The 55,202-nt window shown below is 62.9% G+C and carries 55 protein-coding genes (2 of these 55 running past the window's edge); 18 read left to right on the plus strand and 37 right to left on the minus strand.

Going from position 1 to position 55,202, the window contains the following annotated elements; all coding sequences use genetic code 11:
* The 3 genes from ACIP02_RS01455 to ACIP02_RS01465 all read left to right on the plus strand — a co-directional run.
* Positions 1–122 carry the final stretch of a GMC family oxidoreductase N-terminal domain-containing protein gene (locus tag ACIP02_RS01455; RefSeq protein WP_400612521.1) on the plus strand. 1,477 nt of this gene lie to the left of the window's left edge, so 122 of the gene's 1,599 nt are visible here — the last part of the coding sequence; its start codon lies beyond the left edge, outside the window; it ends in the stop codon at positions 120–122.
* Positions 123–234: 112 nt separating this feature from the next.
* Positions 235–714, plus strand: coding sequence for a pantetheine-phosphate adenylyltransferase (gene coaD / locus ACIP02_RS01460; RefSeq protein ID WP_016489662.1), 480 nt, complete (start codon positions 235–237; stop codon positions 712–714).
* Between the two features lie 108 nt (positions 715–822).
* The gene (locus ACIP02_RS01465) at positions 823–1,074 is read left to right on the plus strand and encodes a YfhL family 4Fe-4S dicluster ferredoxin (protein WP_400612523.1); all 252 of its coding nucleotides are present in this window, start codon (positions 823–825) and stop codon (positions 1,072–1,074) included.
* A gap of 161 nt (positions 1,075–1,235) precedes the next feature.
* On the opposite strand, the gene mutM is transcribed toward ACIP02_RS01465, so the two are convergent.
* Together mutM and ACIP02_RS01475 are read right to left on the minus strand one after the other, a co-directional pair.
* Positions 1,236–2,048: a bifunctional DNA-formamidopyrimidine glycosylase/DNA-(apurinic or apyrimidinic site) lyase gene (mutM, locus tag ACIP02_RS01470; RefSeq protein WP_400612525.1), complete on the minus strand. Its 813-nt coding sequence runs from the start codon at positions 2,046–2,048 to the stop codon at positions 1,236–1,238.
* Positions 2,049–2,051: 3 nt separating this feature from the next.
* Positions 2,052–2,870 (minus strand): HDOD domain-containing protein, encoded by an 819-nt coding sequence (locus ACIP02_RS01475; RefSeq protein WP_400613244.1) that lies wholly within the window; start codon positions 2,868–2,870, stop codon positions 2,052–2,054.
* Positions 2,871–3,368: 498 nt separating this feature from the next.
* Here ACIP02_RS01475 and ACIP02_RS01480 point away from each other — a divergent pair, with 498 nt between their 5' ends.
* Together ACIP02_RS01480 and ilvD are read left to right on the plus strand one after the other, a co-directional pair.
* Positions 3,369–4,565 (plus strand): class I SAM-dependent rRNA methyltransferase, encoded by a 1,197-nt coding sequence (locus tag ACIP02_RS01480; RefSeq protein ID WP_400612528.1) that lies wholly within the window; start codon positions 3,369–3,371, stop codon positions 4,563–4,565.
* A 271-nt stretch (positions 4,566–4,836) separates the two neighbouring features.
* Entirely contained in the window at positions 4,837–6,678 is a 1,842-nt protein-coding gene (ilvD, locus tag ACIP02_RS01485; protein ID WP_400612530.1) for a dihydroxy-acid dehydratase, read from the plus strand.
* A gap of 62 nt (positions 6,679–6,740) precedes the next feature.
* Here the strand turns inward: ilvD and ACIP02_RS01490 are convergent, their stop codons facing one another.
* The 4 genes from ACIP02_RS01490 to ACIP02_RS01505 all read right to left on the minus strand — a co-directional run bounded on the left by ACIP02_RS01490 (position 6,741) and on the right by ACIP02_RS01505 (position 10,198).
* Entirely contained in the window at positions 6,741–7,829 is a 1,089-nt protein-coding gene (locus tag ACIP02_RS01490; RefSeq protein WP_400612533.1) for a macro domain-containing protein, read from the minus strand.
* Positions 7,829–8,470: a DUF4433 domain-containing protein gene (locus ACIP02_RS01495; protein WP_400612535.1), complete on the minus strand. Its 642-nt coding sequence runs from the start codon at positions 8,468–8,470 to the stop codon at positions 7,829–7,831. Before ACIP02_RS01495 ends, ACIP02_RS01490 begins: the two co-directional genes overlap by 1 nt.
* Positions 8,467–9,045 (minus strand): DarT ssDNA thymidine ADP-ribosyltransferase family protein, encoded by a 579-nt coding sequence (locus ACIP02_RS01500; protein WP_400612537.1) that lies wholly within the window; start codon positions 9,043–9,045, stop codon positions 8,467–8,469. The genes ACIP02_RS01495 and ACIP02_RS01500 overlap by 4 nt, the downstream gene beginning before the upstream one ends.
* A 97-nt stretch (positions 9,046–9,142) precedes the next feature.
* The gene (locus ACIP02_RS01505) at positions 9,143–10,198 is read right to left on the minus strand and encodes a haloacid dehalogenase-like hydrolase (protein WP_400612539.1); all 1,056 of its coding nucleotides are present in this window, start codon (positions 10,196–10,198) and stop codon (positions 9,143–9,145) included.
* Between the two features lie 244 nt (positions 10,199–10,442).
* Between ACIP02_RS01505 and ACIP02_RS01510 the strand changes: the two genes are divergently transcribed.
* On the plus strand, positions 10,443–11,834 hold the full coding sequence (locus ACIP02_RS01510) for an L-cystine transporter (RefSeq protein WP_400612541.1): 1,392 nt from the start codon (positions 10,443–10,445) through the stop codon (positions 11,832–11,834).
* Between the two features lie 225 nt (positions 11,835–12,059).
* Positions 12,060–12,266 carry a hypothetical protein gene (locus ACIP02_RS01515; RefSeq protein WP_400613246.1) on the plus strand — a complete coding sequence of 69 codons (207 nt, stop codon included), beginning with the start codon at positions 12,060–12,062 and terminating at the stop codon, positions 12,264–12,266.
* A gap of 183 nt (positions 12,267–12,449) precedes the next feature.
* Here the strand turns inward: ACIP02_RS01515 and ACIP02_RS01520 are convergent, their stop codons facing one another.
* A complete protein-coding gene (locus tag ACIP02_RS01520) occupies positions 12,450–12,965 on the minus strand; it encodes a dihydrofolate reductase (RefSeq protein ID WP_400612543.1) in 516 nt (171 codons plus the stop codon).
* 54 nt (positions 12,966–13,019) lie between these two features.
* Between ACIP02_RS01520 and ACIP02_RS01525 the strand changes: the two genes are divergently transcribed.
* Both ACIP02_RS01525 and ACIP02_RS01530 read left to right on the plus strand, forming a co-directional pair.
* Entirely contained in the window at positions 13,020–14,411 is a 1,392-nt protein-coding gene (locus ACIP02_RS01525) for a DUF2868 domain-containing protein (protein ID WP_400612546.1), read from the plus strand.
* The gene (locus ACIP02_RS01530) at positions 14,404–15,768 is read left to right on the plus strand and encodes a GTPase/DUF3482 domain-containing protein (RefSeq protein WP_400612548.1); all 1,365 of its coding nucleotides are present in this window, start codon (positions 14,404–14,406) and stop codon (positions 15,766–15,768) included. Before ACIP02_RS01525 ends, ACIP02_RS01530 begins: the two co-directional genes overlap by 8 nt.
* A gap of 344 nt (positions 15,769–16,112) precedes the next feature.
* On the opposite strand, the gene ACIP02_RS01535 is transcribed toward ACIP02_RS01530, so the two are convergent.
* From ACIP02_RS01535 to ACIP02_RS01555, 5 genes are all read right to left on the minus strand, one after another.
* Positions 16,113–17,138, minus strand: coding sequence for a putative 2-aminoethylphosphonate ABC transporter substrate-binding protein (locus ACIP02_RS01535; protein ID WP_400612550.1), 1,026 nt, complete (start codon positions 17,136–17,138; stop codon positions 16,113–16,115).
* Positions 17,139–17,156: 18 nt separating this feature from the next.
* Positions 17,157–18,881 carry a putative 2-aminoethylphosphonate ABC transporter permease subunit gene (locus ACIP02_RS01540; protein ID WP_400612553.1) on the minus strand — a complete coding sequence of 575 codons (1,725 nt, stop codon included), beginning with the start codon at positions 18,879–18,881 and terminating at the stop codon, positions 17,157–17,159.
* A gap of 1 nt (position 18,882) precedes the next feature.
* Entirely contained in the window at positions 18,883–19,941 is a 1,059-nt protein-coding gene (locus tag ACIP02_RS01545; protein ID WP_400612555.1) for a putative 2-aminoethylphosphonate ABC transporter ATP-binding protein, read from the minus strand.
* Between the two features lie 223 nt (positions 19,942–20,164).
* Positions 20,165–21,034 (minus strand): LysR family transcriptional regulator, encoded by an 870-nt coding sequence (locus ACIP02_RS01550; protein WP_400612557.1) that lies wholly within the window; start codon positions 21,032–21,034, stop codon positions 20,165–20,167.
* 9 nt (positions 21,035–21,043) lie between these two features.
* On the minus strand, positions 21,044–23,257 hold the full coding sequence (locus ACIP02_RS01555) for a heavy metal translocating P-type ATPase (protein WP_400612559.1): 2,214 nt from the start codon (positions 23,255–23,257) through the stop codon (positions 21,044–21,046).
* Positions 23,258–23,340: 83 nt separating this feature from the next.
* Between ACIP02_RS01555 and cadR the strand changes: the two genes are divergently transcribed.
* The gene (cadR, locus tag ACIP02_RS01560) at positions 23,341–23,784 is read left to right on the plus strand and encodes a cadmium resistance transcriptional regulator CadR (RefSeq protein WP_400612562.1); all 444 of its coding nucleotides are present in this window, start codon (positions 23,341–23,343) and stop codon (positions 23,782–23,784) included.
* A 137-nt stretch (positions 23,785–23,921) separates the two neighbouring features.
* Here the strand turns inward: cadR and ACIP02_RS01565 are convergent, their stop codons facing one another.
* Genes ACIP02_RS01565 through ACIP02_RS01575 form a run of 3 tightly spaced genes read right to left on the minus strand, consistent with a single transcriptional unit; the run spans position 23,922 to position 26,550 of the window.
* Complete coding sequence (locus ACIP02_RS01565) at positions 23,922–24,893, minus strand: thymidylate synthase (RefSeq protein WP_400612564.1); 972 nt, start codon at positions 24,891–24,893, stop codon at positions 23,922–23,924.
* Positions 24,894–24,944: 51 nt separating this feature from the next.
* Positions 24,945–25,751 carry a prolipoprotein diacylglyceryl transferase gene (gene lgt, locus ACIP02_RS01570; RefSeq protein ID WP_014592753.1) on the minus strand — a complete coding sequence of 269 codons (807 nt, stop codon included), beginning with the start codon at positions 25,749–25,751 and terminating at the stop codon, positions 24,945–24,947.
* Between the two features lie 16 nt (positions 25,752–25,767).
* A complete protein-coding gene (locus tag ACIP02_RS01575) occupies positions 25,768–26,550 on the minus strand; it encodes a sulfite exporter TauE/SafE family protein (protein WP_400612566.1) in 783 nt (260 codons plus the stop codon).
* Between the two features lie 129 nt (positions 26,551–26,679).
* Here ACIP02_RS01575 and ACIP02_RS01580 point away from each other — a divergent pair, with 129 nt between their 5' ends.
* A complete protein-coding gene (locus tag ACIP02_RS01580; RefSeq protein ID WP_400612568.1) occupies positions 26,680–27,426 on the plus strand; it encodes an NRDE family protein in 747 nt (248 codons plus the stop codon).
* Positions 27,427–27,560: 134 nt separating this feature from the next.
* Here ACIP02_RS01580 and ptsP read toward each other — a convergent pair whose 3' ends face one another.
* Together ptsP and ACIP02_RS01590 are read right to left on the minus strand one after the other, a co-directional pair.
* Positions 27,561–29,840: a phosphoenolpyruvate--protein phosphotransferase gene (gene ptsP, locus ACIP02_RS01585; protein ID WP_400612570.1), complete on the minus strand. Its 2,280-nt coding sequence runs from the start codon at positions 29,838–29,840 to the stop codon at positions 27,561–27,563.
* A 22-nt stretch (positions 29,841–29,862) separates the two neighbouring features.
* On the minus strand, positions 29,863–30,342 hold the full coding sequence (locus ACIP02_RS01590) for an RNA pyrophosphohydrolase (protein WP_003249017.1): 480 nt from the start codon (positions 30,340–30,342) through the stop codon (positions 29,863–29,865).
* A 141-nt stretch (positions 30,343–30,483) separates the two neighbouring features.
* Here ACIP02_RS01590 and ACIP02_RS01595 point away from each other — a divergent pair, with 141 nt between their 5' ends.
* Positions 30,484–31,140, plus strand: coding sequence for an HAD family hydrolase (locus ACIP02_RS01595; RefSeq protein WP_400612572.1), 657 nt, complete (start codon positions 30,484–30,486; stop codon positions 31,138–31,140).
* Positions 31,141–31,208: 68 nt separating this feature from the next.
* On the opposite strand, the gene ACIP02_RS01600 is transcribed toward ACIP02_RS01595, so the two are convergent.
* Positions 31,209–31,634 (minus strand): DUF2269 domain-containing protein, encoded by a 426-nt coding sequence (locus tag ACIP02_RS01600; RefSeq protein WP_400612574.1) that lies wholly within the window; start codon positions 31,632–31,634, stop codon positions 31,209–31,211.
* A 131-nt stretch (positions 31,635–31,765) separates the two neighbouring features.
* Positions 31,766–33,280, minus strand: a complete 1,515-nt coding sequence (gene ilvA, locus ACIP02_RS01605) for a threonine ammonia-lyase, biosynthetic (RefSeq protein WP_400612576.1) — start codon at positions 33,278–33,280, stop codon at positions 31,766–31,768.
* A gap of 133 nt (positions 33,281–33,413) precedes the next feature.
* Here ilvA and rpiA point away from each other — a divergent pair, with 133 nt between their 5' ends.
* Positions 33,414–34,088: a ribose-5-phosphate isomerase RpiA gene (rpiA, locus tag ACIP02_RS01610; RefSeq protein WP_201201256.1), complete on the plus strand. Its 675-nt coding sequence runs from the start codon at positions 33,414–33,416 to the stop codon at positions 34,086–34,088.
* A gap of 129 nt (positions 34,089–34,217) precedes the next feature.
* Here the strand turns inward: rpiA and ACIP02_RS01615 are convergent, their stop codons facing one another.
* The 4 genes from ACIP02_RS01615 to ACIP02_RS01630 form a co-directional block, all read right to left on the minus strand.
* Positions 34,218–35,120 carry an SdiA-regulated domain-containing protein gene (locus tag ACIP02_RS01615; protein ID WP_400612579.1) on the minus strand — a complete coding sequence of 301 codons (903 nt, stop codon included), beginning with the start codon at positions 35,118–35,120 and terminating at the stop codon, positions 34,218–34,220.
* A 90-nt stretch (positions 35,121–35,210) separates the two neighbouring features.
* A complete protein-coding gene (locus ACIP02_RS01620) occupies positions 35,211–36,131 on the minus strand; it encodes an SdiA-regulated domain-containing protein (RefSeq protein ID WP_400612581.1) in 921 nt (306 codons plus the stop codon).
* Between the two features lie 227 nt (positions 36,132–36,358).
* The gene (locus tag ACIP02_RS01625; protein ID WP_400612583.1) at positions 36,359–37,024 is read right to left on the minus strand and encodes a fumarylacetoacetate hydrolase family protein; all 666 of its coding nucleotides are present in this window, start codon (positions 37,022–37,024) and stop codon (positions 36,359–36,361) included.
* 25 nt (positions 37,025–37,049) lie between these two features.
* Positions 37,050–38,447, minus strand: coding sequence for an FAD-binding oxidoreductase (locus tag ACIP02_RS01630; RefSeq protein WP_400612585.1), 1,398 nt, complete (start codon positions 38,445–38,447; stop codon positions 37,050–37,052).
* Between the two features lie 170 nt (positions 38,448–38,617).
* Between ACIP02_RS01630 and serA the strand changes: the two genes are divergently transcribed.
* A complete protein-coding gene (gene serA / locus ACIP02_RS01635; protein WP_016489694.1) occupies positions 38,618–39,847 on the plus strand; it encodes a phosphoglycerate dehydrogenase in 1,230 nt (409 codons plus the stop codon).
* 177 nt (positions 39,848–40,024) lie between these two features.
* Here serA and ACIP02_RS01640 read toward each other — a convergent pair whose 3' ends face one another.
* A complete protein-coding gene (locus ACIP02_RS01640) occupies positions 40,025–40,501 on the minus strand; it encodes a DUF4399 domain-containing protein (protein WP_201201246.1) in 477 nt (158 codons plus the stop codon).
* Positions 40,502–40,724: 223 nt separating this feature from the next.
* On the opposite strand from ACIP02_RS01640, the gene ACIP02_RS01645 reads away from it, so the two are divergent.
* The gene (locus ACIP02_RS01645) at positions 40,725–41,213 is read left to right on the plus strand and encodes a transporter substrate-binding domain-containing protein (RefSeq protein ID WP_400612588.1); all 489 of its coding nucleotides are present in this window, start codon (positions 40,725–40,727) and stop codon (positions 41,211–41,213) included.
* A 120-nt stretch (positions 41,214–41,333) separates the two neighbouring features.
* On the opposite strand, the gene ACIP02_RS01650 is transcribed toward ACIP02_RS01645, so the two are convergent.
* Together ACIP02_RS01650 and ACIP02_RS01655 are read right to left on the minus strand one after the other, a co-directional pair.
* A complete protein-coding gene (locus tag ACIP02_RS01650) occupies positions 41,334–41,825 on the minus strand; it encodes a DUF523 domain-containing protein (RefSeq protein ID WP_400612590.1) in 492 nt (163 codons plus the stop codon).
* On the minus strand, positions 41,812–42,444 hold the full coding sequence (locus tag ACIP02_RS01655; protein ID WP_400613248.1) for a 2OG-Fe(II) oxygenase: 633 nt from the start codon (positions 42,442–42,444) through the stop codon (positions 41,812–41,814). Before ACIP02_RS01655 ends, ACIP02_RS01650 begins: the two co-directional genes overlap by 14 nt.
* A 113-nt stretch (positions 42,445–42,557) precedes the next feature.
* On the opposite strand from ACIP02_RS01655, the gene ACIP02_RS01660 reads away from it, so the two are divergent.
* The gene (locus ACIP02_RS01660) at positions 42,558–43,310 is read left to right on the plus strand and encodes a DUF2059 domain-containing protein (protein WP_400612592.1); all 753 of its coding nucleotides are present in this window, start codon (positions 42,558–42,560) and stop codon (positions 43,308–43,310) included.
* On the opposite strand, the gene ACIP02_RS01665 is transcribed toward ACIP02_RS01660, so the two are convergent.
* Positions 43,311–44,237, minus strand: a complete 927-nt coding sequence (locus tag ACIP02_RS01665; protein ID WP_400612594.1) for an alpha/beta hydrolase — start codon at positions 44,235–44,237, stop codon at positions 43,311–43,313.
* A gap of 232 nt (positions 44,238–44,469) precedes the next feature.
* On the opposite strand from ACIP02_RS01665, the gene ACIP02_RS01670 reads away from it, so the two are divergent.
* The gene (locus ACIP02_RS01670) at positions 44,470–45,039 is read left to right on the plus strand and encodes a DUF6436 domain-containing protein (protein ID WP_400612596.1); all 570 of its coding nucleotides are present in this window, start codon (positions 44,470–44,472) and stop codon (positions 45,037–45,039) included.
* Here ACIP02_RS01670 and ACIP02_RS01675 read toward each other — a convergent pair.
* Positions 45,018–45,584, minus strand: a complete 567-nt coding sequence (locus ACIP02_RS01675) for a sugar O-acetyltransferase (RefSeq protein WP_400612598.1) — start codon at positions 45,582–45,584, stop codon at positions 45,018–45,020. The genes ACIP02_RS01670 and ACIP02_RS01675 overlap by 22 nt on opposite strands.
* An 86-nt stretch (positions 45,585–45,670) precedes the next feature.
* Between ACIP02_RS01675 and ACIP02_RS01680 the strand changes: the two genes are divergently transcribed.
* Positions 45,671–48,034 (plus strand): penicillin acylase family protein, encoded by a 2,364-nt coding sequence (locus ACIP02_RS01680; RefSeq protein ID WP_400612600.1) that lies wholly within the window; start codon positions 45,671–45,673, stop codon positions 48,032–48,034.
* Positions 48,035–48,187: 153 nt separating this feature from the next.
* On the opposite strand, the gene ACIP02_RS01685 is transcribed toward ACIP02_RS01680, so the two are convergent.
* From ACIP02_RS01685 to ACIP02_RS01725, 9 genes are all read right to left on the minus strand, one after another.
* Positions 48,188–49,060 carry a transporter substrate-binding domain-containing protein gene (locus ACIP02_RS01685; RefSeq protein WP_400612602.1) on the minus strand — a complete coding sequence of 291 codons (873 nt, stop codon included), beginning with the start codon at positions 49,058–49,060 and terminating at the stop codon, positions 48,188–48,190.
* Complete coding sequence (locus ACIP02_RS01690; RefSeq protein WP_400612604.1) at positions 49,057–49,830, minus strand: amino acid ABC transporter ATP-binding protein; 774 nt, start codon at positions 49,828–49,830, stop codon at positions 49,057–49,059. Before ACIP02_RS01690 ends, ACIP02_RS01685 begins: the two co-directional genes overlap by 4 nt.
* Positions 49,827–50,486, minus strand: coding sequence for an amino acid ABC transporter permease (locus tag ACIP02_RS01695; RefSeq protein ID WP_400612606.1), 660 nt, complete (start codon positions 50,484–50,486; stop codon positions 49,827–49,829). The genes ACIP02_RS01690 and ACIP02_RS01695 overlap by 4 nt, the downstream gene beginning before the upstream one ends.
* Entirely contained in the window at positions 50,467–51,132 is a 666-nt protein-coding gene (locus ACIP02_RS01700) for an amino acid ABC transporter permease (RefSeq protein ID WP_400612608.1), read from the minus strand. The genes ACIP02_RS01695 and ACIP02_RS01700 overlap by 20 nt, the downstream gene beginning before the upstream one ends.
* Positions 51,133–51,435: 303 nt before the next feature.
* The gene (locus tag ACIP02_RS01705) at positions 51,436–52,221 is read right to left on the minus strand and encodes a MetQ/NlpA family ABC transporter substrate-binding protein (RefSeq protein ID WP_400612610.1); all 786 of its coding nucleotides are present in this window, start codon (positions 52,219–52,221) and stop codon (positions 51,436–51,438) included.
* A gap of 175 nt (positions 52,222–52,396) precedes the next feature.
* The gene (locus tag ACIP02_RS01710) at positions 52,397–53,227 is read right to left on the minus strand and encodes a sigma 54-interacting transcriptional regulator (RefSeq protein ID WP_400612612.1); all 831 of its coding nucleotides are present in this window, start codon (positions 53,225–53,227) and stop codon (positions 52,397–52,399) included.
* A gap of 64 nt (positions 53,228–53,291) precedes the next feature.
* Positions 53,292–53,873: an alpha/beta hydrolase gene (locus ACIP02_RS01715; RefSeq protein ID WP_400612614.1), complete on the minus strand. Its 582-nt coding sequence runs from the start codon at positions 53,871–53,873 to the stop codon at positions 53,292–53,294.
* Positions 53,874–54,158: 285 nt separating this feature from the next.
* On the minus strand, positions 54,159–54,560 hold the full coding sequence (locus ACIP02_RS01720) for a biopolymer transporter ExbD (RefSeq protein ID WP_016712576.1): 402 nt from the start codon (positions 54,558–54,560) through the stop codon (positions 54,159–54,161).
* Position 54,561: 1 nt separating this feature from the next.
* Positions 54,562–55,202: the 3' portion of a MotA/TolQ/ExbB proton channel family protein gene (locus ACIP02_RS01725; protein WP_400612616.1), read on the minus strand. 79 nt of this gene lie beyond the right edge of the window; 641 of the gene's 720 nt are visible here — the last part of the coding sequence; the start codon falls outside the window, past its right edge — the gene reads right to left on this strand; its stop codon occupies positions 54,562–54,564.

A 55,202-nucleotide genomic window follows, 5' to 3' on the forward strand; every position in this document is an offset into this window, starting at 1 on the left:
TGTCGGTTCACGACGGTTCGCTATTCCCCACCAGCATCGGCGCCAACCCGCAATTGTCGGTGTATGCCATCAGCGCCAGGCTCAGCGAAGCACTGGTCGCTCGCCTGGCACACAGCGCATGACAACGAATACGCGCCCTGTCTATAGTGCCATCAGCCGGCCGCATGACTTGGCCGGGGCGCCGTCGCTGCGCTACCATCCGACTCCCCAACGCACTCCAGCCAGGATGACGCGATGAACCGAGTGTTGTACCCGGGTACTTTCGACCCCATTACCAAAGGCCATGGCGACTTGGTCGAGCGCGCTTCGCGCCTGTTCGACCACGTGATCATCGCAGTGGCGGCCAGCCCGAAGAAAAACCCACTGTTCCCGCTGGAACAACGGGTAGCGCTGGCCCGTGAGGTCACCAAGCACCTGCCCAATGTCGAAGTCATCGGCTTCTCTTCGCTGTTGGCGCACTTTGCCAAGGAACAGGGCGCCAATGTGTTCCTGCGCGGCCTGCGTGCGGTGTCCGACTTCGAATACGAGTTCCAGCTGGCGAACATGAACCGGCAACTGGCCCCTGATGTCGAGAGCCTGTTCCTCACGCCATCGGAGCGTTATTCGTTCATTTCCTCGACGTTGGTCCGGGAAATTGCCGCATTGGGCGGTGATATCAGCAAGTTCGTCCACCCGGTGGTGGCCGAGGCGCTGACCGAACGCTTCAAGAAGTAACCTGTAGCGCCTGATCATCGCGCCCGCGTGCACTGCGGGCGCGAATGCGGCACAATTGTGCCCATTGCGTTGAACATGCCCGGGCGAAGCGCCCCGGCCGGAGTCCCCATGTCCCTGATCATCACCGACGATTGCATCAACTGCGACGTCTGCGAACCCGAGTGCCCGAACGAGGCCATCTCCCAAGGCGAAGAGATCTACGTGATCGACCCTAACCTGTGCACCCAGTGCGTGGGACACTACGACGAGCCGCAGTGCCAGCAGGTCTGCCCGGTCGACTGCATCCCGCTGGATGAAGCGCACCCGGAAACCGAAGAACAGCTGATGGCCAAGTATCACCGGATTACCGGCAAGGCCTGAGCCCAAAGGCCTGCGCGGTCCCTGTAGGAGCGGCCTTGTGTCGCGATGGGGTGCGAAGCCCCCCCAGAATTTCAGCTTCGCCGCAGAAATCGCCAGGGCCGCTGCGCGGCCCATCGCGACACAAGGCCGCTCCTACAGGGGACAGCAATCGCCTGTAGGCTTCAGCGCTGGCAACGCGGGCAGAACACGCTCGCCCGCTGCCCCAGCTTGACCTCGCGCAATTCCGTGCCACACACCTTGCACGGCTGCCCGCCCCGCCCGTAGACAAACAATTCCTGCTGGAAGTACCCCGGCTGCCCGTCGCCACCGATAAAGTCGCGCAGGGTAGTACCGCCCTGCTCGATCGCCGCCGCCAGCACCCGCTTGATCTCGATCGCCAGCTTCAGGTAACGCGCCCGGGAAATCCCGCCCGCCGCGCGGCGTGGGTCGATTCCCGCGGCAAACAGCGCCTCGGTGGCGTAGATGTTGCCTACCCCCACCACCACCGCGTTGTCCATGATGAACGGCTTGACCGCCATCGACCGCCCACGCGACAACTGGAACAGCCGCTCACCGTCGAACAGGTCGGTCAGTGGCTCCGGCCCCAGGCGCAGCAGCAGTTCATGGTTCAACGGGTCCAGGCTCCACAGCATGGCGCCAAAGCGGCGTGGGTCGGTGTAGCGCAGCATCAATCCCGACTCCAGCTCGATGTCGACATGCTCATGCTTGGCCGCCGGCAAACCCAGCTCGACCAGGCGCAGGTTGCCCGACATGCCCAAGTGGCTGATCAGGGTGCCGACTTCGGCATTGATCAACAGGTATTTGGCGCGCCGCTCGACCGTGATGATGCGTTGCCCCGACAGGCGCACATCAAGGTCGTCAGGGATCGGCCAGCGCAGGCGCCGGTCACGCACCACCACGCGGCTGACCCGCTGGCCCTCCAGATGAGGCGCGATACCGCGCCGGGTGGTTTCTACTTCGGGTAGTTCCGGCATGTGTCAGTGCCCGCCCAGCTCGCGAATGTTCTGCTTGAGGTTTTCGAAATCGTATTCCGACAAACCAATGTAATCGAGCACCAGCGGGCCGACCACGCTCCATTCGTGGTCGACTGTCTGGTTACCCAGCACCCGGTAGGACGCACAGATGTGCTCGGCCATTTTCAGCACTGCCAGCAGGTTTTTCAGCTGGCTCTGGGTATTGCGGCAGCTCTCGTCGCGGAACACCGCCAGGGCATTGTGGTGGTTGGCGATGGCCGCAGTGAGGTGCTCCGGCAGGCGCCAGGACTTGGCGGTGAAGTAGCCGACCACCGAATGGTTGGTGTTGAAGGCGCGGTTTTCGGTATCGACCACCCGCGTTTCCCCATCGGCCTTGGCATAGGCTTCTTCCAGCACATCCATGTAATTGGGGAAGCGCTTGAGCATCAGCGGCACGCCACAGTCGTGGAACAGGCCGAGGGTATAGGCCTCGTCTGCCGGCTGGATGCCGGTACGCTTGGCCAGGGTCAGGCAGGTCATCGCCACATCCTGGGCGGTGTCCCAGAAGCGGTTGAGGGTAACGATGGTCTCGTCGCTCATCTCGCCCTTGATCGACTGGGCGTTGATCAGGTTGATGATCGAACGGCTGCCCAGCAGGTTCACTGCGCGCTGGATCGAGCCGATCTTGTTGGACAGGCCGAACTGCGCCGAGTTGACCAGCTTGAGCAAGGCACCGGAGAGGCCCGGGTCCTGGGAAATCAGCTTGGCGATGGTTTCCAGGTCAGGGTCGGGCATGTACTGCTCGAACTGCAGGTCGACCATGATCTGCGGTTGCGGCGGGATGGTGATGCCTTGCAAGGCTTGCTGGATCTGTTCGGCGCTGAGTTCTTGGGACATACGTGCACACTCGTTTAGGACCGGCGATTTTAACCCTCTATGTGCTCGCCGTGACAGGTTTTGCGCCTGGGAGATCGAGCGCCGCCCGCGCGGCGCATCGCGGATAAATCCGCTCCTACATTTGTTGCAACGTGGCCATGCCTGTGAGGCCATGGTTGTCAGCCTTGCTGGCTTGACGGGAGTTTGAGGTGGGCATTGATGCCGTCTCACATGAATTGAGACATGCGCCAAGGCGGGCAACCATGGCTTCACAGGTTCGGCACGTTGCAACAAATGTAGGAGCGGATTTATCCGCGATGCGCCGCGCGGGCGGCGCTCGATCTCACAGGCGCTGAAAATATATCGGCGAACACCTGCGGCGCTCGATCTCCCAGCCACCACACCTCTAAAGGCGAAAACAAGGCAGACACGCTATAATCCCGCTCTTTTTCCCGGAGCGACGTCATGTCCCTGCCCAGCCTTCGCCTCAAAGCCAATGCCGACCGCCGCCTGCGCGCCGGCCACCTGTGGGTCTACAGCAACGAAGTCGATGTCAGCGCGACCCCACTGCAAGGCTTCCAGGCCGGCCAGCAGGCCATTCTCGAGGCTGCCAACGGCAAGCCGCTGGGTATCGTCGCACTGAGCCCGAACAACCTGATCTGCGCCCGCCTGCTATCGCGCGACATCAAGCTGCCACTGGACAAGTCGCTGCTGGTACACCGCCTGAACGTGGCCCTGTCGCTGCGCGAGCGCCTGTTCGATCAGCCATGCTACCGCCTGGTCTACGGCGATTCCGACCTGCTGCCAGGCCTGGTGGTCGACCGTTTCTTCGACATCCTCGTGGTACAACTGGTCTCGGCCACCATGGAAGCGCACAAGGACGACGTGATCGCCGCCCTGATCCAGGTGCTCAAGCCCAGCGGCATCCTGTTCAAGAACGACTCCGCCGCCCGCGATGCCGAAGGCCTGCAGCGCTATGTCGAGACCGTCTACGGCGAAGTACCGGACTGGGTGCCGCTGGAAGAGAACGGCGTAAAGTTCGAAGCGCCGGTCCGTGAAGGCCAGAAAACCGGCTGGTTCTACGACCACCGCATGAACCGCGCGCGCCTGGCCCCCTACGTGAAGGGCAAGCGTGTCCTCGACCTGTTCAGCTATATCGGTGGCTGGGGCGTACAGGCCGGCGCGTTCGGCGCCAGCGAAGTGTTCTGCGTCGATGCCTCGGGCTTTGCCCTGGACGGTGTGGAGCGTAACGCCGCGCTGAACGGCATCAGCGAGAAGCTGACCTGCATCGAAGGCGACGTGTTCGAAGCCCTGCGCGAGCTCAAGGCCGCCGAAGAGCGCTTCGACGTGATCATTGCCGACCCTCCCGCGTTCATCAAGCGCAAGAAGGACCTGAAAAACGGCGAAGCGGCCTACCGCCGCCTGAACGAACAGGCCATGCGCATGCTGAACAAGGACGGCATCCTGGTCAGCGCCTCGTGCTCCATGCACCTGCCCGAGGACGACCTGCACAACATCCTGCTGACCAGCGCTCGCCACCTGGACCGCAACATGCAATTGCTGGAGCGCGGCGGCCAAGGCCCAGACCACCCTGTGCACCCGGCCATTGCCGAAACCCGCTACATCAAGAGCATCACCTGCCGCTTGCTGCCAAACAGCTGATCTGTGCCAAAAAGGGCCGCCTTGCGGCCCTTTCCTGCTGCAAACACCCCGCCAACTATCCACATCTGCATTCCCTCACCGCGCCAGCGGTGTAGAATCGGCCTATTCATCGCCAGTCATCCCCGGCGGGTTTATGAGCTCTGGCCAAGCACGCGGCGATCCCGCGCGGTCTTCGGCCCCATCCGTGCCTGTGGCAACCGGCCTGCGGTACAAAGGACAAGAGAAGCTCACTCCCCTTTCTGTGACCTGATTAAGCCGCCAGGAGTGTTTCATGCCTGATTATCGTTCCAAGACTTCCACCCAGGGCCGCAACATGGCCGGCGCCCGGGCCCTGTGGCGCGCCACCGGTATGAAGGACGAAGACTTCAAGAAACCGATCATCGCCATCGCCAACTCGTTCACCCAGTTCGTCCCGGGCCACGTGCACCTGAAGGACCTGGGCCAGCTGGTCGCCCGCGAAATCGAACGCGCCGGTGGCGTGGCCAAGGAATTCAACACCATCGCGGTTGATGACGGCATCGCCATGGGCCACGACGGCATGCTGTACTCGCTGCCAAGCCGCGAGATCATTGCCGACGCCGTGGAATACATGGTCAACGCGCACTGCGCCGACGCCATCGTATGCATCTCCAACTGCGACAAGATCACCCCCGGCATGCTGATGGCCGCCCTGCGCCTGAACATCCCGGTGATCTTCGTGTCCGGCGGCCCGATGGAAGCCGGCAAGACCAAGCTGGCCAGCCACGGCCTGGACCTGGTCGACGCCATGGTCATCGCCGCCGATTCCACCGCGTCCGACGAGAAAGTCGCCGAATACGAGCGCAGCGCCTGCCCGACCTGTGGTTCGTGCTCCGGTATGTTCACCGCCAACTCGATGAACTGCCTGACCGAGGCCCTGGGCCTGGCCCTGCCGGGCAACGGTTCGACCCTGGCCACCCACTCTGATCGCGAGCAGCTGTTCCTGACTGCCGGCCGCACCATTGTCGAGCTGTGCAAACGCTACTACGGCGAGAACGACGAGTCGGTACTGCCACGCAGCATCGCCAACTTCAAGGCGTTCGAAAACGCCATGATGCTCGACATCGCCATGGGCGGTTCGACCAACACCATCCTGCACCTGCTGGCCGCTGCACAGGAAGGCGAGGTGGCGTTTGACCTGCGTGACATCGACCGCCTGTCGCGCAAGGTGCCACAGCTGTGCAAGGTTGCGCCGAATATCCAGAAGTACCACATGGAAGACGTACACCGCGCCGGCGGCATCTTCAGCATCCTCGGTTCGCTGGCCCGTGGCGGCCTGCTGCACACCGACCTGCCGACCGTGCACAGCCGCAGCATGGAAGAAGCCATCGCCAAATGGGACATCACCCAGACTGATGACGAAGCCGTGCACACCTTCTTCAAGGCCGGCCCTGCCGGTATCCCGACCCAGACCGCGTTCAGCCAGTCGACCCGTTGGGAAACCCTGGATGACGACCGCGAAAACGGCTGCATCCGCAGCTTCGAACACGCCTACTCGCAAGAAGGCGGCCTGGCCGTGCTCTACGGCAACATTGCAGTGGACGGTTGTGTGGTGAAAACCGCCGGTGTCGACGAATCGATCCACGTATTCGAAGGCAACGCGAAGATCTTCGAGAGCCAGGACAGCGCCGTGCGCGGCATCCTCGCCGACGAAGTGAAGGCCGGCGACATCGTGATCATCCGCTACGAAGGCCCGAAAGGCGGCCCGGGCATGCAAGAAATGCTGTACCCGACCTCGTACCTGAAGTCCAAAGGCCTGGGCAAGGCCTGCGCCCTGCTCACCGACGGCCGCTTCTCGGGCGGCACCTCGGGCCTGTCGATCGGCCACGCCTCGCCGGAAGCCGCTGCAGGCGGTGCTATCGGCCTGGTGCGCGACGGCGACAAGGTGCTGATCGACATCCCTAACCGTTCGATCAACCTGCTGGTCAGCGACGAAGCGCTGGCCGAGCGCCGCGTCGAGCAGGACAAGAAGGGCTGGAAACCGGCTGAAGTCCGCCCGCGCAAAGTGACCACTGCACTGAAGGCCTATGCCCTGCTGGCGACCAGTGCCGACAAGGGCGCTGTGCGTAACAAGGCGATGTTGGAAGGACTATGATGCTCTGACCGCATAAGAAACCGGCGCCTTGTGCGCCGGTTTTTTTGATTGCTCATTGAAGGTCAATAAAGCGAGGTGGCTGGGTCCGATCGAAACATTGACAGCTTTTGAAGAGCGATTCCAAGTGACTCGTCATCGAACAATTTGCTTTTTCGAGCTGCGGCACCTGCCCCTCCAGACCAACTTTTCAGATGTTCGCGAACTGCCGGGACCGTTGGTTCAACACCATCCTCATGCAACAACCAATCAACGGTGGCCAGTAGCTCCATACCAAATGGAGACTCGAAACCATCGATCAATTCGGCAGTAAACTCCAACGCCGGCAAATAGGCCTTGGCTTCACTATTCAAATACGCCTGTACAAATGACTTTCGCCCCTCATCAAACCAGATCACGTCCAGAGGGCCTGCATCGCTGATCCGCTTTCCGCAGTGCAAATAGCTGCCATCCAGGTTGTCTAGCAGGTGCTCAAGCCGGTTGGCGTAAGGACCATACTTATGGGCGACAAACTTCAACTCCAATGGATTGATGCCTGGCGTGAATCGCTCGATTGATCGCTCCAGAAACCAAGCAAGCTTCTGGACTTCAAGCAAGCTGCACTCCATCCCTAACACCCAATAGCGGCGCACCAGCTCTGCGATCAATGCTCGAGCCGGGGTCAAGTTCTCAACACCACTGCGTTTGGAAACGTTTTGATAATTTGCCGTAGGCTCGAAAACGAGAATATCCGTATCCAGATCACTTAGAACGCTCTGAATCTGTTCTCGTACCGCAGCCCAAGGCAACCCTCCATTACCAGCGCCAAGTGGAGGGATAGCAATCGATGCCACTTGGTTCTCGATAATGAAGGTGCGCAAATCATGGAGACCATCGACGATCCAGCCAATTTGCGAAGGGGAGCGCCAATGCCGTTTGGTTGGAAAATTCACAATCCAGCGCGGACCGTCCAGCTCACGTACCTCGGTGACAAACATCTTCCCGGTAACTACTTCTTTCGCTTTGCAGGCAGCAGCATACTGACGATAGTTTTCGGCAAAACGCTCCTTGAACATCAGCGCGATGCCTTTCCCCATCACCCCTACGGTGTTGACTGTATTAACCAGCGCTTCGGCCTTGGCCTCCAGCAGGTTACCTTGCATAAAGCGGATCATCAGAAGTACCACCCAGGGCGAGCATATACGGGGAGGTTCAGCTGACGTTGCTGAACCTCCTTGTCGACACGACTCTTCAAAGCTTCGTTGTAGCAGACAATTCCCAGAAGGCCAGCGACCGGGACATGTCCATGGATAAGGGCCTCAGCCTGATAACGTTCCATTTTTCGAGGGTCATCAGGGTCACGTTTGAAGTCCCTGCGCTGCAAAATCTCCCAATCGATTTTGTCCAGCTGCGTGAGATCGCTGTAATAGCCGGCCCAATGCGGGTAGGCATGGGCGTCCGTGAAGACAATCCGCAGACCCAGCGACTGCGCATGGTACAGGCTGGAGACAAGAATCACGATCTCTTCGTTCCGCCGCTGAGGAACGCCCCACCCCGAATGGATGTTCTTCATCATCACGGAGAACGGGGTGAAGTAGAAAGGCACATAATCTGCCAGCGTCCCATTGGGCTCTATCGGCACGTGGCGTTGCGCTCGCTTGCTGATCAGCTCTGGATTACCGATTCCAACGTAAGCGCTGGAAAGCTTCCCGGAGGAGACAGCGTGCAGCCCATGATCCAGAAGCCACGGCAGGTTATCGCGGTGAACAATTCGCCAGATCAGCGCCTTGGATGGGTTGAGACTGGAATAGATCATCTAGGTGGGAACATGTTTGGATTCGAGTCGATCCACAGATTGCCCATCCCCGCTCCTCTAGCCTCCCGCGCCACGAATTGCTGGATTTCAGGTGATGGCGTATAGATTTTTGCAAACTGGGCCACCAATACTGGGCCCGGAGCTAAGCACTCAGCCATGCAAATGTGCTTGCACAAAGGATCACGATACTCTCGTCGCTCCATCATGTCCCAGTCAATCGCTCCAACCCCTGCTTCATAATCTAGTAATTCAAGAGTGCCACCGGCTAATGGATGCCTTGGTATCACCCGCCAATTTGACTCACGAGCGTGATTCCTGGCCACGGCAATCAACACAAAACGCTCGTCCGGTCGGTCCTGATGCACTCTGCCATCGAAGGGGTTTTTCGCAAACCAGTGAAATGGCACAAACTGTTCCAGAGCCTCGCCACGCCGACCTTCGATAATTTCAGGATCAGCGATATCGGTGAACCCCGCCTCCAGATGGGCTCTGGGAAGCAAGCCCCTTCGCATGATGGAAGGGACATTTTCGATGCTTGTCAGATGGTAGATGAACTGCTGATCTCGAATAGCCACTGGCAACCTCTGGCAGAAATGATATCTATGTGCCATCAACCATAGTCATTGGATCTACATCTGCCAGGGCGCAGCCGGTTTAAATAGAACCTAACCCTTACTGAATCTGCTCCGGCGTCACGATCACCCAGTTCTTGTCCGCCGTCACCGGCAACCCTTCTTTGGCCTGCGCCGCCGCATGCCTGGCAATCATCCCGTTCAGCTGGTCCATGTACTTGGCCTTGCGGTTTATCCACAGGTGGATGCCGCCCTTGCCCACGTCCACCCCATGAAACTGCATGTAGCCATCACTGCTCGCCGTATCGCCACCCACCAGCACCGGCTTCTTCCATTCATCGATGTAGGTCAGGATCGCCGCCTGCTTGCCCGCCATCCAGGTGGCCGGGGTCCACAGGTACGGGGTCAGCTCCAAGCCTTCGTTGGCCTTGGCGTCGTAGTGCCCGGCGCTGATCTGCTTACGCGCGGTGGTCAGTTGGCCGCTGGCGCGGTCCTTGAGCAGCAGGCTTACACCAATCACATTCTGCGGCTTCACGTTGTAGCCGTACTTCGGGTCCGAGGCGACCATGCGCACCAGCTCTTCGGAGGCGGCCGAGATCACATAGACCTCGATACCGTTCTCCATCAGCTTGTTGTACAGCTCGGCTTGGCCCTGAAACACCTTGGGCGGCTGCACTTCGATGGCCTTGACCTGGTCGCCTTCGTAATACGTGGCGGGGATCGGCTTGTTCGATGCCATCAGCTCATCCACCTGCACCTTCAACTCCTTGAGGGTAAAGCCGGAGAACACCTGGGCCACCCACGGGTAGCAAACCATGTCGTCGACTTCACACAAACGGTAGTAGTAGCTGAACAGGCTTTCCTTCTGCTCGGCGGTGTCCTTGAACGGCATCAGCTTCAGCGACGGGTCGAGCTTGTCGCGGCTCAGCAGCCCCTTGTTTTCCATAAACGGCAGCAAGGCTTCCTCAAGGTCGTAGCGGTAACTGGTGTTGTCCATGTCGAACACCGCATAGTTACCTTTATTGGCATTGGCGGCGATCATGCTGTCGAGCTGCCTGGCGGCCTCGGCAGGCCAATGTTTGAGCTCGGTGGCGAAGGTTTCGATACTGAACAGCAGGGACAGGCCGATGGCGGCGGCTTTCACAGCGACTCTCATGCACGAATCTCCTGAAATGACCCAGAAACGCTAGTGCAACTGTCCCGGTCGGCAGCCACCGATAACGACCTCCAGGCAGCAGCAAACGCCGTGTTCATTGCAATCTGCGACACGCCGTTATTCCATAAACGACTATGCACATTCCATTTGGGTATAAATTCGTTTGTTTTCAGGCTGTTAGCATTTCCGTTCGCAATCGCTCACAGAGGCGATGCCTCTTCTGCTTTTTTCTGCTGGAGCTTCAATGAACCTGCCGCTGTCACTTAACCTGCTGGCGTTCCTGGCCCTGTTGCTGGGCCTGGCACAAACCCGCCGCACTGACTGGAGCCTGGCCAAGAAGGTACTGCTAGGCCTGGTGCTGGGCGTAGTCTTCGGCCTGGCCCTGCACACGGTCTATGGCGCTGGCCACCCCGTGCTCAAGGCCACCATCAGCTGGCTCGACCTGGTCGGCAACGGCTATGTCGGCCTGTTGCAGATGATCGTCATGCCACTGATCTTCGCCTCGATCCTCAGTGCCGTGGCGCGCCTGCACAATGCTTCGTCGCTGGGCCGCATCAGCGTGCTGAGTATTGGCACCCTGCTGCTGACCACGGCCATTGCTGCGCTGATCGGCATTGTCCTGACCAACCTGTTCGGCCTCAGCGCCGAAGGCCTGGTAGCCGGCGTGCAGGAAAGCGCGCGCATGCAGGTTATCCACAGCGACTACGCGGGCAAGGTCGCCGACCTCAACATTCCGCAGTTGCTGCTGTCGTTTATCCCCAGCAACCCGGTGGGTGACCTGGCGCGGGCCAAGCCGACCTCGATCATCAGCGTGGTGATCTTCGCCGTGTTCGTAGGCCTGGCTGCGTTGCAGCTGATCAAGGACGATGCCGAAAAAGGCGAGCGTGCTTTGTCGGCCATCGACACCCTGCAGGCCTGGGTGATGCGCCTGGTGCGGGTCGTGATGAAGCTGACCCCCTATGGCGTACTCGCGCTGATGACCAAGGTGGTCGCCAGCTCGAACATGGAAGACATCCTCAAACTGGGCAGCTTCGTGGTGGTGTCGTACCTGGGCCTGGCGCTGATGTTCGTGGTGCATGCCGTCATCCTGGCCGCCACCGGCGTGAGCCCGCTGCGCTTCTTCCGCAAGGTGTGGCCGGTACTGACCTTTGCCTTCACCAGCCGCTCCAGCGCCGCCAGCATCCCGCTGAACATCGAAGCGCAAACCCGCCGCCTGGGCGTGCCGCAGTCGATTGCCAGCTTCAGCGCCTCGTTCGGCACCACCATTGGCCAGAACGGCTGCGCCGGGCTCTATCCCGCCATGTTGGCGGTGATGGTCGCGCCGGCAGTGGGCATCGATACCTTCGACCCGCTGTGGATCGCCACCCTGGTGGCCATCGTCACGCTGAGTTCGGCAGGGGTTGCCGGGGTTGGCGGCGGTGCCACCTTCGCCGCGCTGATCGTGTTGCCAGCCATGGGCTTGCCGGTAGAGCTGGTGGCGCTGCTGATTTCGGTAGAGCCGCTGATCGACATGGGCCGCACGGCATTGAACGTGAATGGTTCGATGACTGCTGGCGTGGTGACGAGCCAGTTGTTGAAAGAGACCGACAAGGATGTGCTGGCAGGCGATGAGCATGCCGAGTTGAGCCACTCCTGACAGGGCTCTATCGCCGGCAAGCCAGCCCCCACAGGTTCTCCACCGGCCTTAAGCCTTGTGCAATCTGTGGAAGCCGGCTTGCCGGCGATGGGCTGCAAAGCAGCCCAATATCCAGTAACGCAATGGCATAGGAAGCGAGCAACAGCTGGCTACTGGCGTCGCTATACTGCTAGCCGGGCTTAGCGACTATTCCGAGGGAAAGGAACCACCATGCAGCCGTACGACATGACCCAGGTCGAAGCCGAAAAGATTCGGGTCGAGGTCGCCAAGATCCGCGTCGAGGTGGACAAGTTGATGGCCGAAACGCGCAAGCTGAATGCCGAGGCCGTCAAGATGACCCGTGAAACCTTCTGGTACCCGGTAGCCATCGCCGTGGGTTTTGTCACCACGGTGGCCACCGTCACCGCCGTGATCATCAAGCTACTCACCTGACTGTGGGAGCGGGCGTGCCCGCGAACACCGGCGCAGCCGGTGCCATGCACCGCGTTGGATTCTACGCGGGCGCGCCCGCCCCCACAGGTACCGCGCAGGCCTTGGACTCACGCGGTAAATGTAGGAGCGGGTTTATCGAGGCGTCGAACCGCCGCGAAGGGCTGCAAAGCAGCCCCAACAATCTCAAACCCTGTCCCAAACCTCAAAGTGGTACGCAGGCTTGCCTTCCTCAACCTGCGCTTCACTCGAAACCCGCTGCCACTGCCCCGCATCAAACTCAGGAAACCACGCATCCCCTTCCGGCGCCAACTCCACGCGCGTCAGGTACATGCGGCTGACCAGCCCCTTCTCCAGCGCCTGCCCATACAGCTGCGCCCCGCCAATCAGCATCAGCTCATCAACGCCTTTCTCGCGCGCCCACTGCTCGGCCCGCACCAGCGCCTCTTCCAGCGAGCCGAATACCTCAGCCCCCACCAGTTCCAGCCCGGCCTGGCGGCTGACCACAATGTTCAAGCGCCCAGGCAGCGGCCTGCCCAAGGAATCCCAGGTCTTGCGCCCCATGATGATGGGCTTGCCCAAGGTGGTGGCCTTGAAGTACTTGAAGTCCCCCGGCAGGTGCCAGGGCATGGAGTTGTCGATGCCGATCACGCGGTTCTCGGCGTGAGCCGCGATCAGGCTGAGGGGGAGTGATGTATTCATGCCAGCGAGGATAGCACCGGGCGTGTGGGTTATGCTTCTGCCCTGACCTGTGCAATGGAAGACCTTGTGACTGCACCGACCTCACTGGACAAGCGCTGGCTCACCGAAGCGGTACGCCTGCGCGAGGAACACGCCGGCCTGCTGGAAGACCAGGAAGCCAACCGCCATGCCCGCCAGCTTGGCGGCGACCTCGCGACGCGCATCGAAAACCGGGCGCTGTTCCTGGCTGAACGCGATGGTATCAGCAGCGCATTGCGCCACTGGAAGCAGGGCGCGCGCCTGGCCTTGTTGGCCCTGCTGCTGCTGGCCGTGCTCAGCGGCGCCGGCCTGGCCCTGGCTGCCCTCGGCGACGGCCAGCGCCCGGTCAACGTATTCTGGGCGCTGGGCAGCCTGCTCGGGCTGAACCTGCTGACGCTGCTGGGCTGGGCCATCGGCTTTGCCTTGAGTGGCGAGCATGGCGCGGGGCTGGGCCGCCTGTGGCTGTGGCTGAGCGAGCGCTTTGCCCGCGATGCCAAGGCCGCGCACCTGGCGCCGGCCCTGTTGGTACTGCTGCAACGCCAGCGCCTCAACCGCTGGCTGCTCGGCCTGCTGGTGCACGGCCTGTGGCTGCTGGCGATGCTTACCGCGCTGGGCATGCTACTGGCGTTGCTGGCCACCCGGCGCTATGGCTTTGTCTGGGAAACCACCCTGCTGGCCGCCGACCCGTTCATCCACCTGACCCAGGCGCTGGGCGCCCTGCCCTCGCTGCTGGGTTTTGCCATGCCTGACGAGGCCATGATCCGCGCCAGCGGCGACAGCCTGCCGGCCCTCGACCTGGCGCGCCAGGCCTGGGCCAGTTGGCTGCTCGGGGTGGTGCTGGTGTACGGTCTGCTGCCGCGCCTGCTGCTGGCCGGGCTGTGCCTGTGGCGCTGGCGCCAAGGCCGCGAACGCCTGGCGCTGGACCTGAGCCTGCCCGGCTATGCGCAACTGCGCGAAGCGTTGATGCCGCGCAGCGAGCGCATTGGCGTGCAGGACGCCGCGCCCGAGGCATTGCCAACGTTTGCCGCCGGCCAGCTGGAAAGTGGCAGCAGCGGTGCCCTGCTGGTCGGCCTGGAGCTGGACGACCAGCGCCCTTGGCCACCCGCCCTGCCGAAAAGCGTGATCGATGCCGGCGTGCTCGACAGCCGCGAATCGCGCAACCGCCTGCTGGAACAGCTCAGCCGCTTCCCGCCGGCACGCCTGGCCATCGCTTGCGACCCGCGCCGCTCACCCGACCGCGGCAGCCTGGCGCTGCTTGCCGAGCTGGCGCGCAATGCCGGGGCAACCCGTATCTGGCTGCTGCAGGCCGCCCCGGGCCAGGCCCTTGATGCCCAGCGCCTCGGCGACTGGCACGAAGCCCTTGACCGGCTTGGCCTGCAGCATGCCGACACCTCACCGCTGACCTGGCTGGAGCATGGCCATGACTGAGCCGCTGAAACTGGCCGTGGTCGGCCACACCAACGTTGGCAAGACTTCACTGCTGCGCACCCTCACCCGCGACGTAGACTTCGGCGAGGTGTCGCATCGGCCCAGTACCACCCGCCATGTCGAAGGTGCGCGGCTGTCGGTGGATGGCGAACCCTTGCTGGAGCTGTACGACACCCCCGGCCTGGAAGACGCCATTGCCTTGCTCGACTACCTCGAACGCCTGGAGCGCCCGGGCGAGCGCCTGGATGGCCCGGCCCGCCTCGAGCGGTTCCTGCAGGGCAGCGAAGCGCGCCAGCGTTTCGAGCAGGAGGCCAAAGTGCTGCGCCAGTTGCTGGCCAGCAATGCCGGCCTGTACGTGATCGATGCCCGCGAGCCAGTGCTGGCCAAGTACCGTGACGAACTGGAGGTGCTGGCCAGCTGCGGCAAGCCGTTGCTGCCGGTGCTCAACTTTGTCGCCAGCCACCAGCACCGCGAGCCGCAATGGCGTGAAGCCCTTGCCCGGCTTGGCCTTCACGCGTTGGTGCGGTTCGACAGCGTGGCCCCACCGGAGGATGGCGAGCGCCGTTTGTACGAGAGCCTGGCCCTGCTGCTGGAGGACGCCCGCCCGGCCCTGCAACGCTTGATCGACGACCAGCAGGCGCAGCGCCTGGCCCGCCAACACAGCGGCAAGCGGCTGATTGCCGAGCTGCTGCTGGACTGCGCTGCCTGTCGGCGTAGCGTCGAGGCCGAGCCAGCGGCCGAGGCCCGCGCTATCGAGGCGCTGCGCCAGGATATCCGCCAACGGGAGCAGCGTTGCGTCGAGGCGTTGCTCAAGCTGTATGCCTTCCGCCGCGAGGATGCCCATGCCAGCGACCTGCCGTTGCTGGATGGGCGGTGGGGCGACGACCTGTTCAACTCCGAGACGTTGAAGCTGCTGGGCGTGCGCCTGGGCAGCGGCGTGGCGGCCGGGGCTGCGGCAGGTGCCGGGGTCGATCTGCTGGTTGGCGGTCTTACCCTGGGTGCTGCGGCGCTGGCCGGGGCGATTGCCGGTGGTGCGTTGCAGACCGCGCGCAACTATGGGGCGCGGTTGATGGGCAAGCTCAAGGGCAAGCGTGAACTGACCGTGGACGACACGGTGCTGCGTTTGCTGGCCTTGCGTCAGCAGCAGTTGATGGTGGCGCTGGATAACCGCGGGCATGCAGCGCAAGACAGCATCAGGTTGGGTGAGCTGGATGAAAAGGCCTGGCGCGAGGGCAAGTTGCCGGAGGCGCTGGTGAAGGCGCGGGCGCATCCGCAGTGGTCGACGCTCAATCCTGGGGCGAAGCTGAACCAGACTGAGCGGCAGGAGCAGTTGGAGGCGTTGGTTTTACAGTTTTGAATGGGCAGCCAAGTGCATGCCTTCAGGGGTGTATCGCCTCTGAGATCGAGCGCCGCCCGCGCGGCGCTTCGCGGCGCAAGGCCGCTCCCACATCTGTTTCGGGCCAATTATTCCTGTGGCATAGGCACGCGCGCCCTTGGTGCATGGCTGGAGATGGATGAAGGGCAAAGGCGTCCCCTCTAATATTGAATGGAACAAACAAGGCGGACAGCGGCAGCCTCACAGGATGGATTGGCCCGAAACAGATGTGGGAGCGGCCTTGTGCCGCGAAGCGCCGCGCGGGCGGCGCTCGATCTCACAGGCGCCAAAAACCTCAAGGCATGCACCTGCCAGCCCTCACCCAATCACTGCTGGGCCACCTTCTCCGACTTGCCGTCATAGCGCTTGCGCCATTCGGCCAAAATCTCGTCACGGTGCTTCGAAGCCCAGGCAAAGTCGTTCTTGATCAAGCGCTGTTCATAATCCGCCGGCAACTCGGTCTGCGGCTTGGCAATCCCCGGCGCAGCCAGCACGGCGAAGTTCTCTTTGTACAACTCCATGGCCGCCGGGCTGGCGGAAAAATCAGCCAGGCGCTTGGCCGAATCCGCCTTGGGCGAGCCTTTGATCACGGCCGTCGCCTCGATCTCCCAGCCCAACCCTTCCTTCGGCAACACGATATCCAGCGGCGCACCCTGGCGCTTCAACTGCACGGCGGGGTACTCGAACGAGATACCGATCGGGAACTCGCCCGCCGCCGCCAGCTTGCATGGCTTAGAACCGGAATGAACGTACTGGCCGATGTTCTGGTGCAGCGCATCCATGTAGGCCCAGCCCTGCGGCTCGCCAAAGGTCTGCAGCCAGGCACTCACATCCAGGAAGCCGGTGCCCGACGAGGCCGGGTTAGGCATGACGATCTTGCCCTTGTACTCGGGCTTGGTCAGGTCCTGCCAGCTCACCGGCTTGCTCAGGCCCTGCTTCTCGGCCTCGATGGTATTGAAGCAGAGGGTCGCGGCCCACACATCCATGCCCACCCAAGCCGGCGGGTTGGCAGCGTCGCGGTAGTTAGGGGAAATCTTGCCCAGATCCTTCGGCGCATAGGCTTCAAGCATGCCGTTCTGGTCGAGAATGGCCAGGCTGGAGGCCGCCAGGCCCCATACCGCGTCCGCTTGCGGTCGGTCTTTCTCGGCCAGCAGCTTGGCGGTGATGATGCCGGTGGAATCGCGTACCCACTTGATCTCGATGTCCGGGTTGGCCTTTTCGAAGGCCTGCTTGTAGCTTTTGAGCTGTTCGGCCTCCAGCGCGGTGTAGACCGTCAGCTGGGTACCAGCGGCCGAAGCCTGCAGGCTGAACACGGCAGAAACGGCAGCGGCAAGTGCAAGGTGCTTGTACATGGGTAGGTTCCTTACAGGTCAGACGGTCGCGGCGCGTTGGCGCCAGGCTTGGGAGCGGCGCAGCAGGCCGCGTGAGGCTGCAGCCAGCAGCAGTGAAGCGCCGGCGCTGGTCAGCAAAATCAGGGTGGACATGGCAGCAGCGCCGCCGACGTTGCCGGCGTCGTCCATGTTCAGTACGGCGACGGCCGCCAGGATGGTGTCGGGGCTGTACAGGAAGATCGCCGCCGACACGGTGGTCATCGCCGAGACGAACAGGTAGCGGATGATATCCAGCAGCGCCGGCAGGCAGATCGGCACGGTCACCCGCAGGAAATGCTTGTACAGCGGCGCCTTCAACGACAGCGCGGCGGCTTCGAACTCGCCGTCGAGGTGGCGCAGCGCCGTGGTCGCGGTCATCTGCGCGGTGGTCAGGTAATGGGCGATGGTGCATACCACCAGCAGCCCCATGCCGCCATACAGCACATGCAGCGGGTTGCCGTTGAGGTTGAAGAAGAAGACATAACCCAGGCCCAGCACCAGCCCCGGCACAGCCATGGGGATGAAGCTGAGCAGGCGCAGCATCTGGTTGAGCAGGCGCTGGCCCTGGGTTTTCTCCATCAGGTAGGCGCCGGTGAAGATCACGAGGCTGCCGATCAGCGCAGTGCCAATGGCCATGGTCACGCTGTTGCGGTAGGCCAGCCAGCCACCGCCGGCGGTGCCTTCGAACATATAGTGACGCAGCGACAGCGACAGGTTGTAAGGCCAGAAGGTGACCAGCGACGAGTACACCGCCATGCCGATCACCAGCAGCAGCGCCGCGCATACCAGCAGCACAATGGCCAGGAAGCAGGCATCGCGGCCCCGCGACGGCTTGGGCTCGAACACCTGGGCGCGGCCGCTCATGGCCTCGCCCTGACCCCGGCGCAGCCAGGCGTCGACACTGAAGCTGAACAGCGCCGGCAGTAGTAGCACCATGCCGATCAGCGCGCCACGGCCGAACTGTTGCTGGCCGACCACCGCCTTATAGGCTTCCAGCGCCAGCACCTGATAGTCGCCACCGACCACCACCGGCACGCCGAAGTCGGTGATGGTCAGGGTGAAGACCAGGCAGAACGCCGCGAACACCGCCTGGCGCGTGGCTGGCCAGGTGATGCTGGTGAACGCCCGGCCTGGGCCGGCGCCCATGCTGGAAGCCGCATCGAACAGCCGGGCATCGGCCAGCGACAGCGCCGAAAGCAGGATCATCAGCGCATGCGGGAAGGTGTAGATCGCCTCTCCCAGCACGATGCCCCAGAAGCCGTAGATGTTGTCGTTGAGCAGCCCGCGCAGCAGCCCCTGGTTGCCGAACAGGTAGACCAGAGCGATGGCCGGCAGCATCGACGGTGCCAGCAGCGGCAACAGCGAAATCCCCCGCCACAGGCCCTTGGCCGGGATCAATGTACGCTGCAGGGCATAGGCAAACAGATAGGCCAGCGGCACCACGATGGCCGCCACGGTGACGGCCACCGACAGGCTATTGCCGAGCAGCCAGTGGAAGTTGTCGCTGGCAAACAGTTCACGGGCCGCCAGCAGGCCTCCGCCCTGGCCGGCTTCACCACTGAAACCCCGCCAGAAGATCGCCAGCAGCGGCATCAGCACCGCCAGCACCAACAGGAGCAGCAGCAGGCTCTTGCCGCCGACGACGAACAACCGGTCACCCAGCGCGACACCTGCACGCGGTGCGGTTTTGACCTGGCTCAGCGGCAGGGACATTGGCGCGGCCATCTCAGGCAAACACCTGCAGGCTCTGCGGTGGCAGCGCCACCCAGATGTCCTGCGAGCCCAGGTGCGGCATGGCTTCGGGAGCCAGCTCGGCCAGCAGAGCATGGCCCGGCAGGGCCTTCAGTTCGAAGCTCATGCGGCAGCGGTTACCGAGGAAAGTAATCTCGCGGACCTTGGCCGGGAACAGATTTTCTTCGTGCACCACCGGGTTGACCGTGATCGCCTCCGGGCGGCAGAACAGCCGGCCGCTGTCGGCCTGGGCCGAGCCCGGGGACAGACGCATGTTTATGCCACCGACCTGGGCATGGCTGTCACCGCTGCGCTGGAACGGCAGCCAGTTGCCCTGGCCGACGAATTCGGCGACGAACGGTGTGGCTGGCTGGCCGTAGATTTCCTGCGGGGTGGCGTACTGCTCGACCTGGCCGTTGTTCATCACCGCAATACGGTCGGCCATCAGCATGGCCTCGTCCTGGTTGTGGGTGACCATCAGCGTGGTGATGCCCAGTTGGCGTTGCAGCTGGCGCAGCTCGGTGCACAGGTGCTCGCGCACCCGGGCATCGAGCGCCGACATCGGCTCGTCGAGCAGCAGCAGCGACGGCGACGGCGCCAGCGCGCGGGCCAGGGCCACGCGTTGCTGCTGGCCACCGGAGAGCTGGCCGGGGTACTTCTTCTCACTGCCGGCAAGGCCTACCAGTTCGAGCATTTCGGCCACCCGCTGGCGGGCCTGCTCACGGCCGCTGGCGGTCAGGCCGTAGGCGATATTGGCTTCGACGGTCAGGTTGGGGAACAGCGCATAGGTTTGGAACAGGATGCCGTAGTCACGGGCCTGCGGCGGCAGCTCGGAAATGTCGCGCTCGCCGATGTACAGCGTGCCGCGGTCCTGGCGCTCCAAGCCGGCGATACAGCGCAGCAGCGTGGTCTTGCCACAGCCGGACGGGCCGAGCAGGCACACCAGCTCGCCCGCGGCGATGTCCAGCGAGACATCGTTGAGCGCGGTGAAGGCACCGAAGCGCTTGTGGATGTTGCGCACTTTCATCTGTGCGCCGGGGGTGGTGTGGTTCATGGCAAGGCCTCATCGAAGAGATGGGGGCCATGCTAGGAAGCCTGTGCGAAGGTTCTGTGGCGTTGAGGCAAAAGCTGGTGATAGTGGTATAGGCAGATTTTGCATTGGCCTGTGCGGGCCTCTTCGCGGCGGTTCGACGCCTCGATGAACCCGCTCCTACAACGAGTTGCGTATACGCGGAAAATGTAGGAGCGGGTTTACCCGCGAAGAAGCAGACACAGGCCTAAAACTGCGACCCAGCCACTTCCTGCGCCACCCCCAAAAACGCCGCCGGCAACCGGGCCTGACGCCGCTCTTTCAGGCAATACAGGTACTCATGCATCACCGGCGCATTCTCCAGGGCCAGCACCCGCAGCTCGGGGTTGTGCGGCACCTCGTGGCGGGCAATCACGCTGATGCCGATATTGCGCAGCACCGCCTCGCGGATCGACTCGCGGCTGCCGATTTCCAGCAGCGCCCCGGCCTTCACGCCGGCTTCCTGCAGCATCTGCTCGGTCAGCTTGCGTGTGGTCGAGCCCTTTTCGCGCATCAGCAGGCAATGCCCGGCCACCACCTTGATCGATACCGCCTGACGTTGGGCCAACGGGTGGTTGCGGTGCACCGCTACAACCAGCGGGTCAGTCCCCAGCACCCGCCGCACCAGTCGCGCGTCCTCCAACAGTTGTGACGAAGCGGCGATATCCACCCGGTAGTCCTCAAGCATTTCCAGTACCTGCTGCGAGTTGCCGATCTCCACCGCCACTTCCACCTGCGGCAGGCGTTCGCGGTAGATCTTGACCAGGTCAAGAATGTAGTAAGGCGCCGTAGCTGCAATACGCAAGCTACCCTGAGCCTGGCCGCTGTTGCGCAGCTCGAACTCGATGTCGGCCTCCTGCTGCAGCAGCGCCTTGACCATCGGCAACAGGCGCACGCCCTCTTCGCTCAACACCAGACGCCGCCCGCCACGGAAGAACAGCTCTACCGCATACTGGCTTTCCAGGTTGCGGATCTGCGTGGTCACCGTGGGCTGGCTGAGCCCGAGCTTCTTCGCCGCCAGGGTGATGCTGCCCAGGCGGGCCACCATGTAGAAGGCTTTCAGCTCAGCACTCAGCATGCACGTCCTCTATTTGCGCAGCAGGCGCAAGCCGTTGAACACCACCAGCAGGCTCACGCCCATGTCGGCGAACACTGCCATCCACAGGGTGGCCATGCCGGCAAAGGTGATCGCCAGGAATATCGCCTTGATACCCAACGCCAGAACGATGTTCTGCATCAGGATCGCCGCACTTTGGCGCGACAGCCTGACGAAGGCCGGGATTTTCCGCAAGTCGTCGTCCATCAGCGCCACGTCGGCCGTCTCGATGGCGGTGTCGGTACCGGCCGCCGCCATGGCAAAGCCGATCTCGGCGCGGGCCAGCGCTGGCGCATCGTTGATGCCGTCACCGACCATGCCCACCCGATGGCCCTGAGCGTACAGGGCTTCAATGGTTTTCAGCTTGTCGGCCGGCAGCAGGTTGCCTTCGGCGCGGTCGATACCCACCACCGCCGCAATGGCCTGGGCGGTGTGCGGATTGTCACCGGTCAGCATGACAGTCTTGATACCCAGCTCATGCAGCTCGGCGATGGCCTGGCGGCTGCTGTCCTTGACCGTGTCGGCCACGGCAAACAGCGCCAGCGGGCCGGTGCGGTCGAGCAGCAGGACGACGGTTTTGCCCTGACGCTCCAGCGTATCCAGTTGGGCCTCAAGCTCCGGCGAGCACAGCCCCAGCTCCTCGATCAAGCGGTGGTTGCCCAGGTGGTAGACCTCACCGCCGATGCTGCCGCGCACGCCACGCCCGGCCAGGGCCGCAAAGTCTTCAACCTCGCTCAAGGCCAGGCCCTGCTCCTTGCCGAACTGCGCAATGGCACGGGATACCGGGTGGTCCGAACGCTCGCCCAAGCTGGCGGCCAAGGCCTGCGCACGGCCCTCGAACAACGGCTCCAGCACCTCGGCATCGGTCTGCACCGGCTTGCCATGGGTGATGGTGCCGGTCTTGTCCAAGGCCAGGAAGTCCAGATGCCGGCCGCCTTCCAGGTACACGCCACCCTTGATCAGGATTCCTTTGCGCGCCGCGGCAGCCAAGCCACTGACGATGGTCACCGGCGTCGAGATCACCAGGGCGCACGGGCAAGCCACCACCAGTAGCACCAGCGCGCGATAGACCCAGTCGAACCAGGCGCCGGCCATGAACAGTGGCGGAATGACCGCCACGACCAGGGCAATGGCGAACACCGCCGGCGTGTAGATGCGCGAGAAACGGTCGACGAAGCGCTGGGTCGGTGCCCGCGCACCTTGCGCTTCTTCAACAGCCTTGATGATCCGCGCCAAGGTCGATTGCCCGGCAGCGGCGGTGACGCGGAACTCCAGCGCGCCCGCCTGGTTGATGGTGCCAGCAAACAGCTTGTCACCCACAGCCTTTTCCACAGGCAGGCTTTCGCCGGTGATCGGCGCCTGATCGACGCTTGATTGCCCACCGGTCACCTCACCGTCCAAGCCAATGCGTTCGCCGGGGCGCACCCGCACCCGCGCGCCGACAGCCACTTCCCGCACCTCCACGTCGCGCCACTGGCCATCGGCCTGCTGCACCGTGGCCATGTCCGGGGTCAACTGCATCAGCCCGCTGATGGCGTTGCGTGCACGGTCCAGCGAATGGGCTTCAATCAACTCGGCGACGGTGAACAGCACCATCACCATGGCCGCTTCCGGCCACTGGCCGATCAGTACCGCGCCGGTAACGGCAATGCTCATCAGCGCGTTGATGTTGAGATTGCGGTTTTTCAGGGCTATCCAGCCCTTCTTGTAGGTGCCCAACCCGCAGCCGAGGATGGCCGCCAGCGCCAGGGCTGCCACCACCCACTCAGGTGCGAGCGCGGAGAAGTGCACGATTTCGGCGGCGATCGCGGCAACACCTGAAAACGCCAGCGGCCACCAGCGGGTCTTGGCCGGTGGCTGAGCACTGGCGCTATTGTCGTCCTCGGCACCCATGGGCTCGGCCTTCATGCCCAGGCTATCGATGGCCCGCTCGATGTCGGCGGTACCGTTCAAGGTATGGCGCACGCCAAGCACGCGGTTGATCAGGTTGAATTCCAACTGCTCGATACCCGCCAGCTTGCCCAGCTTGTCCTGGATCAGCGTCTGCTCGGTGGGGCAGTCCATGGCATCGATGCGAAAGCGGCTGAACTGGGCGTGGCTGCTGGTGTTCTCGCTCAGTTGCACCTTGGCGGGTGCAGCGGCAGCGCCACAGCAGCTATGAGCGTGGTGATCGTGCTTGTGTTCGTGGCTGACAGGCTGGTTCATGGGGTCATCCTTAAATTGAGCCTGTTGCCAAGTGAACACCCTGTAGCCACTATAGGGTCAAGCCATTAGCGGGAGATTTCGTGATGAAGATCGGAGAATTGGCCAAGGCCACCGACTGCGCGGTGGAAACCATCCGTTATTACGAGCGGGAAAACCTGCTGCCGGAACCGGCGCGCAGCGAGGGTAACTACCGGCTGTACACCCAGGCCCATGTGGAACGGCTGACCTTCATCCGCAACTGCCGCACGCTGGACATGACCCTGGACGAAATCCGCAGCCTGCTACGCCTGCGCGACAGCCCGGATAATTCGTGTGGCAGCGTCAATGCGCTCATCGACGAGCATATCGAGCATGTGCAGGCACGGATCGATGGGCTGGTGGCGTTGCAGGAACAGTTGGTAGAACTGCGGCGGCGCTGCAATGCGCAGGGTTCGGAGTGCGCGATCTTGCAGCAACTGGAGACGAATGGGGCGGTATCTGTGCCGGATACCGAGCATTCGCATGTTGGGCGAAGCCACGGGCATTGAAATTTTGGGGCTGCTTTGCAGCCCATCCGACCGGTCCGGCGCCCCGGCAAGGCCGCTCCTACAGGGGTACGCAGTCTCCTGTAGGAGCGGCCTTGTGTCGCGAAAGGGGCGCAAAGCGCCCCCGGCAATCTGCAGGCTTACACCGCCATCGGCGCCGTCATCGGCGCATGGTGCTCATACCCTTCCAACCAGAAATCGCTCGGCTCGATCTTTTCCAGCCACTCCGGCTCGTACTTCCCGGTCTCGGCAAACGCCGGCACACGATCGCTGATCACCAGCTTCGGCGCGTCCAGCGGCTCGCGCTTGAGCTGCTCGTTCAGCATGTCCAGGTGGTTTTCATACACATGGGCATCGCCGATGAAGTAGGTGAACCAGCGCGGGGTGTAACCGGTCAGGCGGCCGAACAGCGACAGCAGCGCCGCGCCTTCGGTGAGGTTGAACGGCGTGCCCAGGCCCAGGTCGTTGGAGCGGATGTAGAGGGTCAGGGAAATTTCCCTGGTCTCAATATTCGGGTGGAACTGGTACAGCAGGTGGCACGGCGGCAGGGCCATTTCGTCCAGCTGCGCGCAGTTCCAGCCGTGGAACAGGATACGGCGGCTGCCCGGGTCGTTGGCGATGGTGTCCAGGCACTGGCGCACCTGGTCGATGGCCTTGTACAGGATGACGAACGCAACGCCGTCCTCTTCGTCCTGGGCAATCTTGCGGAAGCCCGCCTGCTCAGCCATTTCGATGGCCGCCGGGTTGCTTAGCGGGATGCGCTTGTAGCCCGGCCACTGGCGCCATTGCACGCCATAGATTTCGCCAAGGTCGTCATGGCCCTTGCGGAACGGGTTGGCCAGCCACTGGGCGTTTTCGTTGGCGTTCTGGTCCCACACCTTGCAGCCCAGCTCGCGGAATTCACCGGCGTTGTTCACGCCACGCAGGAAGCCGACCATTTCGCCGATTGCCGACTTGAACGCCAGCTTGCGCGTGGTAATGGCCGGAAAGCCCTTCTGCAGGTCGAAACGCAGCATTGCGCCCGGCAGGCTGATGGTGCGGATGCCGGTGCGGTTGCCCTGCAGCGTGCCGTTTTCGATAACGTCGCGGACCAGTTCCAGATACTGTTTCATGGCTTACCTGTAGCAAAAACGGCAGGGGAATCGCCCCTGCCGTGGGATTAATCAGGCGGGTTTCGCCGTAGGCTTGCGATTATAAGCCCACCAGATCAGGCCAAGGCCAGCCAGGATCATCGGTACGCAGAGAATCTGACCCATGGTCAGCCAGCCCCAGGCGATATAACCCAGCTGCGCGTCCGGCACCCGGACGAATTCGACGATGAAGCGGAAGATGCCGTAGAACAGCGCAAACATGCCGGAAACCGCCATGGTTGGCCGCGGCTTGCGCGAGAACAGCCAAAGGATGACGAACAGCGCAACGCCTTCCAACGCGAACTGGTAAAGCTGCGACGGGTGGCGCGGCAGCTGCGCCGGGTCGCTGAACGGCGGGAAGATCATCGCCCATGGCACGTCAGTGGGCTTGCCCCACAGCTCGGCGTTGATGAAGTTGCCGATACGCCCGGCACCCAGGCCGATCGGCACCAGCGGGGCGACGAAGTCCATCAGTTCGAAGAACGACTTGTTGTTGCGCTTGCCAAACCACAAGGCCGCCAGCATCACGCCGATGAAACCGCCGTGGAACGACATGCCGCCCTTCCACACCTCGAAGATCAGTGTCGGGTTGGCCAGGTAAGCGTGCAGGTCGTAGAACAGCACATAGCCCAAACGGCCACCGACAATCACCCCCATCGACAGCCAGAACACCAGGTCGGACAGTTTTTCGCGGTTCCAGGTAGGGTCAAAGCGGTTCAGCCGGCGCGAGGCCAGCAGCCAGGCGCCACCGATGCCGATCAGGTACATCAGGCCGTACCAATGGATTTTCAGCGGCCCGATGGCCAAGGCCACGGGGTCTATCTGCGGGTAAGGCAGCATGGAACTTCCTCTCGATTCAAATCAAAAAGCTGAGGCCGACACAGAACAGCAGGGCTGCGAACAGGCGTTTCAACAGACGCGGCGACAGCTTGTGCGCCAGGCGCGCGCCGAAGCGGGCGAAAAACATGCTGGTCACGGCTATGCCGACCAGCGCCGGCAGGTACACATAACCCAGGCTGTGGGCCGGCAGGTGTTCTTCGTGCCAACCGAGCACCATGAAGCTCAAGGCACTGGCCATGGCAATCGGCAGGCCACAGGCCGACGATGTGGCCACCGCCTGCTGCATGGGCAGGCTGCGCGAGGTCAGGAACGGCACAGTCAGCGAACCGCCACCGATGCCGAAAATGGCCGAGGCCCAGCCGATCACCCCGCCTGCACCGATCAGCGCAAGTTTGCCGGGGATGCCACGGCTGGCCTTGGGTTTGAGGTCCAGGGCCATCTGCGCCGCAATGACCAGGGCGAACACGCCGATGATCTTCTGCAGCAGTGGCCCCTGGATCAGTGAGGCGGTCTTGGCGCCGACACCGGCCCCCAGCAGGATCCCGAGCGTCATCCAGGCAAAGATCGGCCATTGCACCGCGCCTTTGCGGTGGTGCTCGAGCACGGCGTTGATCGAGGTAAAGACGATGGTTGCCAGCGACGTGCCGACCGCCAGGTGGGTCAACACCGAGGCGTCGAAGCCCTGCAGGGTGAAGCTGAACACCAGCACCGGCACGATGATGATGCCGCCGCCCACGCCGAACAGCCCGGCCAATACACCGGCACAGGCGCCCAACAGCAGATAGAGCACGAATTCCATTCGGCTTCCCCGAGAAATCAATCCGGCATGGTAACGGAAGCGGGGTTCGCGGCTCTAGTGAAGTCTGTGTCAGGATGGATCCGCCACGCGGCTGTGGGTACAGTGACAGAAAACACAGAGGCCCAACCGATGTGCCTGATCGTATTCGCCTGGCGGCCGGGGCATGCCCTGCCGCTGATCGTGGCGGCCAACCGCGACGAGTTCTATGCCCGCCCTACCCAAGCCCTGGCAGCCTGGCAGGATGCGCCCGGGGTGCATGCAGGGCGTGACCTGGAGGCAGGCGGCACCTGGCTGGGCGTCGGCCCGCAGGGGCGCTTTGCGGCGCTGACCAATATCCGTGACCCGGGGCAGGCGCTGGGGCCGCGCTCGCGGGGCGAGCTGGTGGCGGCGTTCCTGCAGGGTGAGCTGGGGGTCGAGGCCTACCTGGACCAGGTGGCCAGCCGCAGCGGGCAGTATTCGGGTTTCAACCTACTGGTGGGTGATGGCCGGCAGCTGGGTTACCTGCATGCCCGGGACGCGGCGCCACGCTTACTGGAGGCCGGGGTATACGGGCTTTCCAATGCCGGGCTGGATACGCCATGGCCGAAGCTGGTGAAGGCGCGTAGCGGGCTGGAGGGGTTGCTGGAGACGCCCGAGCCACAGGGGTTGCTGGCGTTGCTGGCCGATGGCGCGCCTGCAGCTGATGGGGAGCTACCGGAGACAGGCGTGGGGGTAGCGACCGAGAAGTTGCTGTCGAGTGTGTTTATTGCCAGCCAGAATTATGGGACACGGGCGAGTACGGTGCTGATTGTGGATGATCAGGGCAGAAGGCGGCTGATTGAGCGCAGTTTCGGGCCGTTTGGTGGGCATTTGGGGGAAGTTGAGCTGTCGGTCTGAACATTAGATGATGCCTGTGCGGGCCTCTTCGCGGGTAAACCCGCTCCTACGAGGGATCGCGCCACATCTGGCTTACGCAATCTATTGTAGGAGCGGGTTCACCCGCGAAGAGGCCAGAACAGGCAACCTCACATTCACAAGGTTTTATTGGCCCCAGGCCCAATCATCCGCGCCAGCCCAAGGTTCTTCAAGGCCAGCTGCAACGAGCTGTGGATAACCTGCGGGTTGTCATGGCTCAAGGCTTCAACCAGCAATTCCTTGGCCTTGCTCATGTTCACCTGGCGCAGCATCCACTTCACTTTCGGCAGGTTGGTGGCGTTCATCGACAAGCTGTCGAAGCCCATTGCCATCAGCAGGATCGCCGCCGCCGGGTCACCGGCCATTTCACCGCAGATGCTCACCGGCTTGCCTTCGCCATGGGCATCGCGCACCACGGTGTTCAAGGCCTGCAGCACCGCCGGGTGCAGGTAGTCGTACAGGTCGGCGACACGCGGGTTGTTGCGGTCCACCGCCAGCAGGTACTGGGTCAGGTCGTTGGAACCAACCGAGAGGAAGTCCACCTGCCGCGCCAGCTCCTTGGTCTGGTACACCGCCGCCGGGATTTCCACCATCACACCCACCGGCGGCATCGGCACGTCGGTACCTTCGTCACGCACTTCGCCCCAGGCGCGATGGATCAGGTGCAACGCTTCTTCCAGCTCGTGGATGCCAGAGATCATCGGCAGCAGGATACGCAGATTGTTCAGGCCCTCGCTGGCCTTGAGCATGGCGCGGGTCTGCACCAGGAAGATTTCCGGGTGGTCGAGGGTGACGCGAATGCCGCGCCAGCCGAGGAACGGGTTTTCTTCCTTGATCGGGAAATACGACAGCGCCTTGTCGCCACCGATGTCGAGGGTGCGCATGGTTACCGGCAGCGGGTGGAATGAAGCCAGTTGCTCGCGATAGATCGCCAGCTGCTCCTTCTCGCTGGGGAAGCGCTGCTGGATCATGAATGGCACTTCGGTGCGGTACAGGCCTACACCCTCGGCACCGCGCTGCTGGGCGCGGGCCACATCGGCGAGCAGGCCGGTATTGACCCACAGCGGCATGCGATGGCCGTCCGGGGTAACACACGGCAGTTCGCGCAGGGCATCCAGGCCTTGAGCCAGCTGGCGTTCTTCCTCGACCACTTCGCTGTACTGCTTGCGCAGCACTTCGCTGGGGTTGGTGAACACCTCGCCCTTGTAACCGTCGACGATCAACTCGATGCCGTCGACCTTGGAATACGGCAGGTCGACCAGGCCCATCACCGTGGGGATGCCCATGGCGCGGGCGAGGATGGCAACGTGGGAGTTGCCCGAACCCAGCACCGAGACCAGGCCGACCAGCTTGCCTTCCGGCACTTCGCCGAGCATGGCCGGGGTCAGCTCTTCACTGACCAGGATAGTGTTGTCGGCATACACCAGCGACTGCGAGCGGGCTTCCTGCAGGTAGGCCAGCAAACGCCGGCCCAGGTCCTTCACGTCGGAGGCACGCTCACGCAGGTAGTCATCGTCCATCAGCTCGAAGCGGTTGACGTGCTCGCCCACCACCTGGCGCAGGGCGCCCTGGGCCCACTGGCCGGTCTTGATGACCTCGGTCACCTCGCCACCCAGCGCCGCATCTTCAAGCATCATCAGGTACACATCGAACAGCGCGCGCTCTTCCGGGCGCAGCTGGGTAGCCAGCTTGGCCGACAGCTTGCGCATGTCGGCACGCACGCCTTCAAGGGCGTTCTCGAACAGCTTCAGTTCGGCGTCGATGTCTTCGACGGTCTTGTCCGGGACCACTTCGAGGTCGGCCGGTGGCAGCATCACCACTGCGCGGCCCACGGCGGCGCCAGGCGAGCCCGGCACACCGACGAAACGCGCCTCCTGGATACCCTTGCCCTGGCGGCCCAGGCCACGGATCGAGCCGGTGGCCTCGGCGTGGGCGATAACCCCCGCGAGCTGGGCGCTCATGGTGACCAGGAAGGCTTCTTCGCCCTCATCGAACTGGCGGCGCTCTTTCTGCTGGATGACCAACACCCCGACCACACGGCGGTGGTGGATGATCGGCGCACCGAGGAAAGAGGCAAATTTCTCTTCGCCGGTTTCGGCAAAGTAGCGGTAACGCGGGTGATCGGCGGCGTTTTCCAGGTTCAGCGGCTCTTCCCGGGTACCGACCAGGCCGACCAGGCCTTCGTTGGGGGCCATGCTGACCTTGCCGATGGAACGCTTGTTCAGGCCTTCGGTGGCCATCAGCACGAAGCGGTTGGTTTCCGGGTCGAGCAGGTAGACCGAGCAGACCTGGCTGCCCATGGCCTCCTTGACGCGCAAGACAATGATCCCCAACGCCGACTTGAGATCTTTGGCGGAGTTTACTTCCTGGACGATCTTGCGCAGCGTATTGAGCATGGCTCGGGGTCGAACTCCGTCGTCAGTCGCGCGTCAGCAGACGCGGTGCTAGCTCTTTCAGGGCGCGCCGGTACACCTCGCGCTTGAATGTCACAACCTGGCCCAGCGGGTACCAATAGCTCACCCAGCGCCAGCCGTCGAATTCCGGCTTGCCGGTCAGGTCCATCCGCACCCGTTGTTCGTTGCTGACCAGGCGCAGCAAAAACCACTTCTGCTTCTGGCCGATGCACAGCGGCTGGCTGTGGGTACGGACCAGGCGCTGGGGTAAACGATAACGCAACCAGCCACGGGTGCAGGCAAGAATTTCCACATCATCGCGTTCAAGGCCAACTTCTTCGTTCAGCTCGCGGTACAGGGCGTCTTCCGGCGTCTCGTCAGGGTTGATACCACCCTGGGGGAACTGCCAGGCATCCTGGTTGATCCGTCGAGCCCATAGCACCTGCCCGGCATCATTCGTGAGAATGATCCCGACATTGGGGCGAAAACCATCCGGGTCGATCACGGCAGCAACCTCGCAAACGCATGTCACCGCATTGTTCCACAAAGCTTGCGAGCGCAGCAACGCGCCCGCCAAGCTTATGTGCAGCTGCGTGAAAACTCCGTATTCTGCGGGCCTACCCTATGGCTGATGCGAGTGACCGCGATGCGCCTGGCTTTATTCGACCTGGACAATACCCTCCTCGGTGGTGACAGCGACCATGCCTGGGGTGATTACCTTTGCGAGCGTGGCATTCTTGACCCGATTGCCTACAAGCAACGCAATGATGGCTTTTACCAGGACTACCTCAACGGCACCCTGGACCTGCCGGCCTACCTGGCCTTTTCCATGGAAATCCTGGCGGCGACGCCCATGGCGCAGCTCGACGAATGGCACCGCGACTTCATGCGTGCCTGCATCGAGCCGATCATCCTGCCCAAGGCCCTGGCGTTGCTGCAGCAGCACCGCGAGGCGGGTGACCAGCTGGTGATCATTACCGCCACCAACCGCTTCGTCACTGCGCCGATCGCCAAGCGTTTGGGCGTGCGCGTGTTGCTGGCGACCGAATGCGAGATGCGCGACGGGCGTTATACCGGGCGCAGTACCGATATAGCCTGTTTCCGTGAAGGCAAGGTGACGCGGCTGGAGCGCTGGATGCTGGAGAACGGCTTTGATCTTGAGGACAGCTACTTCTATAGCGACTCGATGAATGATTTGCCGTTGCTGGAGCGGGTGACGCATGCGGTGGCGGTGGACCCCGACCCAAATCTGCGGGCGGAGGCCGAGAGGCGTGGGTGGCCGGTGGTTTCGCTGAGGGATTGAGGTTTTCCTGTGCTGGCCTCTTCGCGGCGGTTCGACGCGAAGAGGCCAGCACAGACAACCCATGACCATCAGACTGGCTTGGCCCCCATCAGCCCGGCAATCGACAGGAAACAAACCCCGCTGAACACCGCCAATGCCAAGGTAAACCGCAAGCCCACCACCTCAGCCTTGCGCAGCCGGTTAAGCCGCACCAGCAGCCACCACACGGCAAGCGCGCCAAGCGTATAGATGACGCTGGAAGCCAGCACCCAGGTCTGCCCCAGCGGCCAACCGACCAGGTGCACCAGCCACCAGCCGGTGAACGGCATACTCACCAGGCACAGGCCCATCACCAGCCAGACGAACACCAGTGGTCGGCGCAGCAGCTTGGCGTAGGCCTGGGCGTCGCCCTGGCGGCGGGCGCGTACGGTCCAGATCGCCAGGCCCAGGGCGCCCAGCAGCAAAAGTGCAGTGGCGATGATGTGCAGGGTTTTCAGGGTGGTCAGGTGTTCCATGTCTCTTTTGTCCTTGAGCAGGCCATTCGGCATGGGCCTATTCGCGGGTAAACCCGCTCCTACAACGACCACACCAACCGTTGTGGGAGCGAGTTCACCCGCGAATAGGCCCTGAAACCCAGCTTAGCCTCTCAGCCAAGGAACAGCTTGTAAGCCGGGTTCTCGGTCTCATCCCAGTACGGGTAACCAATCTTGGCCAGTGCCGCCGGCACCAGGTGGCGCTCGTCCTCTGGCACCTGCAGCCCCGCCACCACGCGCCCGTCAGCGGCGCCATGGTTACGGTAATGGAACATCGAGATGTTCCAGCGCCCACCCAGCTTGTTGAGGAAGTTGAACAAGGCCCCCGGCCGCTCGGGGAATTCGAAGCGCAGCACCATTTCATCGCTGGCACCGGCCGAATGGCCGCCGACCATGTGGCGGATGTGCAGCTTGGCCAGCTCGTTGTCGGTCAGGTCGGTAACCGGGAAGCCCTGCTCGCTCAGGTTCTGCACCAGCGCCGCGCGCGGGTCGTTTTCCGGGTGGGTCTGCACGCCGACGAAGATGTGCGCCTCGTCCGAGGTGTGCTTGCGGTAGTTAAACTCGGTGATCTGGCGCTTGCCGATGGCCTCGCAGAACGCCTTGAAGCTGCCCGGGCGCTCGGGGATGGTCACGGCAATGATCGCCTCGCGCTTTTCACCCAACTCGGCACGCTCGGCCACATGGCGCAGGCGGTCGAAGTTGACGTTGGCACCGGAATCGATGGCCACCAGGGTCTGGCCGGTAACGCCATACAACTCGACGTACTTCTTGATGCCCGCCACGCCCAAGGCGCCGGCAGGCTCGGTGATCGAGCGGGTATCGTCGTAGATATCCTTGATCGCCGCACAGATCTCGTCGGTGCTGACGGTGACCACTTCATCCACATGGTGGCGGCAGATGTCGAAGGTGTGCTGGCCAATCTGCGCCACCGCCACGCCGTCGGCGAACAGCCCGACCTGCGGCAACACCACGCGCTCCCCGGCGGCCATGGCCGCCTGCAGGCAGTTGGAATCATCCGGCTCGACGCCGATGATCTTGATTTCCGGGCGCAGGTACTTCACGTAGGCGGCAATACCGGCGATCAGGCCGCCACCGCCTACAGGCACGAAGATCGCGTCCAGCTGGCCAGGGTGCTGACGGAGGATTTCCATGGCCACGGTGCCCTGCCCGGCGATGGTGTGCGGGTCGTCATAAGGGTGGACGTAGACAAAGCCCTTTTCGTCGACCAGCTTCAGCGAATAGGCCAGTGCCTCGGGGAACGAGTCGCCATGCAGCACCACCTTGCCACCGCGCGAGCGCACGCCTTCGACCTTGATCTCCGGGGTGGTCTTGGGCATCACGATGGTGGCCTTGATGCCCATTTCGCGCGCCGCCAGGGCCAGGCCCTGGGCGTGGTTGCCGGCCGAGGCGGTGACCACGCCACGGGCCAGTTCTTCCGGGCCAAGCTGGGCCAGCTTGTTGTACGCCCCGCGGATCTTGAACGAGAACACCGGCTGCAGGTCTTCGCGCTTGAGCAGGATCTGGTTGCCCAGGCGCTTGCTCAGCTGCCCCGCGCTCTGCAACGGGGTTTCGACGGCAACGTCATAGACGCGCGAGGTGAGGATCTTCTTGACGTACTGTTCGAGCATCGGGAAAGCATCACTGGGCCGCGGGACAAGGGCTGGGAGTCTACCCCAGCGCTACGTCGGGCGACCACAGCAAAGCCGTGCGAGCCGTTATACTAGGCAACTTTGAAACCGCCCTGCCCCTTCCGGAGCCCGCATGACCCAGGACCAACTCAAACAGGCCGTCGCCCAGGCCGCTGTCGACTTCATTCTGCCCAAGCTGGATGAAAAGAGCGTTGTCGGCGTCGGTACCGGTTCGACCGCCAACTTCTTCATCGACGCCCTGGCTCAGCACAAGACTGCCTTCGACGGCGCCGTCGCCAGCTCCGAAGCCACGGCCCAGCGCCTGAAGGGGCATGGCATCCCGGTCTACGAGCTGAACGGCGTCAGCGAGCTGGAGTTCTACGTGGACGGCGCCGATGAGAGCGACGCGCACCTGAACCTGATCAAGGGCGGCGGCGCAGCCCTGACCCGCGAGAAGATTGTCGCGGCCGTGGCCAAGACCTTCATCTGCATCGCCGACGGCAGCAAGCTGGTGCCGGTGCTGGGCGCCTTCCCGCTGCCGGTCGAGGTGATCCCGATGGCTCGCAGCCATGTAGCGCGCCAGTTGGTCAAGCTGGGCGGCGACCCGGTGTACCGCGAAGGTGTGGTTACCGACAACGGCAACGTGATCCTCGATGTGTACAACCTGCAGATCACCAACCCGGTGGAGCTGGAAGCGCAGATCAACGCCATTGTTGGCGTGGTGACCAACGGCCTGTTCGCGGCGCGGCCGGCGGACCTGCTGCTGCTGGGTACTGCTGAAGGTGTGAAAAGCCTTAAGGCCGAGTAACCCTCGGCGAGGGCTTTGCGCTCGTTTCGCGATACAAGGCCGCTCCTACAGGGGTACGCAACCTCCTGTAGGAGCGGCCTTGCCGGGGCGCCGGACCGGTCGGATGGGCTGCAAAACAGCCCCAATTGATCAATCGGCTGCCTGTTTGAACACATAAAACAGGTTCGGCTCACTGACCAGGTAAATGGTCCCCTCCTCATCCATTGCGATCCCTTCCGCCTGCGGCACAGTCTGTTTGAGCCCCTGATACCCCTTGCGCAGCGACAGCGTGCTCAACGGCCGCCCCTCCACATCCAGCTCCAGCACCAGCCGCGACTCATCCGAAAGCGCCAACAAATGCCCACTGCGCTCATCGAACTGCAAACTCGACAAGTCCCGCACAAACAGCCGTGAATCACGCTTGCGGTCCTGCACCACATGCACGGCGTAAGGCTTTTCCGGGTTGTCATGCGGGAAACCATGCACCTCATAGATCAGCATCGGGTCACGTTCCTTGGCCACGAACAGGCGCTTGCCCGCCGAATCGTAGGCCAGCCCCTCGAAACCCTTGTTGCCGTTAAGGCCAATACCCAGGCTGAGCTGCTCGGCGTCACCGGCATCGAGGAACAACGTGTCGTCGTCCAGGCGCACGCGGATCAGCCGCTGCTGGCGCTCGTCGGTAATCACGTAACTGTTTGGCCCCACATATTCCACCGCTTCGGGGTCACCAAAGCCGGTCAGCGGCACGCGGCGCAGGATGCGCCCGTCCAGCGACAGCTCGATCAGCTCCGAGCGGGCATTGGTGACGCTGAACAGGGTCTTGCGGTCGGGGTCGTAGGTCAGCGCCGACAGGTCGTCATCCAGCCCCTCGAGCGGCTGCGCCTCCAGCACCACCCGGTAGCGATCCAAGCCAATGCCTTGCTCGACCGGCTGCCACCAGGTCTTGAGGTTGAACCAGCCACGCTCGAACAGCCGAAACTCCTGCCCGGCCCAGCCAAGCAGGAACAGGCCGACAACGGCCACAACGAGGGAAAAGCGAACAAAACGGCGCATGGAAGCAGACTCGACACAGGGTTGGCGAATCTAACCACGACCAACTGAAGTAAAGCTTAATGCCAGCATCCGAAAACCCGGACAACGGCGTCAGTTTTTTCTGAAGCGATAGAACAGCGCCGGTTCGCTGACCATGTACAGGTTGCCCTTATCGTCCATGGCCACCCCTTCGGCACGCGGGATGGTGTGCTCAAGGCCGTTGAACCCACCCAACAAGGTCATGAAACTGACCTGCTGACCCTGCTCGTCCAGTTCCAGCAGCATGTTGGAGTCGGCCGACAACACCAGCAGGTGGCCGGTACGCGGGTCTACACCCAGCGCCGAAAGGTTGCGCAGGTCGAGTTCATCGCTGGGCAGCGGCTGCTTGTTACCCTTGAGCGGGCTGCGGCCGTCGGTGCTCCAGGTATACAGCTTGGGCGGGCGCTCCTCGCCGATGATCAGGCGCTGGCGCAGCGGGTCCCAGGCCACGCCTTCGAAGCCCTTGTTGCTCTTGACCGACGGGCCCAGGTCGTAGCTTTTGAAGTCAGCGTGGCTGAGTGCGGTCGTGTGTGCATCCACCTTGACCAACGTCAGGTCGTGCAGGCGCTCGTCGGTGATTGCCAGGTAATCGTCTTCCAGCACGGCGATGCCTTCCGGGTTGTTCCAGCCGTTGAGCGGGATCTTGCGTAGCACCTCGCCGTCCAGGTTCAGCTCGACCAGGAACGGGTTTTTTCCCATCACCGCAAACAGGGTACGGGTGCGCGGGTTGAAGGCCACATCGGAGGCTTCGTCATCGTCCATGCCCGGCAACGGCTTGGCATTGACGTCGACCTGGTAGTCCGGCAGCCACACGCTTTCACTGCGCTGGGCGGTGCTTTCCAGGCTTTCCTTTATCCACAGCTCGCCACGGTCATCCCAGTGCATGGCCACTGACACGCCATAGGCAATCACCGCCGCCACGGCCAGGCCGAAAGGCCAGCGCAGATAGAAACGACGCTTGGGGGTTGCCGGGGCGCTGGAGGGTGATGGCATGCGGGGGTCCTGGGGAAATGGGCGTAGGTGCGCGCATTATCCGGATTGGGTGTGAAAAAAACCTAAACGACGCCGGTGTGCGCCGTCTGTAGGAGCGGCCTTGTGTCGCGATCGGGCCGCAGAGCGGCCCCAGCAATTTCAGCTTGAAGCACAAATCGAGGGGGCGCTTCGCACCCCTTTCGCGACACAAGGCCGCTCCTACAAAGGAGAGCGGCGCTGGGTTTGAGTTAAAGCACCCGGCTTTCGAAGCGGCTCACACCCGGCAGCTCCAGCACCAGCTCATCACCGACATTGAACGGCCCCACGCCCGCCGGGGTACCAGTAAGGATCACATCCCCCGCCTGCAGCGAGAAATGCGCGGCCATGTACTGGATCATCGGCACAATCGGATTGAGCATCATCGCGCTGTTGCCATCCTGGCGCACTTCGCCGTTGACGGTCAGGCGCACCGGGATGTCGGTGACGTCCTCGAAGCTGCCGGCCGAGACGAACGGCGGCAGGACGCAGGCGCCGTCAAAGCTCTTGGCCAGCTCCCACGGCAGGCCCTTCTCTTTCAGCTTGGCCTGCACGTCGCGCAAGGTCAGGTCCAGCGCCGGGGCGTAGCCGGAAATGGCGTCCAGCACCTCTTCTTCGGTCGGATGGGTCGACAGCGGCTTGCCCAGCAGCACCGCAATTTCCGCCTCATAGTGCACCGAGCCGCGCTCGGCCGGGATCTTGAAGCCGCCTTCGGCCGGCACCACGCAACTGCCCGGTTTGATGAACAGCAGCGGCTCGGTGGGGATCGGGTTGTCCAGTTCCTTGGCATGCTCGGCATAGTTACGACCGATACACACCACCTTGCCCAGCGGGAAGTGAATGCGCGTGCCGTCTACGTACTGGTGCTGGTAACTCATGGCCGACTCCTCTGGTTACTGCTTTTTATTCAGAAGGAAAGATCTTACCCGGATTCATGATGCCGTTAGGGTCGAACACGGCCTTTATTGCCTTCATGCAGGCGATTTCTGCCGGCGAGCGGCTGTAGCCCAGGTAGTCGCGCTTGGTCATGCCCACGCCATGCTCGGCAGAGATCGAGCCGTTGTAGCGCTCGACGATCTCGAACACCCATTTGTTGACCTTGGCACATGAGGCAAAGAAGTCGTCCTTGCTCATGTGTTCGGGCTTGAGGATGTTCAGGTGCAGGTTGCCGTCGCCGATATGGCCGTACCACACCACCTCGTAAGCCGGGTAATGTTCGGCGACGATGGCGTCGATATCTCGCAGGAACGCCGGCACTTTCGAGACCGTGACGGAAATATCGTTCTTGTACGGGGTCCAGTGCGAGATGGTTTCTGACAGGTACTCGCGCAACTTCCACAGGTTTTTCAGCTGGGTTTCGCTCTGGCTCATCACCCCGTCCAGCACCCAGCCCTGCTCGACGCAGTGCTCGAAGGTAGCCAAGGCTTCGTTGGCCACCTCTTCAGTGCTGGCCTCGAACTCCAGCAGCGCATAGAACGGGCAGTCAGTCGCGAACGGCGCCGGTACATCGCCACGTGCCAGGATCTTGGCCAGGCCCTTGTCGGAGAAGAACTCGAAGGCGGTCAGGTCCAGCTTGCCCTGGAAAGCGTGCAGCACCGGCATGATCGAGTCGAAGTCCGGCGTGCCCAGCACCATGGCGGTAAGGTTGCGCGGGGCGCGATCCAGGCGCATGGTGGCCTCGACCACGAAACCCAGGGTGCCTTCAGCGCCAATGAATAGCTGACGCAGGTCGTAACCGGTGGCGTTCTTGATCAGGTCTTTGTTCAGTTCAAGCAACTCGCCCTTGCCAGTGACCACTTTGAGCCCGGCCACCCAGTTGCGGGTCATGCCGTAACGAATCACCTTGATCCCACCGGCATTGGTGCCGATGTTGCCGCCTATCTGGCTGGAGCCGCTGGACGCGAAGTCGACCGGGTAGTACAGGCCCTGCTCTTCGGCATAGCTCTGCAGCTGGCGGGTGATCACCCCCGGCTGGCAGACCACAGTGCGGTCGAAGGCATTGAAGTCGAGAATCTGGTTCATGTAGTCGAAGGCGACCACCACCTCGCCATTGGCCGCCACCGCGCCGGCGGACAGCCCGGTGCGCCCGCCAGACGGCACCAGCGCCACCTGGTGCGCATTGGCCCAGCGCACGATGGCCTGCACCTGTTCCACCGTCTTGGGCAGCACGATGGCGCTGGGCGCCGGCGGGTAATGCTTGGTCCAGTCCTTGCCATAGGCTTCGAGTGAAGCGGCGTCAGTCAGGACCTTGCCAGGGTCGACAAGGGTCATCAGTTCTTCAATAACAGCGGGGTGGGTCATCGCTGGAACTCTCGACTTATTCATAGTCACCCTGAGCACTCTTCACCTGTCGGGATAAGCTCAGATTGTGTCGCGTATGCTAGCATAGCCCTCCCGCTGTTCATGCTAAGGCTGCCCTCGCGCCTGGCATCACCCTCGCCATTTTTTCTCCGGGATACAGGTTTACGCAGATGAGCAAGACTTCTCTCGACAAGAGCAAGATCCGGTTCCTTCTTCTTGAAGGTGTGCACCAGAACGCGGTCGATACCCTCAAGGCCGCCGGCTACACCAACATCGAATACCTCACTGGTTCGTTGCCGGAAGCCGAGCTGAAGGAAAAGATCGCCGATGCCCACTTCATCGGCATCCGTTCGCGCACCCAGCTCACCGAAGAGATCTTCGACTGCGCCAAGAAGCTGGTCGCTGTTGGCTGCTTCTGCATCGGCACCAACCAGGTTGACCTGGAAGCAGCCCGCGAGCGCGGTATCGCCGTGTTCAACGCGCCTTACTCCAACACCCGTTCGGTCGCCGAGCTGGTACTGGCCGAAGCCATCCTGCTGCTGCGCGGCATCCCTGAGAAAAACGCTTCCTGCCACCGTGGCGGCTGGATCAAGAGCGCGGCCAACTCGTTCGAGATCCGTGGCAAGAAGCTGGGCATCGTCGGCTACGGCTCGATCGGTACCCAGCTGTCGGTCCTGGCCGAAAACCTGGGCATGCAGGTGTACTTCTACGACCCGCTGACCAAGCTGCCACTGGGCAACGCCGTGCAGGTCACCAGCCTCAACGAGCTGCTGGGCCTGGCCGACATCGTTTCGCTGCACGTGCCTGAGCTGCCGTCCACCCAGTGGATGATCGGCGAGAAGGAAATCCGTGCCATGAAGAAGGGCGCGATCCTGATCAACGCAGCCCGTGGCACCGTGGTCGAGCTGGACCACCTGGCCGCCGCGATCAAGGACAAGCACCTGATCGGCGCCGCCATCGACGTGTTCCCGGTCGAGCCGCGCTCCAACGACGAAGAGTTTGAAAGCCCGCTGCGCGGCCTGGACAACGTGATCCTGACCCCGCACATCGGTGGTTCCACCGCCGAAGCCCAGGCCAACATCGGCCTGGAAGTGGCCGAGAAGCTGGTCAAGTACAGCGACAACGGTACCTCGGTGTCTTCGGTCAACTTCCCGGAAGTGGCCCTGCCGGCGCACCCAGGCAAGCACCGCCTGCTGCACATCCACGAAAACATCCCAGGCGTGCTCAGCGAGATCAACAAGGTGTTCGCCGAGAACGGTATCAACATCTCCGGTCAGTTCCTGCAGACCAACGAGAAAGTTGGCTACGTGGTAATCGACGTTGACGCCGAGTACTCGGACCTGGCGCAAGAGAAGCTGCAACAGGTCAAGGGTACTATCCGTTCCCGCGTACTGTTCTAAGTTTGCTTGCCGCATGAAAAAGGGAGGCCCTGGTGACCTCCCTTTTTTGTTTTCCTGCCAGATCATTGGGCCTGCTTTGCAGGCCATCGCGACACAAGGCCGCTCCTACACAGGCAACGCGGTCCCTTGTAGGAGGGGCCTTGCGTCGCGAAAGGGGCGCAAAGCGCCCCCGCTTTTTCATTTCACGTCGACAGTAATCTTCTGCGACTCGACGCTAGGCTTGAACGGCACATGATACTGGTCACCCAGCACCAGCTGCAGGGTGTGCTTGCCCGGGGTCAGGGTAATGCTGGTCTCGGTCTGTGCCTTGCCAAAGTGCAGCACCTGCGGCCCGGCTGGCAGTGCGGTGCCGGCCTCAGGCATCAGGCTGGTCGGCAGCGGCATGTCGGCGACGGGCTCTTTGTCCACATCCACCAGCAAGTGGTGGTGCCCGGTATGCGGGGTCTGGTCACCGGCAGGCTTGAGGCCCATGCCCTCGATGCCGAACTTGACGGTGAACGTCTTGTCGACCGTTGCACCATCGGCGGGGGAAACGATGAAGACCTTGGCCTCCTTGGGCGGCTCCTGGCTCTTCAGGGCATCTGCGGCACTGGCGAACACCGACGCTCCCATCAGCAGACCGGCAACGGCAGCACGCGAAAATAGGCTGTTCATTCACTTCTCCTGTGATTCACTTATTGACCGCCGCCATCACTCCAGCGGCGGCGGTAGTTCACCTTAGTTGAAATATGCGCCAAGGTGTTCACATTGCCTGACAGAAATATTTCAGTCAGGGTTAAACAATGCCGAGGCTTCAAGGTCATAGGCTGCGCTCGATCACGGCGAGGAAGAAAGCCGTGACGAAAGTTATTCATCTGCTAAAAGAAAAGGGGCATTCATGCGTTCGACCATAGGGGTACTGCTGGCAGTACTGATCAGTCCATTGGCCCAGGCGGAGCTGATCGACGAAATCGCCGACCGGGGCGAACTGCGCATTGCCGTACAGGCCGACAACCAGCCGTACGCCTTCAAGCAAGACGACCACCTGACCGGTTTCGACATCGAGTTTGGCCAGGACCTGGCCAAGGAGCTGGACTTGCGCGCCGAGTTCGTCGAAGCCCAGTCAGCTGAAGTGCTGCCCGGTGTCGAGAGCGGCAAATACGACATCGCACTGACTCCCTCGAGCGATGCCCTCAAGGGGGACGGCCCGCTGGATGTGAGCCTGCCGTTTGGCGAGAAGAAGCTGGTGATCCCGTTCCAGAAGGACAACCCGGCGTTTGAAAGCGCGGTGAACAATGCGCTGCAGCGGCTGAAAGACAGCGGGCGCACTGCCGAGCTTGAGCAGAAGTGGTTCAAGGGTGTGCAGGAGACTGCGGCTGGGCAATAGGTTTGTGTTGCCTGTACCGGCCTATTCGCGGGTAAACCCGCTCCTACAATGAACGGCGCAAGCCGCGAATACGCGCCCCGTTGTAGGAGCGGGTTCACCCGCGAAGAGGCCGGCACAGGATTACCCTAAAGCCCGCTGCGCCTCATCCAGCTCCAGCTCACTGAACACCTGTACCCCTGCCCGCCGCAACAACGCCGTGGTCACGCCTTCCCCCGCCACCTTCACGCCACTGAACGTGCCATCATAGGTCAGCCGGTTACCACACGAAGGGCTGCCCGACTTCAGCACTGCCACGCCAATACCATGCCGGCGCACCAGCGCCAGCGCCAATTGCGCCCCTGCCAGGAACTCGGCACTGACGTCCTCGCCGGTCACGGTCATCACCTGCGCGCCGCCATCAAGCACTTCGCCGCCCTGCCCGCCCGGTATCTCCGCAGGCGGGCGTGGGGTCGGCAAACCACCGGCCACTTCCGGGCACAACGGCACCACGCGCCCTTCGGCCTGCCATTGCTGCAACAGGTCCGGATGGCCGCTGGCCCGGCCGTCATAACGCACCGGCTGCCCCAGCAAGCAGGCGCTGACCAGTACCTTGGGCAAATCAGAACGGGTCATTGCCACGCCGCCTGAACCAGCCGGTCAACGACAGCCGCTCGCGCCCGGCCGGCAATACTTCGTGGAGCACCTCGCCCGACAGGAACACCACCAGGCAACCCGCCACCGGCTCGACATCGTGCTCGACACCGCCCGCAAGGAACATGCGCAACTGCCCACCGTCCTGCGGCTGCCAACCTTCGTTCAGGTAAAGCACCGCTGAGACCATGCGCCGGTCATCGTCGCGGAAGCGGTCCAGATGCCGGCGGTAGAACGCCCCCGCCGGGTACAGGGCAAAATGGCACTCGAAGTCTTCCAGGCCCAGGTACAGGCCTTGGTTGATGGCTTGACGCAACTGGTCCATGGCCGCCAGGTACTGGTCGCAGGCCTCGGCCTGGCCGGGGTCGATCCACTGGATCTGATCACCGCGAATGGCCTCGCGGACTTCCTGGGCATCACCGCGCCCAACCCCCGCAGGGTTGAGTTCGCCTTCGGCATCACGGCGCCGGCATTCGGCCGCCAGCGCGCGCACCAGCCCGGCAGGCAGAAACAGCGCCTGCTGGGACCAGCCATGGGTGGCCAGATCGTCGACGACGGCCGCAAGCATCGGGTGTTCAGGGGAAGTGTGCATGGCGCGCATCATATCCATTCGCTTTGTCGGCGCACAGCGCCACTTGGCCGAGAAACACGCGGATATCTCGACAAACCGGCGCCGGGCCAAGGACAATAGCCACCTGCCGACAGGAGTCCTGAATGCGCCGTCTGTTTTCCCTGATTCTGCTGATGATCTGCACCACGCCTGTCTGGGCAGACAACCTGGATCAACTGTACAAGGCCGCCGGCTGGCCCGACCAGCGCGCCCATTTCAACGATGCCCTGACCGCTGCTCAGGAGCGCTACCGCAACAGTTTGCCGCCCGCCGTGTACCAGGCGCTGGTCAACAACAGCAACCAGCGCTTCCAGGCCCAGGCGGTGGACCGTCGCGCCCAGGCAAAACTGCGCGCCAGCCTGGCCAACCCGGCACCGGCCCTGGCGTTCTTCCAGTCGCCGCTGGGGCGCAAGGTGGTGGCAGCCGAGCTCAAGGCCACGCGCAAGGACGAGCTGGCAAAAAATGCCAAAGGCCTGCCGAAGATCCAGGCCAGCGACGACCGCCTGCTGGTCATCGGCCACCTGGCCCAGGCCTTGCCGGCGCGTGAAGCCGGTGCCGAAGTCAGCCTGGCCATTGCCGGTGTTGCCGCCGATAGCCTCAGTTCGATGATCCCCGGCCTGTTCGGCGGCGGCCAGGCCCAAGGCTTGCTTGACGGCCAGCGCCAGCGCCTGATGGGGCAGATCGGCGAAGACCTCAATAACACCCTGCTGTACGTCTACCGCGACCTGTCCGACGCCGAGCTGGAAGAGTTCGCCACCTTTGCCGAATCGCCCGACGGCAAAGCCTACTACCAGGCCGCCCTGGCCGCTGTGCGCGCCGGCCTGGAGGTTGGCCAGAGCAGTAACGAGCTGAAGTGATCAGCCCAGGCGCTGGTCGATGAAGTCGAAGTAGCGCTGACGAATGCCCGGCAGCTCGTTGGCCAGATGGTGGCGAGCTTCGGGCAGCATCAGGATTTGCGGTTCGGCGAACTTGGCCTTGAGCACTTCGAGGTTATAGGGCCAGTCCACCGTACCGTCGGCCTCCCCCTGCACGATCAACGGTTGCCGCGTGCTGCGCGGCGCGGCCTCGATGCGTTTGACCCAGGCGATCAATGCGCCCACCCAGGCGGTAGGCAGCCTGCGCGGTTGCAGCGGGTCGGCTTCAAGAAACGGCAGGAACGCCGGGTCATTAGTGTTCTCACTGAAGCGCCGCTCAATGCCGTTGACGAAGTGCCGCAGCACGCGATAACTGAACTTCGACCAACGCCAGGAACATGGCCGCACCAGTGGCGCCAGCAGGATGACCTGGCCATCGACAGGGCTGCGCGTGCCTTGGTGCAGCAGGTGGTCGACGGCAATCGCACCTCCGGTACTCTGCCCACACAGGTGCCAGGGGCGCGGCAGTTGCAGCGTGCCCGCCTGTTCGAACAAGGCCTCCAGCACCTGCTGGTACAGCGCGAAATCACTGATGCTGGCGCGCTCGCCGCTGGACAGGCCGTGGCCGGGCAGGTCGCAGCTGACCACCGCGAAACCCTGCTTCAGTGCCCACTCGATCACGTGCCGGTACAGGCCCATGTGGTCGTAATAGCCGTGCAGCAGGAACAGCGTCGCCGTTGGCCGCTCGGGTAGCCAGGCCTGCCCGACCAGCTCGAACCCCGCTGCCTGAAAGCCGCCCAGCCAGCTGTGGGCTGGCAGGTTCAGGCCATAGAAGCGCTGGTAGTCCTGCGCTTGCGCCAACAGCGGCTGGCGAGCGGTGAACGGCGCCAGGCTGGCGCGCAGGCGGTCGGGGTGAAAGGCAGCGGGCATCGGGTACATCCACATTGACGCAAGTATTGATCTGGAATCTTCAGCTCTGGCCCGCGCCATGGCAAGCTTGCTCAACATCGAACATCAACCACCGAACCCTGTAGGAGCGGCCTTGTGTCGCGATAGGGCCGCACAGCGGCCCCGGCAATCTCAGGGTGGGGCACAAATCCTGGGGGCGCTTCGCACCCCATCGCGACGCAAGGCCGCTCCTACAGGGGGCCGCGGAACCTTCATGAAGACTCGGATCATCAAACCACTGTGCATGGCTCTCGTCCTCATGGTCGGCGCCATCATCCTCTGGCAGGCCTACACCACCTTCCAGGCCCGCTACCTGCGCCCGTTCGACAACCAGACCACCCTGTTCGACGGCAGCCAGTTACAACTACCCGCCGAACTGGCCGGCCCCGGCCCGATCCGCGTGGTGCACTTCTGGGACCCGGCTTGCCCGTGCAACGTTGGCAACCAGCAGCACCTGGGTGACCTGGTCAGCCAGTTCGCCGACCAGAGCGTGAGCTTCCACGTGCTGCAAAAGCCCGGCAGCCACGGCCAACTACCGGCCAACCTCACAGCCCTCAAGCCACTCGCCAGCCTGCCCGGCAGCGAACACCTGCCCGCCTCCCCGGCTGTGGCCATCTGGGACCGGCAAGGCCACCTGGCCTACTTCGGCCCCTACAGCGAAGGCGCTGTGTGCAACGCCAGCAACAGTTTTGTGGAGCCCATCATCAAGGCCTTGCTCGACGGCCGCCAGGTCAACGCCTCCAATACCCTGGCAGTGGGTTGCTATTGCCCTTGGGCAGGCTGACGCACCCTTGCCGGGTTGCCCACTACCGTCGCGCCCACGGGCACATCTCGGGTCACCACGCTACCGGCACCGACCACAGCATTGTCACCAATAGTCACCCCCGGCAGGATAATCGCCGCACCGCCGATCCACACGTTGTTGCCGATCGTCACCGGCCGACCGCTCTCCAGTCCGGTGCGGCGCACCTCAGGGTCGAGTGGATGGTCGGCGGTATAGATCTGCACGTTGGGCCCGATCTGGCAATTGTCGCCAATGCGTACCGGCAACACATCGAGAATCACGCAGTTGAAGTTGATGAAGGTGTTGGCGCCGATGCTGATGTTGTAGCCGTAATCGCAGTAGAACGGCGGGCGTATCACCGTATCTGCGCCAACCTCGCCAAAATGCCCGGCCAGCAGCGCATGCCGGGCATCATTGAGCAGTTCGACACTGTTGTTGTAACGGTGCATCCAGTGCTTGTTGGCGATCTGCTCGGCCTGCAGCTCGGGGCAGCCAGCGTGGTAGAGCTGGCCAGTAAGCATTTTCTGTTTTTCGCTGAGGGACATGGAAACTCCTTCCTGGGGCTATGCTCTGTTCGCGAATCCACTCATGATCGGACCACACTTTCCGCTTGAACGCACAAGGAGCCTGCATGAAGCGCAGCCTGACCCTGTTGGCCATGGTGGTTACCGTGGCCGCCGGCGCCGGTTACTGGTACGTGCAAGGCAAGCTGCCGCAACGTGAGGGCGAGGTACCCATGGCCGGCCTGCAGGCGCCGGTCAGCGTGCGCTACGACGCCCGCGGCGTGCCGCACTTGCAAGCGCAGAGCGAGCCAGACCTGTACCGAGCCCTGGGCTACGTGCACGCCCAAGACCGGCTGTTCCAGATGGAAATCATACGCCGTCTGGCCCGCGGCGAACTGGCCGAGGTGCTGGGCGACAAGCTGCTGCCCACCGACACCCTGTTCCGTAGCCTGCGCATTCGTGAGCAGGCTGCACGGATGGCCAAGCGTCAGGACCGCCAGTCACCGGCCTGGCAGGCCCTGCAAGCCTACCTTGACGGGGTGAACAGCTGGCAAGCCAGCCACCCCAAACCCATGGAGTTCGACCTGCTCGGCATCACCCCGCGCCCATTCACTGCCGAAGACACCCTGAGCATCGCCGGCTACCTGGCCTACAGCTTCGCGGCCGCGTTCCGCACCGAACCGGCGCTGACCTACATCCGCGATCAGCTCGGCCCGCAATACCTGAAGATCTTCGACCTCGACTGGCAGCCGCAGGGCGCCCTGGGCACGCCACTGGCGGCGGCGGACTGGCAAAGCATGGAAGCCATGGCCCGTGCCAGCCACCAGGCGCTGGTCGAAGCCGGCATCCCGCAGTTCGAAGGCAGCAACGCATGGGCCATCTCAGGCAGCCGTACCCGCAGTGGCAGGCCGCTGCTGGCCGGCGACCCGCACATCAGCTTCGCGGTGCCGGCCGTGTGGTACGAAGCCGAACTGTCGGCGCCCGGTTTCAACCTGTATGGCTACTTCCAGGCGCTCAACCCGTTCGCCCTGCTCGGCCACAACCGCGACTTCGGCTGGAGCCTGACCATGTTCCAGAACGACGATGTCGACCTGATCGCCGAGCGCACCAACCCGGCCGACACCAACCAAGTCATGGTCGATGGCCAGTGGCAGGCGCTGGAAAAAACCGAGCAGCAGATCGCGGTCAAAGGCCAGGCGCCGGTCACCCTTAGCCTGCGCCGCTCGCCACACGGGCCGATCGTCAACGACGTGCTGGGCGCCACCGCCGGGGCCACACCTATCGCCATGTGGTGGGCATTCCTGGAGACCGAAAACCCGATCCTCGACGGCTTCTACCAGATCAACCGCGCCGACAGCCTGGGCAAGATGCGCGAGGCTGCGGCCAAGGTCCACGCGCCGGGGCTGAATTTTGTCTGGGCCAATGCCCGTGGTGACATCGGCTGGTGGGCAGCGGCGAAACTGCCAATCCGCCCTGACGGCGTCGACCCGGCGTTCATCCTCGACGGCGCCAGCGCGCAGGCCGACAAGCGCGGTTTCTACCCGTTCAATGTCAACCCCCAGCAGGAGAACCCTGCACGCGGCTATATCGTCTCGGCCAACTACCAGCCGCCAGCGGTGGTGCCGGTTCCGGGTTACTACAACCTGCCTGACCGTGGTCGCCAGCTTGACCGCCACCTGGCCAACCCCGAAGTGAAATGGGACACCCAGAACAGCCAGGCGCTACAGCTGGATACCGCCAGCGACTATGGCCCGCGCACGCTGGCGCCGCTGCTGGCGACGCTGCGTGCAGTGGCCGAAGGTGACGAAGAGAAGGAACTGGTCGAGCAACTGGCGGCCTGGGCTGGCGATTATCCGCTGGACTCGACCAGCGCCACCCTGTTCAACCAGTTCCTCTACGACCTGGCGTTCTCGGCATTACATGACGAACTGGGCGATACCTGGTTCCCGGTGCTGATCAGCACCCGCGCCATCGACGCCGCCCTACCGCGTCTGGCGGCGGATGCCAATTCGCCCTGGTGGAACACCCGCGGTGGCAACCAGCGTACCGACCGCACTGCGGTGGTACGCACGGCCTGGCAGCGCAGCCTGAAGCACCTGCACGAAACCCTGGGCAGCGACCCGGCCAGCTGGCAGTGGGGCAAGGCCCATACCCTCACCCATAACCATCCGCTGGGGGTGAAGAAGCCGCTGAACCTGCTGCTCAACGTCGGGCCTTTCGCCGCACCCGGTACTCACGAAGTGCCGAACAACCTGTCGGCGAAGATCGGCCCGGCGCCATGGCCAGTAACCTATGGACCGTCGACGCGGCGGCTGATCGACTTTGCCGATGCCGGGCAGGCGCTGACCAGCAACCCCGTCGGGCAGAGTGGCGTGCCGTTTGACCGGCATTACTCGGACCAGGCCGAGGGGTATGTGCAGGGGTTGTACCAGAAGGCGCAGATGGGGGTAATTCCGGCGCAGAGTACCCTGAGGCTGGTACCTGGTGGGTGACCGAGGGGGCTGCCGCGCAGCAGCCCCTTGTGGGAGCGGGTTCACCCGCGAAGAATGCAACACGGTGTATGGCACCGGCTTTGCCGGTGTTCGCGGGTAAACCCGCTCCCACAGAGGCCCTGCACTATCAAAGAGCAATGTGGTGTAGCACGGTCAGCCCTGCCACTTGCCCCCTTCCACTATCACGCTTTCCGGCTTGGTGTCATCGCTCAGTTCCTTGCGCACATACTGGTCATACAGCTTGAGCAAGAACTTCTCTTCACCCAGCTTGGCCAGTTCGGCATTCACCCAGTCACGCAGTTCGGTGTTTCCCTTCTTCACCGCCGGCGCAATCGGCGCCTCTTCCCCCAGCAGCTCCGGCAGCACGCGGTAGCCCGGGTTCTGCTTGGCCCAGCTGAACAAAATCAGGTTGTCCTGCGCGTAGGCATCGCCACGGCCGGTGGCCAAGGCTTGCAGCGACTCGCTGTTCTTCTCGAACTTGAGCAGCTTCCATTCAGGGTGGTTCTTGGTCAGCCAGATATCGGCCGTGGTGCCGGTGGTGACGATGATGGTCTTGTCGGCCAGGTCATCCAGCTTCTGCACCGGGCTGCCATCGGCGACGATGGCCTGCACGGCAACACGCAGGTTGGGGTTGGTGAAGTCCACCGCTTCTTTGCGTTCTGGGGTCACGGTCATGTTGGCGAGGATCAGGTCGACCTTGTCACTCTGCAGGAACGGAATGCGGCTGGCCGGCTCCACGGCAACGAACTCGACCTTGTTTTCATCGCCCAGCAGGTCTTTGGCCAGGCGCCGGCCGATGTCGGTGTCAAAGCCCACGTAGCGGCCTTTTTCATCGACGAAACCGAACGGCGGCTTGTCGGTGAACACGCCGACAATCAGCTTGTCGCGGGCCTTGATGGTTTCGAGGTAGCTGCTGGCCGGTGATGCGGCCGCAGGCTTGGGTGGCTCCTCGGCCTTGTTGCAGCCGGCCAGCAGCGCCAGGCCGAGCAACGGCGCCAGCAGTTTGGTGAGGTTGGCAGTTTTCATGACAGTTCCTTGTGCAGTGTCGTTGGCAGGCTTTCTACGAAAGAGAATTTCTCCAGGAACTGCTGCGCACGTGCGGTTCGCGGTCGCGTGAAGAAGCTCTCGGGGTCGCCCTGTTCAAGGATCCTGCCGGCCTCCATGAACACGATGCGGTCGGCCACCGCGCGAGCGAAGGCCATTTCATGGGTAACGATGAGCAAGGTCATGCCGTCGCGGGCCAGGCCCTGGATCACCTGCAGCACCTCCTTGACCATTTCCGGGTCGAGGGCCGCAGTCACCTCGTCGAACAGCATCACCTCGGGGTTCATGCACAGCGAGCGAACGATGGCGATGCGCTGTTGCTGGCCCCCGGACAGCTGCCGGGGAAAGGCGTCACGCTTGTCCAGCAGGCCGACACGGGCCAGCAGCGCCTCGGCCTGCGCCTGCGCTTCGGCCCGCTCGCGCTTCTGCACCTTCAAAGGGCCCAGCAGCAGGTTGTCGATCACACTCATGTGGCCGAACAGGTGGTAGCTCTGGAACACCATACCCACCCGCTGACGGACAGCACGCCAGTCGGTACGCGAGTCGAGCAGTTCCTGCCCGGCCAGGCGCAGGTGGCCGCTATGGGCCTGCTCCAGGCCATTGAGGCAGCGCAGCAGCGTGCTTTTGCCACAGCCGCTGGGGCCGAGGATCACCACCACCTCGCCGGCCGCGACCTCCAGGTCGACGTCCCTGAGCACCTGCTGCTGGCCGAAAAACTTGTTGAAACCGTGAAATTCGATCAATGCGCTCATGAGTGGACCCAACGGCGTTCCAGCACGCGTGAAGCGGCGGACAGCGGATAACAGACAATGAAAAAGAACAGGAACAAGGCGCCATAGATCAGCACCGATTCGTAGGTGCGTTCAATGATCTGCTGGCCGGCCTTGATCACCTCGACCACACCGATCAGCACCGCCAGCGAGCTGGTCTTGATAATCCGGGTGTAGATGTTGATGGTTGGCGGGGTCATGCGCTTGAGCGCCTGCGGCAGCAGCACATAGCCATACAACTGCCAGCCCGCCAGGCCGATCGACAGCCCCGCCTCGCGCTGGCCACGCGGCAGCGAAGCCAGTGCACCACGCACCACCTCGCCGACCTCGCTGGCGCCCCAAAGGCCCAGCACCAGCACCGCGCACCAAAAGCTGGGAATGCTCAGGCCGAAGAAAATCGGCAGGCCGAAGAACACCAGATACAGCCACACCAGCACCGGTATGGCGCGGAACAGCTCCAGGTACACCTGCAGGGCGATGTTCAGCGCGCGGTTGCCCAAGGTTGCCAGCACGCCATAGAGCACGCCGCCCAGCGTTGCGAAGAAGATGCCCAGCGCCGAGATGGCCAAGGTCTGCGCGGCGCCACCGGCAAGCTGCGGCAGCGCCTGCAGCAGCAACTCAAATCCCGAACTGGCCATGTTGCAGCCTCCTTTCCACATAGCGCAGCAGCAACGACAGCGGCAGGAATAGCAGCACGCAGAGCAAGGTCAGCACGGTGAGCATTTCGTAAGTCTTGTAGTACAGCGCGATGTAGTTCTTGGTGGTGTAGAGAATTTCCGGCACCGCCACCGCCGAGACAACGGTGGTTTCCTTGAGCAGGAAGATGAAGTTGGCGAACAGCGCCGGCAGGCTGAGGATGCCGGCCTGAGGCAGCACTACATGGCGCAGCAGTTGGCCCTCGGACAGGCCGATGGAGCGCCCGGACTCCAGCTGCGCACGCGGCACGGCGTCTACGCCGGCGCGTAGCACTTCGGTGAGGTAGGCGCCGCCCATGAAGGTCATGGTGATGATGGCTGCGGTAAAACCGGAAATCTTCAGACCCAGGCTAGGCAAGGCGAAATAGACGAAGAACAGTTGGATCAGCAGCGGCGTATTACGCGCCAGTTCCACATAGGCTTTAACCAGGCGCCACAGGTAAGGGGTGCGCAGCACCAGCAGCGTGGCGTTGACCAGGGCGACCAACAGCGAAGTGGCGATGGCGATCAGGCCAACCTGCAAGGTCACGGCTACGGCCTTGAGGAAGGCAGGCAGCGCGCTGAGGATGAATGCGGTGTCGAGGGTCATGGGTAAAGCAGGTCTGGTGGGTGCGCGGCGGCACGACAGATAGACTTTAATGATCTAAAAACAATTTAATAAATACCTTATTCGAATATGCATATCACTAAGCGCTCCGCGCTGCAGAGATATGTCGATGCCGAACGCAGAACCTTGTGGGAGCGGGTTTACCCGCGAAGCAGGCAACGCGTTGGATGGCACGGGCTTCGCCCGTGTTCGCGGGTAAACCCCTCCCACAGGTAACTATGCCCCTAAATAAAAACGCCGACACAAAAGTGTCGGCGTTGGGTCATGCCAGGTAATACAAGCGCATCAGAACGCCGGCAGCACCGCACCTTGGTACTTCTTGGCAATGAATGCCTTCACTTCCGGGCTGGTCAGCGCTTTGGCCAGTTTCTGGATGGCTTCGCTGTCCTTGTTGTCCGGGCGGGCAACCAGGAAGTTCACGTACGGCGAGTCGGCACCTTCGATTACCAGTGCATCCTTGGCCGGGTTCAGGCCGGCTTCCAGGGCATAGTTGGTGTTGATCATGTCCAGGTCGACCTGGTCCAGCACGCGCGGCAACATGGCCGACTCAAGCTCGCGGAACTTCAGCTTCTTCGGGTTCTCGGCGATGTCCTTGGGGGTGGCCAGGGCGTTCTTCGGGTCCTTCAGGGTGATCAGGCCAGCCTTCTGCAGCAGGATCAGCGCACGGCCGCTGTTGCTACCCTCGTTCGGAATGGCCACAGTGGCCCCCTCCTTCAGCTCGCTCAGGCTCTTGACCTTCTTCGAGTAGCCACCGAACGGCTCGACGTGCACGCCGATCACGGTTTCCAGGTGAGTGCCCTTGCCTTCGTTGAAGCTCTTCAGGTACGGCAGGGTCTGGAAGTAGTTGGCGTCGAGGCGCTTCTGGTCTACCTGCACGTTCGGCTGCACGTAGTCGGTGAAGACCTTGATCTCCAGGTCCACGCCTTCCTTGGCCAAGGTCGGCTTGATCAGCTCGAGGATCTCGGCGTGCGGTACCGGGGTAGCAGCAACCACCAGTTTCTCGGCAGCAGCGGCCAGGCCGGAGAACGACAGGGCGGCGGCCAGGGCAGTGGTCAGCAGGGTCTTCTTCATGGTGGTCCTTGTTCTGGATCTGGGCCATCGACGATGGCGAATCAGTTGCCCAACCGGTTCATCAGCAGGCGTGAAGCGGACAATACCTAGATTTTTTATTCCGTAACAATATCTTTTGCTTAGCTGCTTATTCCAAAAACAAACTGCCATCAGTCACTTTACTTATGAGCGATGTCTAGCGCGCGGGGTTGAGCAGGTCGAGGTCTTCCGGCTGGATCTCTGCGCCGTCATTCACCAGCAAGGCAAAGTGAATGACGTTCTCCAGTTCACGGGTGTTGCCAGGCCAGGCGTGAGCTTCCAGCACCTGCTGTGCTGCCTCGCTCACCAGTGGCACAGGGCGCTGCAGGCGCACGCTGTAAATGCCTACGAAGTACTCGGCCAGCGGCAGGATATCGCCTGGCCGCTCACGCAATGGCGGCAGCTCCAGCGCCCCCTCGCGCAGGTATTGGTAGAGGCGTTCGTTGAAGCGCCCGGCACGCACTACCCGCGCCAGGTCAATGCTGGTGGCGGCGACCAGGCGCACATCCACCGGCTGCGGCTGTTGCGCGCCCACGCGGGTGACCTCGCGGTTTTCCAGGGCCGCCAGCAGCTTGCCCTGGATGGCCAGCGGCAAATCGGCAATCTCGTCCAGGTACAGCGTGCCGCCGTTGGCCGAGCCAAACCAGCCGGCGCGGCTGCTGGCCGTGCCGCCCTGGCTGCCGGCGCTGTAGCCGAACAGTTCGGCATCGGCGTAGGTCGGGCTGATGGCCGCGCAGTTGACCGAGACGAACAGCCCGGCACGGTCGCTGGCGCGGTGAATCTGCCGCGCCAGCAGCTCCTTGCCGGTGCCGGTCTCGCCACGGATCAGCACCGGCAAGGGTTGCGGCGCCAGGCGTTCAAGTGCTTCGCGCAGTTGCTGCGAGCGCGGGTCGATGAACACCAGCGCCTTGGCGCGGATGCTCAGCGGGCTCTTGTCCAGTTCGGGAAAGGTCAGCAGTGGCTGGCCAAACGGGTTTTGAAAAGTCATGACAAACTCCCGCCCCAGGCCTGCAGTGGCCGGGCGTCAGGCAAACGGTAAACAGTAAGGGTGATCAGGCGCGGCGCAGTGCGCGCTGCTCGACCCGGCTTTGCAAGCGGTACAAGTAGGCAAAGCCTTGTTCCCAGCGCTCGTGGCCGGACTTGACGTTGATGTGCCCGGCGTTGCTCAGCAGCCCTGCTTCGGCGCCCCAGGCCTGGGCCAGGTACAGCGCCCGCGGCACGCTCACGGCCGGGTCGTTGTCCGAGCTGACCACCTGGCTAGGGAATGGCAGCGCTGCGCTCGGGATCGGCGCGAAGTTGCGCAGGGCTGGGGCGCAAGTAGGGCGCTCGACGTCAGCCGGTGCCACCAGCAGTGCACCTCGCACCCGCCGCAGCAACGCCGGGCTGGCCTGCGCGGCCCAATGGGCAACGGTGATGCAGCCCAGGCTGTGGGCGATCAGGATCACTGGCGAGCGCTCGGCGGCAATCGCCTGCTCCAGCGCCTGCACCCAGTCCTGGCGTTGCGGGGTCAGCCAGTCGTGCTGCTCGACCCGCGCGCTGTTGGGCAGGGTGCGCTGCCAGTGACTTTGCCAATGGTTGTCTGGCGATCCTTGCCAGCCCGGCACAATCAGGTAACGGATCGACTCGTTGCGCATGGGGACGCCTCCAGTAAGTTTGCGTGCTTGGAGACAAGTATAGGGCGGGGGTTATATTCGTAAAGGAATAAGAAGCTATTTATTAATAACCAAATATAAGTACCCACACAGCTCCTGTGGGAGCGGGTTTACCCGCGAATGCGTCGGTGATGCCTACATCTTTATTCGCGGGTGAACCCGCTCCCACAGGGAGTATTGTTAGCCATGAAACCCAGGCAAAAAAAGGGCCATCCCCTGCCAAGAGATATGGCCCATAAGCACTTGCCTGAAGAGGGTTGCCAGGTATCAGCGCGCCGTAATCACCGCCAGTTTGCTGATCCCCGCACGTTCGATGGCGGCCATGGCCCGCGCCACTTCGCCGTAGTTCACGCCGTCATCGGCCTGCAGCTGCACGCGCACATCCGCATCCTTGTCCTTGGCGGCCTTGAGGCTGGTTTCCAGCAGGTCGGGCTGGATCTGGTCCTTGTTGATGAACAGCTTGCCCTCGCCATCGATGCTGACCACCAGCGGGTCCTTCTGCTCCACCGGGGCCACGGCCTCGGTCTTTGGCAGGTTGATGGGGATGGCGTTGGTCAGCAGCGGTGCGGTGACGATGAACACCACCAGCAGCACCAGCATGACGTCCACCAACGGGGTGACGTTGATTTCACTGAGGACTTCGTCGCTGTCCTGGGTCGAAAAGGCCATGTCAGGACGCCTCCTTCACCGGCTGGGTGAAACCAGCCTGGGCCTTGTGCACGGCCGGGTGTACCAGCACGCGGAAGGCACTCTTCTGCGCCAGGCTGTAGAAGTCATGGGCGAAGTCATCAAGGTCGGCAGCGGTCAGCTTGAGGCGGCGCAGGAAGTAGTTGTAGACCAACACCGCCGGCACCGCGACGGCGATACCTACGCCAGTTGCAACCAGCGCTGCACCAATCGGCCCGGCCACGGTTTCCAGGCTGGCAGAGCCGGCTGCGCTGATGCCCTTGAGCGCCTCCATGATGCCCCATACGGTGCCGAACAGGCCGATGAAGGGCGAGGTGCTGCCGATACTGGCGACCACCGCCAGGCCGGTTTCAAGCGAGCGGCGCTCACGCACGATCTGCTGGCGCAGGGCGCGCTCCAGGCGGTCCTGATGGTTGATGGCGTGGCTCAGGTCATTGGCCTGGGTGTCGCCAACGGCGATGGCGGCGTAACCGGACTGGGCGACCCGGGCAGCCGGGCCAGGCAGTTCGTGGCTGAGCTCGGCAGCCGAGTCCAGGCTGGAAGCCGCCCAGAACTGCTGGTGGAAGCGCTTGTCCTGGTTCTTCAGCCGCACGAACTGCGCGACCTTGACCAGGGCCAGGCCCC

Origin of the sequence: Pseudomonas sp. NPDC089408 (genome assembly GCF_044749445.1) — a bacterium.
Taxonomy (GTDB): domain Bacteria; phylum Pseudomonadota; class Gammaproteobacteria; order Pseudomonadales; family Pseudomonadaceae; genus Aquipseudomonas.

Bases quoted from the DNA above. Each gene is read 5' to 3' on its own strand.
- ilvA (WP_400612576.1), bottom strand. From the start codon at position 33,280: ATGCTCGAACAGTACGTCAAGAAGATCCTCACCTCGCGCGTCTATGAC.
- ACIP02_RS01490 (WP_400612533.1), bottom strand. From the start codon at position 7,829: ATGATCCGCTTTATGCAAGGTAACCTGCTGGAGGCCAAGGCCGAAGCG.
- serA (WP_016489694.1), top strand. From the start codon at position 38,618: ATGAGCAAGACTTCTCTCGACAAGAGCAAGATCCGGTTCCTTCTTCTT.
- ACIP02_RS01555 (WP_400612559.1), bottom strand. From the start codon at position 23,257: ATGAACCAGCCTGTCAGCCACGAACACAAGCACGATCACCACGCTCAT.
- rpiA (WP_201201256.1), top strand. From the start codon at position 33,414: ATGACCCAGGACCAACTCAAACAGGCCGTCGCCCAGGCCGCTGTCGAC.
- ACIP02_RS01550 (WP_400612557.1), bottom strand. From the start codon at position 21,034: ATGCTGAGTGCTGAGCTGAAAGCCTTCTACATGGTGGCCCGCCTGGGC.
- ACIP02_RS01530 (WP_400612548.1), top strand. From the start codon at position 14,404: ATGACTGAGCCGCTGAAACTGGCCGTGGTCGGCCACACCAACGTTGGC.
- ACIP02_RS01580 (WP_400612568.1), top strand. From the start codon at position 26,680: ATGTGCCTGATCGTATTCGCCTGGCGGCCGGGGCATGCCCTGCCGCTG.
- ACIP02_RS01525 (WP_400612546.1), top strand. From the start codon at position 13,020: ATGGAAGACCTTGTGACTGCACCGACCTCACTGGACAAGCGCTGGCTC.
- ACIP02_RS01655 (WP_400613248.1), bottom strand. From the start codon at position 42,444: ATGCGCGCCATGCACACTTCCCCTGAACACCCGATGCTTGCGGCCGTC.
- ACIP02_RS01710 (WP_400612612.1), bottom strand. From the start codon at position 53,227: ATGACTTTTCAAAACCCGTTTGGCCAGCCACTGCTGACCTTTCCCGAA.
- mutM (WP_400612525.1), bottom strand. From the start codon at position 2,048: ATGCCGGAACTACCCGAAGTAGAAACCACCCGGCGCGGTATCGCGCCT.
- ACIP02_RS01630 (WP_400612585.1), bottom strand. From the start codon at position 38,447: ATGACCCACCCCGCTGTTATTGAAGAACTGATGACCCTTGTCGACCCT.
- ACIP02_RS01600 (WP_400612574.1), bottom strand. From the start codon at position 31,634: ATGGAACACCTGACCACCCTGAAAACCCTGCACATCATCGCCACTGCA.
- ACIP02_RS01695 (WP_400612606.1), bottom strand. From the start codon at position 50,486: ATGGCCAGTTCGGGATTTGAGTTGCTGCTGCAGGCGCTGCCGCAGCTT.
- ACIP02_RS01545 (WP_400612555.1), bottom strand. From the start codon at position 19,941: ATGAACCACACCACCCCCGGCGCACAGATGAAAGTGCGCAACATCCAC.
- coaD (WP_016489662.1), top strand. From the start codon at position 235: ATGAACCGAGTGTTGTACCCGGGTACTTTCGACCCCATTACCAAAGGC.
- ACIP02_RS01660 (WP_400612592.1), top strand. From the start codon at position 42,558: ATGCGCCGTCTGTTTTCCCTGATTCTGCTGATGATCTGCACCACGCCT.
- ACIP02_RS01715 (WP_400612614.1), bottom strand. From the start codon at position 53,873: ATGCGCAACGAGTCGATCCGTTACCTGATTGTGCCGGGCTGGCAAGGA.
- ACIP02_RS01640 (WP_201201246.1), bottom strand. From the start codon at position 40,501: ATGAACAGCCTATTTTCGCGTGCTGCCGTTGCCGGTCTGCTGATGGGA.
- ACIP02_RS01625 (WP_400612583.1), bottom strand. From the start codon at position 37,024: ATGAGTTACCAGCACCAGTACGTAGACGGCACGCGCATTCACTTCCCG.
- ACIP02_RS01700 (WP_400612608.1), bottom strand. From the start codon at position 51,132: ATGACCCTCGACACCGCATTCATCCTCAGCGCGCTGCCTGCCTTCCTC.
- ilvD (WP_400612530.1), top strand. From the start codon at position 4,837: ATGCCTGATTATCGTTCCAAGACTTCCACCCAGGGCCGCAACATGGCC.
- ACIP02_RS01495 (WP_400612535.1), bottom strand. From the start codon at position 8,470: ATGATCTATTCCAGTCTCAACCCATCCAAGGCGCTGATCTGGCGAATT.
- ACIP02_RS01505 (WP_400612539.1), bottom strand. From the start codon at position 10,198: ATGAGAGTCGCTGTGAAAGCCGCCGCCATCGGCCTGTCCCTGCTGTTC.
- ACIP02_RS01540 (WP_400612553.1), bottom strand. From the start codon at position 18,881: ATGGCCGCGCCAATGTCCCTGCCGCTGAGCCAGGTCAAAACCGCACCG.
- ACIP02_RS01690 (WP_400612604.1), bottom strand. From the start codon at position 49,830: ATGAGCGCATTGATCGAATTTCACGGTTTCAACAAGTTTTTCGGCCAG.
- ACIP02_RS01615 (WP_400612579.1), bottom strand. From the start codon at position 35,120: ATGCGCCGTTTTGTTCGCTTTTCCCTCGTTGTGGCCGTTGTCGGCCTG.
- ACIP02_RS01515 (WP_400613246.1), top strand. From the start codon at position 12,060: ATGACCCAGGTCGAAGCCGAAAAGATTCGGGTCGAGGTCGCCAAGATC.
- ACIP02_RS01565 (WP_400612564.1), bottom strand. From the start codon at position 24,893: ATGAAACAGTATCTGGAACTGGTCCGCGACGTTATCGAAAACGGCACG.
- ACIP02_RS01575 (WP_400612566.1), bottom strand. From the start codon at position 26,550: ATGGAATTCGTGCTCTATCTGCTGTTGGGCGCCTGTGCCGGTGTATTG.
- ACIP02_RS01510 (WP_400612541.1), top strand. From the start codon at position 10,443: ATGAACCTGCCGCTGTCACTTAACCTGCTGGCGTTCCTGGCCCTGTTG.
- ACIP02_RS01670 (WP_400612596.1), top strand. From the start codon at position 44,470: ATGAAGACTCGGATCATCAAACCACTGTGCATGGCTCTCGTCCTCATG.
- ptsP (WP_400612570.1), bottom strand. From the start codon at position 29,840: ATGCTCAATACGCTGCGCAAGATCGTCCAGGAAGTAAACTCCGCCAAA.
- ACIP02_RS01705 (WP_400612610.1), bottom strand. From the start codon at position 52,221: ATGAAGAAGACCCTGCTGACCACTGCCCTGGCCGCCGCCCTGTCGTTC.
- ACIP02_RS01685 (WP_400612602.1), bottom strand. From the start codon at position 49,060: ATGAAAACTGCCAACCTCACCAAACTGCTGGCGCCGTTGCTCGGCCTG.
- ACIP02_RS01620 (WP_400612581.1), bottom strand. From the start codon at position 36,131: ATGCCATCACCCTCCAGCGCCCCGGCAACCCCCAAGCGTCGTTTCTAT.
- ACIP02_RS01520 (WP_400612543.1), bottom strand. From the start codon at position 12,965: ATGAATACATCACTCCCCCTCAGCCTGATCGCGGCTCACGCCGAGAAC.
- ACIP02_RS01675 (WP_400612598.1), bottom strand. From the start codon at position 45,584: ATGTCCCTCAGCGAAAAACAGAAAATGCTTACTGGCCAGCTCTACCAC.
- ACIP02_RS01680 (WP_400612600.1), top strand. From the start codon at position 45,671: ATGAAGCGCAGCCTGACCCTGTTGGCCATGGTGGTTACCGTGGCCGCC.
- cadR (WP_400612562.1), top strand. From the start codon at position 23,341: ATGAAGATCGGAGAATTGGCCAAGGCCACCGACTGCGCGGTGGAAACC.
- ACIP02_RS01645 (WP_400612588.1), top strand. From the start codon at position 40,725: ATGCGTTCGACCATAGGGGTACTGCTGGCAGTACTGATCAGTCCATTG.
- ACIP02_RS01480 (WP_400612528.1), top strand. From the start codon at position 3,369: ATGTCCCTGCCCAGCCTTCGCCTCAAAGCCAATGCCGACCGCCGCCTG.
- ACIP02_RS01665 (WP_400612594.1), bottom strand. From the start codon at position 44,237: ATGCCCGCTGCCTTTCACCCCGACCGCCTGCGCGCCAGCCTGGCGCCG.
- lgt (WP_014592753.1), bottom strand. From the start codon at position 25,751: ATGCTGCCTTACCCGCAGATAGACCCCGTGGCCTTGGCCATCGGGCCG.
- ACIP02_RS01595 (WP_400612572.1), top strand. From the start codon at position 30,484: ATGCGCCTGGCTTTATTCGACCTGGACAATACCCTCCTCGGTGGTGAC.
- ACIP02_RS01720 (WP_016712576.1), bottom strand. From the start codon at position 54,560: ATGGCCTTTTCGACCCAGGACAGCGACGAAGTCCTCAGTGAAATCAAC.
- ACIP02_RS01535 (WP_400612550.1), bottom strand. From the start codon at position 17,138: ATGTACAAGCACCTTGCACTTGCCGCTGCCGTTTCTGCCGTGTTCAGC.
- ACIP02_RS01650 (WP_400612590.1), bottom strand. From the start codon at position 41,825: ATGACCCGTTCTGATTTGCCCAAGGTACTGGTCAGCGCCTGCTTGCTG.
- ACIP02_RS01465 (WP_400612523.1), top strand. From the start codon at position 823: ATGTCCCTGATCATCACCGACGATTGCATCAACTGCGACGTCTGCGAA.